The 54,177-nt window shown below is 67.6% G+C and carries 63 protein-coding genes, 1 tRNA gene and 1 pseudogene (1 of these 65 only partly in view); 60 read left to right on the forward strand and 5 right to left on the reverse strand.

From position 1 onward, the window contains the following. From RIB45_RS04785 to RIB45_RS04935, 31 genes and pseudogenes are all read left to right on the forward strand, one after another. On the forward strand, positions 1-132 hold a 132-nt coding region (locus tag RIB45_RS04785; protein ID WP_502882552.1), incomplete at its 5' end, for an EF-Tu C-terminal domain-related protein. A 114-nt stretch (positions 133-246) separates the two neighbouring features. Next, the gene (gene rpsJ, locus RIB45_RS04790) at positions 247-555 is read left to right on the forward strand and encodes a 30S ribosomal protein S10 (RefSeq protein WP_350049093.1); all 309 of its coding nucleotides are present in this window, start codon (positions 247-249) and stop codon (positions 553-555) included. Between the two features lie 13 nt (positions 556-568). Beyond that, a complete protein-coding gene (rplC, locus tag RIB45_RS04795; protein WP_350049094.1) occupies positions 569-1,342 on the forward strand; it encodes a 50S ribosomal protein L3 in 774 nt (257 codons plus the stop codon). Positions 1,343-1,370: 28 nt separating this feature from the next. Continuing rightward, positions 1,371-1,991, forward strand: coding sequence for a 50S ribosomal protein L4 (gene rplD / locus RIB45_RS04800; RefSeq protein WP_350049095.1), 621 nt, complete (start codon positions 1,371-1,373; stop codon positions 1,989-1,991). Then, positions 1,988-2,311 carry a 50S ribosomal protein L23 gene (locus RIB45_RS04805; RefSeq protein WP_350049096.1) on the forward strand — a complete coding sequence of 108 codons (324 nt, stop codon included), beginning with the start codon at positions 1,988-1,990 and terminating at the stop codon, positions 2,309-2,311. The genes rplD and RIB45_RS04805 overlap by 4 nt, the downstream gene beginning before the upstream one ends. Positions 2,312-2,346: 35 nt before the next feature. Further along, entirely contained in the window at positions 2,347-3,177 is an 831-nt protein-coding gene (rplB, locus tag RIB45_RS04810) for a 50S ribosomal protein L2 (RefSeq protein WP_350049097.1), read from the forward strand. A 12-nt stretch (positions 3,178-3,189) separates the two neighbouring features. Then, complete coding sequence (gene rpsS / locus RIB45_RS04815; protein WP_350049098.1) at positions 3,190-3,468, forward strand: 30S ribosomal protein S19; 279 nt, start codon at positions 3,190-3,192, stop codon at positions 3,466-3,468. Positions 3,469-3,471: 3 nt separating this feature from the next. Next, a complete protein-coding gene (gene rplV / locus RIB45_RS04820) occupies positions 3,472-3,852 on the forward strand; it encodes a 50S ribosomal protein L22 (protein ID WP_350049099.1) in 381 nt (126 codons plus the stop codon). Continuing rightward, complete coding sequence (gene rpsC / locus RIB45_RS04825; protein WP_350049100.1) at positions 3,852-4,565, forward strand: 30S ribosomal protein S3; 714 nt, start codon at positions 3,852-3,854, stop codon at positions 4,563-4,565. Before rplV ends, rpsC begins: the two co-directional genes overlap by 1 nt. A 100-nt stretch (positions 4,566-4,665) precedes the next feature. Beyond that, the gene (gene rplP, locus RIB45_RS04830; RefSeq protein ID WP_350049101.1) at positions 4,666-5,079 is read left to right on the forward strand and encodes a 50S ribosomal protein L16; all 414 of its coding nucleotides are present in this window, start codon (positions 4,666-4,668) and stop codon (positions 5,077-5,079) included. Positions 5,080-5,091: 12 nt separating this feature from the next. Beyond that, positions 5,092-5,292 (forward strand): 50S ribosomal protein L29, encoded by a 201-nt coding sequence (gene rpmC, locus RIB45_RS04835; RefSeq protein WP_350049102.1) that lies wholly within the window; start codon positions 5,092-5,094, stop codon positions 5,290-5,292. A gap of 27 nt (positions 5,293-5,319) precedes the next feature. Continuing rightward, on the forward strand, positions 5,320-5,580 hold the full coding sequence (gene rpsQ, locus RIB45_RS04840; RefSeq protein WP_350049103.1) for a 30S ribosomal protein S17: 261 nt from the start codon (positions 5,320-5,322) through the stop codon (positions 5,578-5,580). Positions 5,581-5,637: 57 nt separating this feature from the next. After that, a complete protein-coding gene (gene rplN, locus RIB45_RS04845) occupies positions 5,638-6,006 on the forward strand; it encodes a 50S ribosomal protein L14 (protein WP_350049104.1) in 369 nt (122 codons plus the stop codon). Then, entirely contained in the window at positions 6,003-6,326 is a 324-nt protein-coding gene (gene rplX, locus RIB45_RS04850; RefSeq protein WP_350049154.1) for a 50S ribosomal protein L24, read from the forward strand. The genes rplN and rplX overlap by 4 nt, the downstream gene beginning before the upstream one ends. A gap of 65 nt (positions 6,327-6,391) precedes the next feature. Then, positions 6,392-6,949 carry a 50S ribosomal protein L5 gene (gene rplE / locus RIB45_RS04855; RefSeq protein ID WP_350049105.1) on the forward strand — a complete coding sequence of 186 codons (558 nt, stop codon included), beginning with the start codon at positions 6,392-6,394 and terminating at the stop codon, positions 6,947-6,949. 16 nt (positions 6,950-6,965) lie between these two features. Continuing rightward, positions 6,966-7,271 carry a 30S ribosomal protein S14 gene (rpsN, locus tag RIB45_RS04860; protein WP_350049106.1) on the forward strand — a complete coding sequence of 102 codons (306 nt, stop codon included), beginning with the start codon at positions 6,966-6,968 and terminating at the stop codon, positions 7,269-7,271. Positions 7,272-7,284: 13 nt separating this feature from the next. Next, a complete protein-coding gene (gene rpsH / locus RIB45_RS04865; RefSeq protein WP_350049107.1) occupies positions 7,285-7,683 on the forward strand; it encodes a 30S ribosomal protein S8 in 399 nt (132 codons plus the stop codon). 42 nt (positions 7,684-7,725) lie between these two features. After that, positions 7,726-8,265 carry a 50S ribosomal protein L6 gene (gene rplF, locus RIB45_RS04870; protein ID WP_350049108.1) on the forward strand — a complete coding sequence of 180 codons (540 nt, stop codon included), beginning with the start codon at positions 7,726-7,728 and terminating at the stop codon, positions 8,263-8,265. Between the two features lie 12 nt (positions 8,266-8,277). Then, positions 8,278-8,640, forward strand: coding sequence for a 50S ribosomal protein L18 (gene rplR, locus RIB45_RS04875; protein WP_350049109.1), 363 nt, complete (start codon positions 8,278-8,280; stop codon positions 8,638-8,640). A 14-nt stretch (positions 8,641-8,654) separates the two neighbouring features. After that, positions 8,655-9,224 carry a 30S ribosomal protein S5 gene (gene rpsE, locus RIB45_RS04880; protein ID WP_350049110.1) on the forward strand — a complete coding sequence of 190 codons (570 nt, stop codon included), beginning with the start codon at positions 8,655-8,657 and terminating at the stop codon, positions 9,222-9,224. Beyond that, a complete protein-coding gene (gene rpmD, locus RIB45_RS04885) occupies positions 9,217-9,402 on the forward strand; it encodes a 50S ribosomal protein L30 (RefSeq protein WP_350049111.1) in 186 nt (61 codons plus the stop codon). Before rpsE ends, rpmD begins: the two co-directional genes overlap by 8 nt. Before the next feature lie 69 nt (positions 9,403-9,471). Further along, positions 9,472-10,014, forward strand: a complete 543-nt coding sequence (rplO, locus tag RIB45_RS04890; protein ID WP_350049112.1) for a 50S ribosomal protein L15 — start codon at positions 9,472-9,474, stop codon at positions 10,012-10,014. A gap of 179 nt (positions 10,015-10,193) precedes the next feature. After that, positions 10,194-11,543: a preprotein translocase subunit SecY gene (gene secY / locus RIB45_RS04895; RefSeq protein ID WP_350049113.1), complete on the forward strand. Its 1,350-nt coding sequence runs from the start codon at positions 10,194-10,196 to the stop codon at positions 11,541-11,543. Further along, positions 11,540-12,202, forward strand: a complete 663-nt coding sequence (locus RIB45_RS04900; RefSeq protein ID WP_350049114.1) for an adenylate kinase — start codon at positions 11,540-11,542, stop codon at positions 12,200-12,202. The genes secY and RIB45_RS04900 overlap by 4 nt, the downstream gene beginning before the upstream one ends. 294 nt (positions 12,203-12,496) lie before the next feature. Beyond that, positions 12,497-12,865, forward strand: a complete 369-nt coding sequence (gene rpsM, locus RIB45_RS04905) for a 30S ribosomal protein S13 (RefSeq protein WP_350049115.1) — start codon at positions 12,497-12,499, stop codon at positions 12,863-12,865. Positions 12,866-12,886: 21 nt separating this feature from the next. Further along, positions 12,887-13,276, forward strand: coding sequence for a 30S ribosomal protein S11 (gene rpsK / locus RIB45_RS04910; RefSeq protein WP_350049116.1), 390 nt, complete (start codon positions 12,887-12,889; stop codon positions 13,274-13,276). A 127-nt stretch (positions 13,277-13,403) separates the two neighbouring features. Next, entirely contained in the window at positions 13,404-14,420 is a 1,017-nt protein-coding gene (locus RIB45_RS04915; protein WP_502882553.1) for a DNA-directed RNA polymerase subunit alpha, read from the forward strand. Positions 14,421-14,527: 107 nt separating this feature from the next. Beyond that, on the forward strand, positions 14,528-14,947 hold the full coding sequence (rplQ, locus tag RIB45_RS04920; protein ID WP_350049118.1) for a 50S ribosomal protein L17: 420 nt from the start codon (positions 14,528-14,530) through the stop codon (positions 14,945-14,947). Positions 14,948-15,091: 144 nt separating this feature from the next. Then, positions 15,092-16,498 carry a Do family serine endopeptidase gene (locus RIB45_RS04925; protein ID WP_350049119.1) on the forward strand — a complete coding sequence of 469 codons (1,407 nt, stop codon included), beginning with the start codon at positions 15,092-15,094 and terminating at the stop codon, positions 16,496-16,498. A gap of 1 nt (position 16,499) precedes the next feature. Continuing rightward, positions 16,500-17,843, forward strand: a pseudogene (locus tag RIB45_RS04930) (replication-associated recombination protein A). A 4-nt stretch (positions 17,844-17,847) separates the two neighbouring features. Beyond that, on the forward strand, positions 17,848-18,531 hold the full coding sequence (locus RIB45_RS04935) for a cupin domain-containing protein (RefSeq protein ID WP_350049120.1): 684 nt from the start codon (positions 17,848-17,850) through the stop codon (positions 18,529-18,531). Here RIB45_RS04935 and RIB45_RS04940 read toward each other — a convergent pair. After that, positions 18,528-20,048 (reverse strand): sensor histidine kinase, encoded by a 1,521-nt coding sequence (locus tag RIB45_RS04940; RefSeq protein WP_350049121.1) that lies wholly within the window; start codon positions 20,046-20,048, stop codon positions 18,528-18,530. The two genes, RIB45_RS04935 and RIB45_RS04940, sit on opposite strands and share 4 nt — an antisense overlap. Positions 20,049-20,149: 101 nt before the next feature. On the opposite strand from RIB45_RS04940, the gene crcB reads away from it, so the two are divergent. Genes crcB through RIB45_RS04960 form a run of 4 tightly spaced genes read left to right on the forward strand, consistent with a single transcriptional unit; the run spans position 20,150 to position 25,337 of the window. Beyond that, positions 20,150-20,542, forward strand: coding sequence for a fluoride efflux transporter CrcB (crcB, locus tag RIB45_RS04945; protein WP_350049122.1), 393 nt, complete (start codon positions 20,150-20,152; stop codon positions 20,540-20,542). Next, complete coding sequence (locus RIB45_RS04950) at positions 20,539-21,564, forward strand: RluA family pseudouridine synthase (RefSeq protein WP_350049123.1); 1,026 nt, start codon at positions 20,539-20,541, stop codon at positions 21,562-21,564. The genes crcB and RIB45_RS04950 overlap by 4 nt, the downstream gene beginning before the upstream one ends. Beyond that, positions 21,561-22,244: an HAD-IA family hydrolase gene (locus RIB45_RS04955; RefSeq protein WP_350049124.1), complete on the forward strand. Its 684-nt coding sequence runs from the start codon at positions 21,561-21,563 to the stop codon at positions 22,242-22,244. Before RIB45_RS04950 ends, RIB45_RS04955 begins: the two co-directional genes overlap by 4 nt. Positions 22,245-22,292: 48 nt before the next feature. Next, positions 22,293-25,337, forward strand: a complete 3,045-nt coding sequence (locus tag RIB45_RS04960; RefSeq protein ID WP_350049125.1) for an AsmA family protein — start codon at positions 22,293-22,295, stop codon at positions 25,335-25,337. Between the two features lie 62 nt (positions 25,338-25,399). Here the strand turns inward: RIB45_RS04960 and RIB45_RS04965 are convergent, their stop codons facing one another. Then, on the reverse strand, positions 25,400-26,929 hold the full coding sequence (locus RIB45_RS04965) for a sensor domain-containing diguanylate cyclase (protein ID WP_350049126.1): 1,530 nt from the start codon (positions 26,927-26,929) through the stop codon (positions 25,400-25,402). A 198-nt stretch (positions 26,930-27,127) separates the two neighbouring features. Here RIB45_RS04965 and RIB45_RS04970 point away from each other — a divergent pair, with 198 nt between their 5' ends. From RIB45_RS04970 to RIB45_RS04995, 6 genes are all read left to right on the forward strand, one after another. After that, a complete protein-coding gene (locus RIB45_RS04970) occupies positions 27,128-27,862 on the forward strand; it encodes an ATP12 family chaperone protein (RefSeq protein ID WP_350049127.1) in 735 nt (244 codons plus the stop codon). Between the two features lie 95 nt (positions 27,863-27,957). Then, positions 27,958-29,490, forward strand: a complete 1,533-nt coding sequence (locus RIB45_RS04975) for an acyl-CoA carboxylase subunit beta (RefSeq protein ID WP_350049128.1) — start codon at positions 27,958-27,960, stop codon at positions 29,488-29,490. 25 nt (positions 29,491-29,515) lie between these two features. Next, complete coding sequence (locus RIB45_RS04980) at positions 29,516-31,525, forward strand: acetyl-CoA carboxylase biotin carboxylase subunit (protein WP_350049129.1); 2,010 nt, start codon at positions 29,516-29,518, stop codon at positions 31,523-31,525. Between the two features lie 73 nt (positions 31,526-31,598). Then, positions 31,599-31,862, forward strand: a complete 264-nt coding sequence (locus RIB45_RS04985; protein WP_350049155.1) for a GNAT family N-acetyltransferase — start codon at positions 31,599-31,601, stop codon at positions 31,860-31,862. 69 nt (positions 31,863-31,931) lie between these two features. Continuing rightward, the gene (locus tag RIB45_RS04990) at positions 31,932-32,219 is read left to right on the forward strand and encodes an acylphosphatase (protein WP_350049130.1); all 288 of its coding nucleotides are present in this window, start codon (positions 31,932-31,934) and stop codon (positions 32,217-32,219) included. A gap of 697 nt (positions 32,220-32,916) precedes the next feature. After that, on the forward strand, positions 32,917-33,381 hold the full coding sequence (locus RIB45_RS04995) for a DUF4399 domain-containing protein (protein WP_350049131.1): 465 nt from the start codon (positions 32,917-32,919) through the stop codon (positions 33,379-33,381). A 275-nt stretch (positions 33,382-33,656) separates the two neighbouring features. Here RIB45_RS04995 and RIB45_RS05000 read toward each other — a convergent pair whose 3' ends face one another. Both RIB45_RS05000 and lipB read right to left on the reverse strand, forming a co-directional pair. Further along, positions 33,657-33,785: a hypothetical protein gene (locus RIB45_RS05000; RefSeq protein WP_350049132.1), complete on the reverse strand. Its 129-nt coding sequence runs from the start codon at positions 33,783-33,785 to the stop codon at positions 33,657-33,659. Beyond that, positions 33,782-34,456: a lipoyl(octanoyl) transferase LipB gene (lipB, locus tag RIB45_RS05005; RefSeq protein ID WP_350049156.1), complete on the reverse strand. Its 675-nt coding sequence runs from the start codon at positions 34,454-34,456 to the stop codon at positions 33,782-33,784. Before lipB ends, RIB45_RS05000 begins: the two co-directional genes overlap by 4 nt. Before the next feature lie 190 nt (positions 34,457-34,646). On the opposite strand from lipB, the gene RIB45_RS05010 reads away from it, so the two are divergent. The 3 genes from RIB45_RS05010 to mgtE all read left to right on the forward strand — a co-directional run bounded on the left by RIB45_RS05010 (position 34,647) and on the right by mgtE (position 38,793). Continuing rightward, positions 34,647-34,733, forward strand: a tRNA-Leu gene (locus RIB45_RS05010). Positions 34,734-35,056: 323 nt separating this feature from the next. Beyond that, positions 35,057-37,339, forward strand: coding sequence for an NADP-dependent malic enzyme (locus tag RIB45_RS05015; RefSeq protein ID WP_350049133.1), 2,283 nt, complete (start codon positions 35,057-35,059; stop codon positions 37,337-37,339). Between the two features lie 32 nt (positions 37,340-37,371). Next, positions 37,372-38,793: a magnesium transporter gene (gene mgtE, locus RIB45_RS05020; RefSeq protein WP_350049134.1), complete on the forward strand. Its 1,422-nt coding sequence runs from the start codon at positions 37,372-37,374 to the stop codon at positions 38,791-38,793. Positions 38,794-38,802: 9 nt separating this feature from the next. Here mgtE and RIB45_RS05025 read toward each other — a convergent pair whose 3' ends face one another. Further along, positions 38,803-39,153, reverse strand: a complete 351-nt coding sequence (locus RIB45_RS05025; RefSeq protein WP_350049135.1) for a DUF6614 family protein — start codon at positions 39,151-39,153, stop codon at positions 38,803-38,805. A 120-nt stretch (positions 39,154-39,273) separates the two neighbouring features. Here RIB45_RS05025 and RIB45_RS05030 point away from each other — a divergent pair, with 120 nt between their 5' ends. The 16 genes from RIB45_RS05030 to RIB45_RS05105 all read left to right on the forward strand — a co-directional run. Next, positions 39,274-40,098: a hypothetical protein gene (locus RIB45_RS05030; protein WP_350049136.1), complete on the forward strand. Its 825-nt coding sequence runs from the start codon at positions 39,274-39,276 to the stop codon at positions 40,096-40,098. Positions 40,099-40,290: 192 nt separating this feature from the next. Further along, entirely contained in the window at positions 40,291-40,716 is a 426-nt protein-coding gene (locus tag RIB45_RS05035; protein ID WP_350049137.1) for a MerR family transcriptional regulator, read from the forward strand. Continuing rightward, the gene (locus RIB45_RS05040) at positions 40,713-41,192 is read left to right on the forward strand and encodes a PaaI family thioesterase (protein ID WP_350049138.1); all 480 of its coding nucleotides are present in this window, start codon (positions 40,713-40,715) and stop codon (positions 41,190-41,192) included. The genes RIB45_RS05035 and RIB45_RS05040 overlap by 4 nt, the downstream gene beginning before the upstream one ends. A 54-nt stretch (positions 41,193-41,246) precedes the next feature. Continuing rightward, positions 41,247-42,422, forward strand: coding sequence for an isovaleryl-CoA dehydrogenase (locus RIB45_RS05045; RefSeq protein WP_350049139.1), 1,176 nt, complete (start codon positions 41,247-41,249; stop codon positions 42,420-42,422). 29 nt (positions 42,423-42,451) lie between these two features. Continuing rightward, positions 42,452-43,675: an acetyl-CoA C-acyltransferase gene (locus RIB45_RS05050; RefSeq protein ID WP_350049140.1), complete on the forward strand. Its 1,224-nt coding sequence runs from the start codon at positions 42,452-42,454 to the stop codon at positions 43,673-43,675. Positions 43,676-43,691: 16 nt separating this feature from the next. Then, positions 43,692-44,357 (forward strand): SDR family oxidoreductase, encoded by a 666-nt coding sequence (locus RIB45_RS05055; protein ID WP_350049141.1) that lies wholly within the window; start codon positions 43,692-43,694, stop codon positions 44,355-44,357. Positions 44,358-44,382: 25 nt separating this feature from the next. After that, positions 44,383-45,519, forward strand: coding sequence for an acyl-CoA dehydrogenase family protein (locus RIB45_RS05060; RefSeq protein ID WP_350049142.1), 1,137 nt, complete (start codon positions 44,383-44,385; stop codon positions 45,517-45,519). Between the two features lie 65 nt (positions 45,520-45,584). Beyond that, positions 45,585-46,319 carry an SDR family oxidoreductase gene (locus RIB45_RS05065; protein ID WP_350049157.1) on the forward strand — a complete coding sequence of 245 codons (735 nt, stop codon included), beginning with the start codon at positions 45,585-45,587 and terminating at the stop codon, positions 46,317-46,319. Then, positions 46,316-46,912 carry a 2-hydroxychromene-2-carboxylate isomerase gene (locus tag RIB45_RS05070; RefSeq protein WP_350049143.1) on the forward strand — a complete coding sequence of 199 codons (597 nt, stop codon included), beginning with the start codon at positions 46,316-46,318 and terminating at the stop codon, positions 46,910-46,912. Before RIB45_RS05065 ends, RIB45_RS05070 begins: the two co-directional genes overlap by 4 nt. Then, on the forward strand, positions 46,906-47,877 hold the full coding sequence (locus RIB45_RS05075) for a glycosyltransferase family 2 protein (RefSeq protein ID WP_350049144.1): 972 nt from the start codon (positions 46,906-46,908) through the stop codon (positions 47,875-47,877). The genes RIB45_RS05070 and RIB45_RS05075 overlap by 7 nt, the downstream gene beginning before the upstream one ends. Next, the gene (locus RIB45_RS05080; RefSeq protein WP_350049145.1) at positions 47,874-48,647 is read left to right on the forward strand and encodes a methyltransferase domain-containing protein; all 774 of its coding nucleotides are present in this window, start codon (positions 47,874-47,876) and stop codon (positions 48,645-48,647) included. Before RIB45_RS05075 ends, RIB45_RS05080 begins: the two co-directional genes overlap by 4 nt. Before the next feature lie 11 nt (positions 48,648-48,658). Then, on the forward strand, positions 48,659-50,566 hold the full coding sequence (asnB, locus tag RIB45_RS05085) for an asparagine synthase (glutamine-hydrolyzing) (RefSeq protein WP_350049146.1): 1,908 nt from the start codon (positions 48,659-48,661) through the stop codon (positions 50,564-50,566). A 43-nt stretch (positions 50,567-50,609) separates the two neighbouring features. Beyond that, a complete protein-coding gene (locus RIB45_RS05090) occupies positions 50,610-52,217 on the forward strand; it encodes a carboxyl transferase domain-containing protein (RefSeq protein ID WP_350049147.1) in 1,608 nt (535 codons plus the stop codon). Between the two features lie 16 nt (positions 52,218-52,233). Continuing rightward, a complete protein-coding gene (locus RIB45_RS05095) occupies positions 52,234-53,025 on the forward strand; it encodes an enoyl-CoA hydratase/isomerase family protein (RefSeq protein ID WP_350049148.1) in 792 nt (263 codons plus the stop codon). Beyond that, a complete protein-coding gene (locus RIB45_RS05100; RefSeq protein WP_350049149.1) occupies positions 53,013-53,633 on the forward strand; it encodes a gamma-glutamylcyclotransferase family protein in 621 nt (206 codons plus the stop codon). Before RIB45_RS05095 ends, RIB45_RS05100 begins: the two co-directional genes overlap by 13 nt. After that, positions 53,623-54,177 carry the 5' portion of an acetyl/propionyl/methylcrotonyl-CoA carboxylase subunit alpha gene (locus RIB45_RS05105; protein WP_350049150.1) on the forward strand. Its footprint extends 1,479 nt past the window's final position, so only the first 555 of its 2,034 coding nucleotides appear in the window; its start codon is at positions 53,623-53,625; the stop codon falls past the right edge of the window. The genes RIB45_RS05100 and RIB45_RS05105 overlap by 11 nt, the downstream gene beginning before the upstream one ends.

The following is a 54,177-nucleotide window of genomic DNA, read 5'->3' on the forward strand; positions in this document are numbered from 1 at the left end:
ATGCCGGGCGACAACGTGACGATGGACGTGACGCTGATCGCGCCGATCGCCATGGACGAGGGGCTGCGCTTCGCCATCCGCGAGGGCGGCCGCACCGTCGGCGCCGGCGTCGTCGCCTCGATCACGAAGTAAGGTCGCAAGGCCGAGGTTAAGCTTGCGGCGTCCGCCGCGGGGCCCGTTCGGGGCCGCCAGGGACGGACGCCGCTTTCCTCCCCGCTGACGGGGAAGGTTCGAAGGGTGGTTGGCATGGATAGCCAGAACATTCGCATCCGCCTCAAGGCGTTCGATCATCGGATCTTGGACCAGTCCACGAAAGAAATCGTGAGTACGGCCAAGCGCACCGGCGCCGCCGTTCGCGGCCCGATTCCGTTGCCGACGCGCATTGAGCGGTTCACGACGCTGCGCGGCCCGCACATCGACAAGAAGAGCCGTGAACAGTTCGAGATCCGCACCCACAAGCGTGTGCTGGACATCGTCGATCCTACGCCGCAGACGGTCGATGCGCTCATGAAGCTCGACCTCGCCGCCGGCGTGGACGTCGAGATCAAGCTCTAAGGAGGCGGGTCCGATGCGAAGCGGCGTTATTGCGAAGAAGCTGGGCATGACCCGGGTCTGGACCGACGACGGGGCGATGGCTCCGGTGACGGTTCTTCAGATGGACGGGGTTCAGGTCACGGCGGTGCGCACCGCGGAGCGTGACGGCTACACGGCCGTCCAGCTCGGCGCGGGCAAGCGCAAGGTCAAACACACGACGAAGCCGATGCGCGGGCATTTCGCCAAGGCGCGCGTCGAGCCGAAGCGCAAGCTGGCGGAGTTCCGGGTCTCGGACGATTGTCTGTTGAACCCGGGCGACGAGATCACGGCCGAGCATTACCTGCCCGGCCAGCGGATCGACGTCACCGGCACGTCCATCGGTAAGGGCTTCCAGGGCGCGATGAAGCGTCACAACTTCGGCGGCCTGCGGGCGAGCCACGGCGTGTCGATCTCGCATCGCGCGCACGGCTCCACCGGGCAGTGCCAGGATCCCGGCAAGGTCTTCAAGGGTAAGAAGATGGCCGGGCACATGGGCGCCGAGCGGGTGACGGTCTTGAACCTGGAAGTGGTGCGCACCGATCCGGAGCGCGGCCTGCTGCTGGTTCGCGGCGCGGTGCCTGGGTCGAAGAACGGCTGGGTTCTGGTGCGCGACGCCGTCAAGCAACCGGCGCCCGAGGGGCTTCCGACCCCGGCGGCGATCAAGGCGGCGGCGGGAGAGCCGGCGGTCGAGGAGACCTCCGCCGAGGAAGCGCCCGAAGCGCAGGTTTCGGCCGACGCGCCGGCCGGCGACGATCAGTCCGACGCGTGATAGGGCGTCCGAGTAGAGGATTGGAACGATGAAGACCAAGGTCTTGACGCTCGACAACAAGGCCGCCGGCGATATCGAACTCGCCGACGAGATCTTCGGGCTCGAGCCGCGCAAGGACATCCTGGCGCGCATGGTCAATTACCAGCTCGCCAAGCGGCGCGCCGGCACGCACCATGCGCAGACCCGTAACGAAGTCGCGGGCTCGAGCCAGAAGATGTACCGCCAGAAGGGCACCGGCCGCGCGCGCCAGGGCAACGGCAAGGCGCCCCAGTTCCGCGGCGGCGGCAAGGCGTTCGGGCCGGTGGTGCGCGATCACGCCCACAGCCTGAACAAGAAGGTCCGCCGGCTGGCGATGCGCCACGCGCTGTCGGCCAAGCAGGCCGAGGGCTCGCTGATCATCCTCGACGATGCGGTCGCCGCTTCGCCGAAGACGAAGGATCTGAAGGCGAAGCTGCAGGCGATGGGCCTCGAGAACGCGCTGATCGTCGGCGGGGCCGAGGTGGATCGCAATCTGAGCTTGGCGGCGCGCAACATCCCGGCGATCGACGTGCTGCCGACGCAGGGCGCGAACGTCTACGACATTCTGCGCCGCCACAAGCTGGTGCTGACCAAGGCGGCGGTCGAAGCTTTGGAGGCCCGGTTGAAATGAGCTGGAAATTCTACAAGAAGCCGCAGCTGTCGACCGAGCGCATGTACGAGGTCATCGTGGCGCCGGTCATCACCGAGAAGGCGACGCTTGCGGGCGAGCACAATCAGGTGGTCTTCAAGGTCGCGCGCGACGCGACCAAGCCGGAGATCAAGGCCGCGGTCGAAAAGCTGTTCGACGTGTCGGTCACCGGCGTGAACACGCTGACCGTCAAGGGCAAGACCAAGCGCTTCCGCGGCCGGATCGGGCGGCGCAGCGATTGGAAGAAGGCCGTGGTGAGCCTGGCGGAGGGTTCCTCCATCGACGTCGCGACGGGCGTCTGAGGCTGCGGTGCGGCCGAGGGATAAGGATTTGAGAGATGGCGCTTAAGAGCTACAAGCCGACCACGCCCGGTCAACGCGGCCTGGTTCTGGTCAACCGCTCCGAGCTGTACAAGGGCGCGCCGGTCAAGAAGCTGACCGAGGGCCTGACGAAGTCGGGCGGCCGCAACAACGCCGGCCGGATCACGTCGCGGCGGCGCGGCGGCGGGCACAAGCGCAAGTATCGCGTGATCGACTTCAAGCGCACGAAGTGGGACGTGCCCGCGACCGTGCAGCGGCTCGAGTACGACCCGAACCGCACGGCGTTCATCGCCTTGATCGAGTACGCCGACGGCGAGCAGGCCTACATCCTGGCCCCGCAGCGCTTGAAGGCGGGCGATACGGTGATCGCCGGCGCGCGCCCCGACATCAAGCCGGGCAACGCCATGCCGTTGGCGCGGATGCCGATCGGCACGATCGTGCACAACGTCGAGCTGAAGCCGGGCAAGGGCGGCCAGATGGCGCGCTCCGCCGGGGCCTATTGCCAGCTGGTCGGTCGCGATCAGGGCTACGCCCAGTTGAAACTGACGTCGGGCGAGCTGCGCGTCGTTCGCGCCGAGTGCATGGCGACCGTGGGCGCCGTCTCGAACCCCGATCAGCAGAACATCAACCTGGGCAAGGCGGGTCGCAACCGTTGGCTCGGCAAGCGCCCGTCGGTTCGCGGCGTCGTGATGAACCCGGTCGACCACCCGCACGGCGGCGGCGAGGGCCGCACCTCGGGCGGCCGTCATCCGGTGACCCCGTGGGGCAAGCCGACCAAGGGCAAGCGGACGCGGTCCAACAAGTCGACGGACAAGTACATCATCCGTCGTCGCCGCACCAAGAAGTAAGGAATAGGCGCAATGGCTCGTTCAGTTTGGAAAGGTCCGTTCGTCGACGGCTATCTGCTGACCAAGGCGGAGAAGGCGCGTGAGTCCGGCCGCAAAGAGGTCATTCGGACCTGGTCGCGCCGGTCGACGATCCTGCCGCAGTTCGTCGGCCTGACGTTCGGCGTGCACAACGGGCGCAAGCATGTGCCGGTGCTGGTGACGGAGCAGATGATCGGTCACAAGTTCGGCGAGTTCGCGCCGTCCCGGACCTATTACGGCCACGCGGCCGACAAGAAGGCGAAGAGGAAGTAAGTCATGGGCAAGCAGGCGCGCGAACGCACGCTCGACGACGTCGAGGCCCGGGCGATCTCCCGCACGATGCGGATCAGCCCTCAGAAGCTGAACCTCGTCGCAGCGACTATCCGGGGCAAGTCGGTCCAGTCGGCTCTGGCCGACCTGACCTTCGAGCGCCGCCGGATCGCCGGCGACGTCAAGAAGGTGCTCGAGTCGGCGGTGGCCAATGCGGAGAACAATCACCAGCTCGACGTCGACCGTCTGTTCGTCAAGGAAGCCTATGTCGGCAAGAGCTTCGTGATGAAGCGCTTTCGCCCTCGGGCGCGCGGCCGGGTCGGCAAGATCCAGAAGCCGTTTTCGAACCTGACGATCGTGGTCCGCGAGCGCGAGGAGGCCGAGTAATGGGTCAGAAAATCAATCCGATCGGGCTGCGCGTCGGCATCAACCGCACCTGGGACAGCCGCTGGTTCTCTAATCGCAACTACGCGAAGCTGCTCCATCAGGACATCGAGCTGCGCGAGTATCTCGAGGATCGCCTTAAGCAGGCGGGCGTCAGCCGCATCATCATCGAGCGGCCGGCGGGGCGCGCCCGGGTTACGATCCACACCGCCCGTCCGGGCGTGGTGATCGGCAAGAAGGGCGCCGACATCGAGAAGCTGCGCCAGGAGCTGGCGAAGCGCACCGGCGGCGACGTTGCGCTCAACATCGTCGAGATCCGCAAGCCGGAGCTGGACGCCAAGCTTGTGGCGGACAACATCGCCCAGCAGCTTGAGCGCCGGGTCGCGTTCCGTCGGGCCATGAAGCGGGCCGTGCAGAATGCGATGCGGATGGGCGCTCAGGGCATTCGGATCAATTGCGCCGGCCGACTGGGCGGCGCGGAGATCGCGCGGACCGAATGGTATCGCGAGGGCCGGGTTCCGCTTCACACGCTTCGTGCGGACATCGACTTCGGCGTCTCCGAGGCGCACACCACCTACGGCGTGTGCGGCGTGAAGGTTTGGATCTTCAAGGGCGAGGTGATGGCCCACGATCCGATGGCGCTGGACAAGCGCCTCGCCGACGCCCAGGGCGGCGGCGGCGACCGCGGCGATCATCGCGGCGGCCGCAAGAGCTGAGAACATCCGCGTCGCTTAGGCGACGCGAGCAGGAGCAACGGACGCGCGACGTCCCGACGGTCGGGACCGCTCCGCGGCGAAAGAGACGGGTTGGTTAGAGATGCTGAGTCCGAAGCGAACCAAATTCCGCAAGGCGCACAAGGGCCGCATTCACGGCATGGCGAAGGGCGGAACCGCGCTCAACTTCGGCAGCCACGGCCTGAAGGCGGTGGAGCCGGGCCGCGTGTCCGCGCGTCAGATCGAGGCGGCGCGCCGCGCGATCGTTCGCCGCATCCGCCGTCAGGGAAAGGTGTGGATCCGCATCTTCCCGGACGTGCCGGTCTCGAAGAAGCCGGCCGAAGTGCGCATGGGTAAGGGCAAGGGCTCGCCCGAGTTGTGGGTCTGCCGGGTGAAGCCGGGCCGCGTCATGTTCGAAATGGACGGCGTGCCGGGCGACATCGCCAAGGAGGCCTTCGAACTCGCCGCGGCCAAGATGCCGATCAAATGCAAGGTCGTCAGCCGCATCGGCGCGTAAGGGGTGAAGGGTATGAAGATCGAGGATCTGCGTCACAAGACGGACGACGAGCTGAAAGATCAGCTCGCCGCCCTGAACAAGGAAGCCTTCAACCTGCGCTTCCAGGGTGCGAGCGGCCAGCTCGAGAACACGGCGCGCGTGCGCCAGGTGCGCCGCGACATCGCGCGCATCAAGACCATCGTCGCACAGCGCAAGCGCGACAAGGCCGCCTGAACAGCGGGCCGACAGGAGTAACGAGCGATGCCGAAACGCATTCTTCAGGGTCGAGTGGTCTCCGATAAGACCGACAAGACCATCGTCGTCGAGGTCGAGCGTCGGGTGAGCCACCCGGTGTTCAAGAAGTTCGTCAAGAAGTCGAAGCGCTTCATGGCGCACGACGCGGAAAACGCCGCCAAGGTCGGCGATCTGGTGCGCATTCAGGAGTGCCGCCCCATGTCCAAGCGCAAGCGCTGGGAGTTGGTGTCGGACGGCGCGGATGCGGCCCAGGCGGCCGAAGGTTGAGCTGATTTTGAGCAATTCGACCGGCCGGACGCCGGTCGGGATCGGGAGTAGATCGCCATGATCCAGATGCAGAGCAACCTCGACGTCGCCGACAACAGCGGCGCCCGTCGGGTCCAGTGCATCAAGGTGTTGGGCGGCTCGAAGCGGCGCTTCGCTTCGGTCGGCGACATCATCGTCGTCTCCGTGAAGGAGGCCATTCCGCGCGGCCGCGTGAAGAAGGGCGCGGTCCATCGCGCTGTGATCGTGCGCACCGCGAAGGAGATTCGACGCCCGGACGGCTCGACCATCAAGTTCGACGCCAACGCGGCCGTGATCATCAACAAGGCGGGCGACCCGATCGGCACCCGCATCTTCGGGCCGGTGGTGCGCGAGCTGCGCGCCAAGCGGTTCATGAAGATCATCTCTCTGGCCCCGGAGGTCATCTGATGGCGGCGAAGATCAAAAAGGGCGACAAGGTCGTGGTCCTGACCGGCCGCGACAAAGGCAAGGAAGGCGAAGTCGTCTCCGTGCGCCCGAAAGAGCGCAAGGTGGTGGTTCAGGGCGTCGCCCTGGCCAAGCGCCACACCCGCCCGAGCCAGACGAGCCAGGGCGGGATCGTCGAGCAGGAAATGGCGATCGACGTGTCGAACGTCGCGCTGCTCGACCCGAAGGACGGCAAGCCGACCCGCGTCGGCTTCAAGGTCCTGAATGACGGCCGGAAAGTGCGCGTCTCCAAGCGCTCCGGCGAAGAGATCGTAGACGCCTGACGACGCGTCCGGCGCATGCGGCGCTCGGATACGGTCCTCGGGTAAGGTTGAAGGAAACTGGTGCGATGGCGGAAGAACGCTACGTCCCGCGGCTGAAGCAGCTCTACGACGACAAATTGAAGTCGGAGATGCAGAGCGAGTTCGGCTACAAGAATGCGATGCAGGTGCCGCGCCTCGACAAGATTGTCGTGAACATGGGCGTGGGCGAGGCGGTCAACGACCGCAAGAAGCTGCAGAACGCGATGGAGGAGTTGGCCCTGATCACCGGCCAGCGTCCGATCGCGACCAAAGCGCGCAAGTCGGTTGCGAGCTTCAAGATCCGCGACGGCATGGCGATCGGTTGCAAGGTCACGCTGCGCCGCGAGCGGATGTGGGACTTTCTCGATCGGCTGATCACCGTGGCGCTTCCGCGCGTGCGCGACTTCCGCGGCGTGAAGGCCAACAGCTTCGACGGCCAGGGCAACTACGCCATGGGCCTGCGTGAGCAGATCGTGTTCCCGGAGATCGAGTACGACAAGGTCGACGACACCCGGGGCATGGACATCGTCATCTGCACGACGGCGAAGTCGAACGAGGAGGCGAAAGCTTTGCTCTCCAAGTTCAACATGCCGTTCCAGAGCTAAGACGGGAGACGCCGACATGGCTAAGAAAAGCGCCGTCGAACAGAACAATCGCCGGATCAAGCTCTCGAAGCGCTACGCCGCCAAGCGCGCGGCGCTCAAGGCGGTCGTCCACGACAAGGACATCGCGCCGGAGGAGCGCTTCCAGGCGCAGATGAAGCTCAATCAGCTTCCGCGCAACGCCTCGCCGGTGCGCGTGCGCAACCGGTGCGAGATTTCGGGACGTCCCCGGGCGTTCTACCGCAAGTTCCGCATTTCGCGCATCGCGCTGCGTGATCTGGCCTCGATCGGTCAGATCCCGGGCGTGGTGAAGTCGAGCTGGTAAGGAGGATCGGACGATGGCGATGAGCGATCCGCTCGGCGATATGCTCGCCCGCATCCGCAACGGCCAGATGGCCCGCAAGGACACGATCCCCGTGCCGGCGTCGAAGTTGCGGACCAACGTGCTCGACGTGCTTCAGCGCGAGGGTTTCATCCGCGGCTATTCGCAGGCCGAGTTGCGACCGGGCGTTGGTGAAATCACGATCGAGCTGAAGTACCAGGACGGCGAGCCGGCGATCCACGAGATCAGCCGCATCTCGAAGCCCGGCCGTCGGGTCTACTCGAAGATCAAGGACCTGTCGCTGCACTACAACGGTCTCGGCATCTCGATCCTGTCCACGCCGCGCGGCGTGATGTCGGATCAGGAGGCCCGCGAGGCGAATGTCGGCGGCGAGATCCTGTGTCGGGTCTTCTAAACCCGGCGCTGGTGGATACGGTCTGAAAAGGATACACGAGCCATGTCGCGTGTAGGCATCAATCCGGTCAGAATTCCGAGCGGCGTCGAGATCTCTCTCGCCGACGGCGTTTTGACCGCGAAAGGCAAGAACGGCGAACAGCACGTCCGTCTGCTCGACAACGTCGAGATCGACATTGCGGACGACAAGGTCACCGTGAAGCCGCTGAATATGACGAAGAAGGCCCGGCAGGCCTGGGGCACCACGCGCGCGTTGATCGACAACGCGGTGCACGGCGCGTCCGAAGGCTTCACCCGCCGCCTTGAGGTCAACGGCGTCGGCTACCGCGCGCTGATTCAGGGCTCGACCCTGAAACTGTCGCTCGGCCTCAGCCACGACGTGAACTTCCCGATCCCGGAAGACGTGAAGATCGCGATCGAAGGCGATCGCGGCAACGTCATCGCGGTCTCGGGCGCTTCGAAGCAGCGCGTCGGTCAGGTCGCCAGCGAAATCCGCAGCTTCCGCCCGCCGGAGCCTTACAAGGGCAAGGGCGTGAAGTACGCCGAGGAGACCATCCTGCGCAAGGAAGGCAAGAAGAAGTAAAGGACGACGGTCATGCTTACCGCCAAGCAACTGCAAGAGCGCCGCAAGGCGCGCAGCCGCTACCGCATCGCCCTTCACGCGAAGGGCAAGCCGCGTCTGTCTGTCTTCCGCTCGCAGAAGCAGATCTACGCGCAGATCATCGACGACCGTCAGGGCCGCACCCTGGCCGCCGCCTCCAGTCTCGACAAGGAGCTCAAGGGCAAGCTGTCGAACGGGGCGGACGTGGACGCGGCCGTGGCCGTCGGCAAGCTCATCGCGGAGCGCGCGAAGGAAGTCGGCGTCGGTGACGTGGTCTTCGATCGCGGCGCCTACCGCTACCATGGCCGCGTGAAGGCGTTGGCCGACGCCGCGCGCGAAGCCGGTATGACGTTCTAACGGGAGCCTGAGTGATGGCGAGAGGACCTAAAGACGACCGTCGTGACGGGCAGGACCCCGATCTGGTCGAAAAGCTGGTCGCGATCAACCGCGTGGCCAAGGTGGTGAAAGGCGGCCGTCGCTTCGGGTTCGCGGCGCTGGTCGTCGTGGGCGACGGGCGCGGGCGCGTCGGCTTCGGCTCGGGCAAGGCCCGCGAGGTTCCGGAGGCGATCCGCAAGGGCACCGAAGCGGCCCGCAAGACGATGATTCGCGTGCCGCTGCGCGAAGGCCGGACCCTGCATCACGACATCTTCGGCCATTTCGGCGCCGGGAAGATGGAGTTGCGCGCCGCGCCTCCCGGCACGGGCATCATCGCGGGCGGTCCGACCCGTGCGGTGTTCGAGGCGTTGGGCGTTCAGGACGTGGTCGTGAAGTCGGTCGGCACCTCCAACCCCTACAACATGATCAAGGCGGTTTTCGCCGGCCTCAAGCGCAGCCAGTCTCCGCGCATGGTCGCCGCGCGCCGCGGCAAGAAGGTCAGCGACTTGGTGGGTCGCCGCGACGACGGCGTCGATCAGGGCGCCAAGGAGGCGGTCAATGGCTGACAAGAAGACCATTCGGATCCGGCAGACGCGCTCCGCCGCCGGCCGGCCGAAGGATCAGCACGACACCCTGCGCGGCTTGGGGCTGCGTCGGGTCCGCCATGAGGTCGAGCGTGAGGACACGCCCGCGGTGCGCGGCATGGTCAACAAGATCCCCCATCTGGTGGAGATCGTCGAGTAAGTCGACGCTCCGCCGAGCGGGCGGGTCCGCAATTTTCGTCGGACCCGAGCGATTCGAGGATAGCAGGTCATGAAACTGAACCAACTCGCCGACAACGAAGGCGCCCGCAAGGGGCGCATGCGCGTCGGTCGCGGCATCGGCTCCGGCAAGGGCAAGACCGGCGGTCGCGGCGTGAAGGGCCAGAAGTCGCGCACCGGCGTGGCGATCAAGGGCTTCGAGGGCGGCCAGATGCCGCTTTATCGGCGTCTGCCGAAGCGCGGCTTCAACAACGCGCTGCGCCCGGACTTCGTCGAGGTCAACATCGGCCGCCTGCAGCAGGCGGTGGACGCGAAGAAGCTGGACGCCGCCAAGCCGGTCGACGGTGAGGCGCTGGTCGCGGCCGGCGTGATTCGCCGGGTGCGCGACGGTGTGCGGTTGCTGGGCAAGGGCGAGTTGAGCGCGAAGCTCGACCTGCACGTCGCCGGCGCGACCAAGGGCGCGATCGCTGCGGTCGAGAAGGCCGGCGGCACGGTCACCACGCCGGAGCCCGAGGTGCGCAAGGAAGGCAAACGCGCGGCGCGCAAGAAGGCGGCCGCCGAGAAGCGCGCCGCCGGCGCCGCGGCGCAGGACTAAGGGTCGAGCGATCGGCTCTCTACGCTGACGGGGCCCCGGGGTCGGGGCCGGTCGGCGACGAGGATCGGAATGAGGGCACGGGGCGGCGCCGGGTATGGCGTCGACCCCGGTTTCCGTTTCGGGGCTTCTCCAATGGGGGCGGCTTTGACCGGGTTCCAGTAGACGAGGTGTGACAGAGCATGGCCTCACCCGCCGAGCAGCTTGCGAGCAACTTCAACTTCGGCGCCATTTCCAAGGCGACCGAGCTGAAGAAGCGGATCTGGTTCACCCTGGGCGCGCTGGTGATTTACCGGCTCGGCACCTACATTCCGCTGCCTGGCATCGACCCGGGCGTCATGCAGGACGTGTTCGATCAGCAGCGCGGCGGCGTGCTCGACATGTTCGACACCTTCGCCGGCGGGGCGCTGTCGCGCATGACCATCTTCGCCCTCAACATCATGCCGTACATCTCCGCCGCCATCATCATGCAGTTGATGACGGCGGTCGTCCCCTCGCTCGAGCAGATGAAGAAAGAGGGCGAGGCGGGCCGCAAGAAGATCAACCAGTATACGCGCTACGGCACGGTCTTTCTGGCGGCGATCCAGGGTTACGGCATCGCGGTCGGCCTCGAAGGCATGCAAGCCTCGGGCGGCGCGACGGCCGTCCTCGACCCGGGCCTGTTTTTCCGGGCGACGACCGTCATAACGTTGGTCGGCGGCACAATCTTCCTGATGTGGCTCGGCGAGCAGATCACGCAGCGCGGCGTCGGCAACGGCATTTCGCTGATCATTTTCGCCGGCATCGTGGCCGAACTGCCGACCGCGCTCGCCAGCACGCTCGAACTCGGCCGTCAGGGCCGGCTGTCGACCGCCTTGATCTTGTTCCTGCTGGTGATGGCCGTGGCGGTGATCGCGTTCATCGTCTTCATGGAGCGCGCCCAGCGCCGTATTCTGGTGCAGTACCCGAAGCGGCAGGTCGGCAACAAAATGTTCGGCGGCGAAAGCTCGCACCTGCCGTTGAAGTTGAATACGGCCGGCGTCATCCCGCCGATTTTCGCCAGCTCGATCCTGCTGATGCCGCTCACGGTGGCGAACTTTTCGGGCGCCGGGGGGCCGGATTGGCTGACCGCGGTGTCGGCTTGGCTCGGTCGGGGACAGCCGCTCTATCTTCTGCTGTACATCTCGGGCATCGTGTTCTTCGCCTTCTTCTATACGGCCGTCGTCTTCAACCCGCAGGACACCGCCGACAATCTGAAGCGCTACGGCGGCTTCATTCCGGGCATTCGGCCGGGCAAGAACACGGCCGACTACCTGGACCATGTGCTGACCCGGTTGACCTGCGTCGGCGCCGCCTACCTGGCGCTCGTCTGTCTGCTGCCGGAGTTGCTGATATCGCGATACTCGGTGCCGTTCTATTTCGGCGGCACGAGCCTGCTGATCGTGGTGACGGTGACCATGGACACGGTCACCCAGATCCAAAGCCATCTGCTGGCGCACCAGTATGAGGGACTCATCAAGAAGTCCAAATTGCGGGGGAAACAGAGGCGATGAACATCATATTGCTGGGGCCGCCGGGCGCTGGGAAGGGGACCCAGGCCAAGCGGCTTGAAGACAAGCACGGGCTGGTGCAGCTCTCCACCGGCGACATGCTGCGGGCCGAGGTGAAGAGCGAAAGCGAGCTGGGGCGGCGCGCCAAGGCCATCATGGAGGCCGGCGAGCTGGTTCCGGACGATCTGGTGATCGGCATCATTTCCGGCCGAATCGAGGAGCCTGATTGCACCAACGGCTTCATCCTCGACGGCTTCCCGCGCACCGTCGCCCAGGCGGAGGCGCTCGACGAGATGCTGGAGGCCAAGAACATGGGCCTCGACGCCGTGATTGAGATGAAGGTCGACGATCAGGCGCTGACCGAGCGCATTGTCGGTCGCTACACCTGCGCCGAGTGCGGCGAAGGCTACCACGAGAGCTTCAAGCGTCCGGCGAAAGAGGGCGTTTGCGACAAATGCGGGTCGACGGAGTTCACCCGCCGCAAGGACGACAACGCCGACACGGTGAAGAGCCGGCTTAAGGCGTATCACGAGCAGACCGCGCCGATCCTGCCCTACTACGATGATCGGGGCATGTTGAAGCAGGTCGACGGCATGGCCGACATCGACGAGGTCACCCGCCAGATCGAGGCGGTGCTGGCCGAGGCGAAGTCGACCGGTTGAGGAAAACGGGTCCGGTTCGGCCAGGGCCGCGGAAAAAGCGGGGAACGCGCGTTGACATGAACGCGCTTTTCCCTATAATCCGCGCGCTTTGCCGGAGAGGGCCTTGAAATCGTTGGGTTTCGGTCGGCCGCCGGCGGGCTCATCGCCCGAAGTTGGTGACAGTGCGCGGGCGCAGGAGGATCGGAGGACGATCCGGGGCTTGCGGAAGCGCACGGGACAGTCGACCGGCCCGAAGCGGACGGGAACCCGGGCCGCCATTTGTGCGGCCCGTTAACGGTTTGAAGGAGAAGCGTTGTGGCGCGTATCGCTGGCGTGAACATCCCGACCAATAAGCGGGTCGTGGTGGCGCTCACCTACATCACCGGCATCGGGCATACGAGCTCCAAGAAGATCTTGGATATGTGCGGCGTGCCTGAGAGCACCCGGGTCAACGAGCTGAGCGAAGACGAGCTGTCGCGCATCCGCGAGGCCATCGATCAGAACTTCCTGGTCGAAGGCGATCTGCGGCGCGAGACGGCGATGAACATCAAGCGCCTGATGGACCTTGGCTGCTATCGCGGCCTGCGCCATCGCAAGGGGCTTCCGGTGCGCGGTCAGCGCACCCACACGAACGCGCGCACGCGCAAGGGCCCGGCTAAGGCCATCGCGGGCAAGAAGAAGTAAGGTCGGAAGGACGATTGAATCATGGCTAAGGCTCCGACTCGCGTAAAGCGCAAAGAGCGGAAGAACATCACCTCCGGCATCGCGCATGTGAACGCGTCGTTCAACAACACGATGATCACCATCACCGACGTGCAGGGGAACGCGATTTCCTGGGCGTCGGCCGGGGCGCAAGGGTTCAAGGGCAGCCGCAAGTCGACTCCCTTCGCCGCGCAGATGGCGGCGGAGACGGCCGGCAAGAAGGCTCAGGATCACGGCATGAAGACCCTCGAGGTCTGCGTGAAGGGGCCCGGCTCGGGCCGCGAGTCGGCGCTGCGCGCGCTGCAGTCGGTCGGCTTCCAGATCACGGCGATCCGGGACGTGACCCCGATCCCGCACAACGGATGCCGGCCGCGCAAGCGCCGTCGGGTCTGAGGACCCGCCGACGGCGCGCACGCCGCGCCGCCATATCGACGATTTTTCGGGGGCCTGGCGGTCGCATCGATCGCCGGCTCCCCGTTTTAAGAGAAAGAGGCCGAATTCCATGAGCGAACCTTCAGCGATCGTGCAGCGGAACTGGCAGGCTCTCATCAAGCCGAAGCAGCTCAACATCGCCTCCGGCGCCGACAAGGGCCGCGTCGCGACCGTCACGGCCGAGCCGCTGGAGCGCGGCTTCGGCATGACCTTGGGCAACGCGCTTCGGCGCGTGCTGTTGAGCTCGCTTCAGGGCGCCGCCGTCACCTCCATCCAGATCGACGGCGTGCTGCACGAATTCTCGTCGATCAACGGCGTGCGCGAAGACGTCACCGACATCGTCCTCAATGTGAAGGCGATGGCGCTGCGCCTCCACGGCGAGGGGCCGAAGCGCATGCGCCTGTCGGCCGAGGGGCCGTGCGAGGCGACCGCCGGCATGATCGAGGCCGGCCACGACATTGAGATCATGAACCCGGACCATGTGATCTGCACGCTCGACAAGGGCGCCAAGGTTAACATCGAGTTTACGGTCAACAACGGCAAAGGCTACGTGCCCGCCACCCAGAACCGTCCGGAAGACGCGCCGATCGGCCTGATCCCGGTCGATTCGGTGTTCAGCCCGGTGCGCAAGGTCGCCTATAAGGTCGAGAACACCCGCGTCGGCCAAACCACCGACTATGACAAACTCTCGATGCAGGTCGAGACGAACGGCGCGGTCACGCCGGACGACGCCGTCGCGCTCGCGGCGCGCATCCTGCAGGACCAGCTTCAGGTCTTCATCAATTTCGAGGAGCCGGACCAGCGCACGGAAGAGGACCAGCCCTCGGAGCTGCCCTTCAACAAGAATCTGCTGCGCAAGGTCGACGAGCTGGAGCTGTCGGTCCGCTCGGCCAACTGCCTGAAGAACGACAACATCGTCTATATCGGCGATCTGGTGCAGAAGAGCGAAGGCGAGATGCTCCGCACGCCGAATTTCGGCCGAAAGTCTCTCAACGAGATCAAGGAGGTCCTCTCCCAGATGGGCCTTTCGCTCGGCATGGAGATTCCGAACTGGCCGCCCGACAACATCGAAGAGCTGGCCAAGAAGCTCGAGGAGCCGTTCTGACTGACGGCCTTCGGGCCGCAGGACGAGAAAGCCTGATCATCCACCGTCGGCAGTAGCCTTGAGCGACCGGCGGCAGGCGAAAACGCAAGAAGAGAAGGATCGAGATCATGCGTCACGGAAACCAGGGCCGTCGGCTCAACCGCACCACCTCGCACCGCAAGGCGATGTTCTCCAACATGGCGGCGTCGTTGATCAAGCACGAGCAGATCGTCACCACCCTGCCCAAGGCGAAGGAGCTGAAGCCCGTCGCCGACAAGCTGGTGACCCTCGGCAAGAAGGGCGGCCTGCATCGCCGCCGTCAGGCCTTCGCGCAGCTGCGCGACGACGCCGCGGTCGCCAAGCTGTTCGACACGCTGGCCGAGCGCTACAAGGAGCGTCCGGGCGGTTACGTTCGCGTCCTCAAAGCCGGCTTCCGTTACGGCGACAGCGCCCCGATGGCGGTGATCGAATTCGTCGACCGCGACGAGGACGCCAAGGGCCAGGACAGCGGCCCGACCCAGGAGATGGAGATGGAGGGCGAGGAGTAAGCCTCCGCCCCCGTCGACAGGTTGAAAAAGGGCGGCCCGCGGGCCGCCCTTTTTTTGACCGCACCGCGCGTCCGAGGGCGCTTGGGGGACAGGGCGCGCCGCCGCCCCCTTTCATCGCCCCCCGCGCCCGCCTATTTTGGGGCGATGAAACAGCTCCTTGCAGCGCTTCTGATCGCGACCGCTTCGCTCGGCTCCGTCGCCGCCGCGGCCCAGACGGTTCCCGACAGCCGGGCGCAGATCGACCTCTCTTTCGCGCCGGTCGTCAAACAGGCCGCGCCCGCGGTGGTGAACATCTACGCCGAAAAGACGGTCGAGCGGCCGGGCCTCCAAAGCCCCTTATTGAACGATCCGTTGATTCAGCGCTTCTTCGGCGACGCGCTCAAGGGGCTGACGCAACCGCGCCGTCGGGTCGAGAACTCGCTCGGCTCCGGCGTGATCGTTTCCGGAGACGGCGTCGTCGTGACCAATCACCACGTCATCCAGCAAGCTGATCAAATCCAGGTGGTGCTGTCCGACCGGCGGAGCTTCGACGCCGAGATCCTGGTGTCGGACGAGCGAACGGACATCGCCGTGCTGCGGCTCAGCGACCCGGATCCGGATCTGCCCGTCGCGACGCTCGGCCAGTCGGACGCGCTCGAGGTCGGCGATCTCGTGCTGGCCATCGGCAACCCGTTCGGCGTCGGCCAGACGGTCACCAGCGGCATCGTCTCGGCCCTGGCGCGCACCTCGGTGGGGGTCACGGACATTCAGTCCTTCATTCAGACCGACGCGGCGATCAATCCCGGCAATTCGGGCGGGGCTCTGGTGGCGCTCGACGGAACCGTCGTTGGAATCAACACGGCGATTTTCTCCAAGACCGGCGCCTCCAACGGCATCGGGTTCGCCGTGCCGGTGGACATGGCCCGCACCATCGTCGCGGCCGCGGTCGAGGGGCGACCGGTTGAGCGTCCCTGGCTCGGGTTCGCCGGCCGAGACGTCGATCCCGACATGGCGGAGGCGCTGGGCATGCCCGCCCCGCGCGGCGTCATCGTCGAGGGCGTCACCGACGGCGGCCCGGCCGATCGGGCCGGGCTGGAGCCCGGCGACATCGTGGTCTCGATCGACGGCCGGGAAATCGTCGACGCTCAATCGCTGCGCTTCCGCCTGGCCACCCGCGGCGTCGGCGGGTCGGCCGAGTTGGGCTACTTGCGCGACGGGACGGCGCGGGCGGCCGACTTCGCGCTGATCGCTCCGCCGGAGGAGCCGCCGCGCGATCCGGTGACGGTGCAGGGCCGGACCCCTATGACGGGGGCCACTTTCCTCAATCTCTCCCCTGCGGTGGCGGACGAGCTCGGTCTGCCGACGGACCTGTTCGGCGTGATGGCGGTGGAGGTCCCCCGCGGCAGTGTGGCCGCACGGACCGGGTTTCGCCCGGGCGACATTCTGCGCACGGTGAACGGGCGGGCGATCGAGCGCACCGAGGATCTGCGCCGCCTGACGGCGAATCCGCCGACGGAGTGGCGCTTGGAGGTCGAGCGTGACGGCGAGCGCCTGAGCGTGGCGGTGCGCTGAGATGGTGCGCTCGAAATCCACTTCAGCGCAAGGCGGCGGCCTGTTCGAAGCGGACGCACCGCGCCCGCTGGCCGACCGGTTGCGCCCGCAGGCGCTGGAAGAGGTGGTCGGGCAGGATCATTTGGTCGGCCCGGCCGGGCAGCTTCAGAAAATGCTCGCCGCCGGCCGGCTGACCTCGCTGATCCTGTGGGGCGGGCCGGGCTGAGGCAAGACCACGATCGCCCGGCTGATCGCGGAGGAAAGCGGGCTTGCGTTCGAACCGTTGTCGGCCGTCTTCTCCGGCGTCGCAGACCTGCGCAAGGTCTTCGATCGCGCCAAGGAACGGCGCGTCGCCGGCCAGGGTACGGTGCTGTTCGTCGACGAGATCCACCGCTTCAACAAGGCGCAGCAGGACGGCTTCCTGCCGTATGTCGAGGACGGCACCGTCGTCCTGATCGGCGCGACGACTGAGAACCCCAGCTTCGAGTTGAACGCGGCCCTGCTGTCGCGGTGCCGGGTTTTCACGCTGAACCGCCTGGACGACCCGGCGCTCGAGCGCATGCTCGTCCGCGCGGAGGAAGATGAAGGCCGCCCCTTGCCGGTGACCGACGAGGCCCGGGCCGCCCTGCGCGCAATGGCCGACGGCGACGGGCGCTATCTCCTGAACATGGCGGAGGCGCTCTACGGTCTTGGAACCACGACGCCGATGGACCCGAAGGCGCTGGCCGAGGCCGTGCAGAAGCGCATGCCGGTCTACGACAAGTCGGCCGAAAGCCACTTCAACTTGATGAGCGCGCTGCACAAGAGCCTGCGCGGCTCCGACTGCGACGCGGCGCTTTATTGGATGGGGCGGATGCTCGACGGGGGTGAGGATCCGCTTTACATCGCCCGGCGGCTGGTTCGCTTCGCCTATGAGGATGTCGGCCTGGCCGATCCGGCCGCCTGCCAGCAGGCGCTCGCCGCCTGGGATGCGTACGAACGTCTGGGCTCGCCCGAGGGGGAGTTGGCGCTGGCGCAGGCGGTCATATATCTGGCGACCGCGCCGAAGTCGAACGCCAGCTACGTCGCCTTCAAGGCGAGCCTGAAGACGGCGAAGGAGGCTGGGAGCCTGACGCCGCCCAAGCACATTCTGAACGCGCCGACGAAGCTCATGAAGGAACTCGGCTACGGCAAGGGGTACGCCTACGACCATGACGCGGAGGACGGCTTCTCCGGGCAAAATTACTTCCCGGACGAGATGGCGCGGGTCGAGCTCTATCAGCCGGTCGAACGCGGCTTCGAGCGAGAGTTGAAGAAGCGCCAGACCTATTTCGCCAATCTGCGCGCCCAGCGCCGCAAGGCCGCGCGCGACGCGGGGGGCGGCTGATCCGATGGCCGCGATCAACGCCGACTTCGACGCACGCGTCCTGATTCACAGCGCCGACCTGCCCTGGGTCGCCTCGCCGATGCCCGGCGTCGAGCGCCGCATGCTGGATCGACTGGGCGATGAAGTGGCGCGCGCCACCTCCGTCGTGCGTTACGCCCCGGCCAGCGCCTTCAGCCCGCACACCCACGGCGGCGGTGAGGAGTTCCTCGTCCTGGACGGCGTTTTCCAGGACGAGCACGGCGACTATCCGACCGGAACCTACGTGCGAAACCCGCCGACGAGCCGGCACACGCCCGGCTCCGCGCCCGGCTGCACGATCCTGGTGAAGCTCTGGCAGTTCGACCCCGACGACCGCACGCCGGTTCGGGTCGAGACCGCCGGGGAGGTCGGCCGTGCGGCGGAGGACCGCCCGGGCGTCCGCCAGCTGCCGCTGTTCGAGGACGCCCGCGAATGCGTGCGAATCGAGACCTGGCGGTCCGGGTCGGTTCAGCGGCTGGCGGATCACGGCGGCTTGGAGCTCTTCATCCTCGACGGCGCGCTGAGCGAAAGCGGCGATGCGCTCAAGCCGGGCTCGTGGCTGCGCCTGCCGCCGGATCGGCCGCTTGAAGCGACCGCCGGGCCGGCCGGCGCGCGGCTGTGGGTGAAGACGGGGCACCTGGCCCGGGGCGTGTCGGCTCCGGCTGATTAAGCCCGTTTTACCAGCAGCGTGGCGGCCGCGCCGCCTGCGGCGGCGTTCACGACCGTCAGTTCGCCGCCCATCCGCAGCATCAGCGAGCGCGTGATCGCCAGCCCGAGGCCGCTGCCCGGCTGCTTGGCGTATTGCGGGTCGTCCTGGATCACGAAGGGCTCGCCCAGGCGTTCCAGGACCGTCTTCGGCAAGCCCGGGCCTTCGTCGCGTACGGTGAGCGCAAGCCGGTCCGGATCGCCGGGTGCGTCGCCCGCCGTGACCCAGACGCCGGAGCCCTCCGGCGCAAATTTCGCGGCGTTGGAAAGCAGATTTAAAAGGCACTGCTTCAAGGCGCGTCGGTCCGTCTGCACCGCGACGCCTTCCGCGATCTGCACGCTGACCGCAAGGGCGCGCGCCTCCAGCATCGGACGGACGGCGTCGAGCGCCTCCTCCACGGCCTCAATCGCGGCGGTGCGCTGCATCTCAAGCGGAAACGCCCCGCTTTCGATGCGCGAGAGATCGAGCACGTCGTTGATCAGGTCGAGCAGGTAGGAGCCGCTTCGATGGATGTCGTCGGCGTAGGCGGCGACCTTGTCCACCGGCAGCGAATCCGCCGCCTCGCGCAGCAGGTCGGAGAAGCCGAGGATGGCGTTGAGCGGCGTGCGCAGTTCATGGCTCATATGCGCCAGAAAGTCCGTCTTCGCGCGGTTGGCGGCCTCGGCCCGTTCGAGCGCGCGCTGGGTTTCCTGCTCGGCGCGCTTGGCCGCGGTGATGTCGCGGACGGTGCCCTCGAAATAAAGCGGTTCGCCCTCGTCGTCGCGCACGAGATAGGCGTTCTCGGAAATCCAGATCCGCTCGCGCGTGCCGTGGCGGTAGATCTCGCTCTCGAAGTCTTCGACGACGCCGTCACGCTCCAACAGCCGCTTGAACTCGTCCCGACGTTGGGGATCGACGTACCATTCGGTGGCGATGTCCTTGACGGCGTTGAGGTGCTCCTCCTCCGTCGCGTAGCCGTTCAGGTGGTTGAGCGCAGGATTGGACCGCAATTGCTTGCCGTCGAGGGAGGACCGGTAGATCCCTTCCGTCGCGCGCTCGAAGATGCGGCGATAGCTCGCCTCCGCTTCGGCGAGGCGCTCCTGCGTCTCGATCAGATCGCTGACGTCGGCGACGGAGCCGACATAGCCGATCACCTGGCCCGTCGCGTCGCGGATCGCCGTGGATGTCTCGCGAACCCAGAAGCGCGAGCCGTCCAGCCGTCGCGCCTTGAGGATGCGCCCGCGGACCGATCCGCCTTCGTCGATTGTCGCTCGGATGATGCGTTGATCGCTCGGATCGTCGTAGAAATCCTTGGAATTCGCGCCGGCCGCCAGCATCGCGGCCGCCGAATCGAAGCCGAGCTGAGTGGCCAGCACGTCATTCCCATAAAGGAAGCGCCCGTCCAGCGCGGTCTGGAAGATGCCGACGCCGGCGTCTTCCACCATCTGACGGGCCGTCTCCGGCGCCAGATGCGTCGTCGGGTGGTCCAGCCGCTGCGTCATCCCAGTTCCCCATGCCCTAACGGCGCAGGATATCGGATCGCGTCGCGCAGGAATAGGCCGCCCTTGCATCCGGGCGCGACCGGCCGCATAACCGCCGCATCATGACGCAGCTTCTCGCCATCGCCCTGGGCGGCGCGCTCGGCGCCCTCGGCCGCCACTATGCCGCCGGCTGGGTGACGGGCGCGCTCGGCGGCGGATTCCCGTGGGGAATCTTCGCGGTCAACGTCCTCGGCTCCTTCCTGATGGGGGGGCTGGTGGAGGGGTTCGCGCGCCTGGGCGCGCCGTTCGCTGAGGCGCGCGCCTTTCTCGCGGTCGGGGTCTTGGGGGGATTCACCACCTTCTCCACCTTCTCGCTCGACGCCGTGCTGCTGATCGAGCGGGGGCACATCGCCCAGGCGGCCGGCTATATCGTCGGCTCCGTCGTCCTGGCGATCGGCGGGCTTTACTTCGGCATGGCGGTGACGCGCTTGGCGCTCGGCGGAGGCGCGGGGTGAGCGGCGGGGTCAAGACGCTGACGGTGAAGCCGGACGAGGCCGACATGCGCCTTGATCGCTGGTTCAAGGCGCGGCTGCCCGACATGCCCTTCGCGCGGCTGCAAAAGGCGCTGCGCAAGGGCGAGATTCGGGTCGACGGGGGGCGGGTCAAGGCCTCCGACCGGGTGCAGCCGGGCCAGAAGGTCCGGGTGCCGCCCTATCAGGCCGCCGACGCCGCCGCAGCCGGCGGCGGTAAGCCCCGCGGCCCCGACGATCAGCCCGCCGATCCTAAGGACGCCGCCTTGGCGCGAAGCCTGGTGATCCACCGCAATCCGGCGATCCTGGCGCTCAACAAGCCGGCCGGCCTGGCGGTGCAGGGGGGCAGCAAGACGACCCGGCATCTCGACGGCATGCTGGGGCACCTAAAGTTCGAGGCGCCCGAGCGTCCGCGTCTCGTCCACCGCCTGGACAAGGACACCTCCGGCGTCCTGCTTTTGGCCCGCGACCGGCAGACGGCCGCCAAGCTGGGCCGATCCTTCAAGGACCGCCGGACGCGCAAGGTCTATTGGGCGATCGTCGTCGGCGTGCCGGATCCGAAGGCGGGGACGATCACGCTGCCGCTCTCCAAGGCGGGGGCCAAGGGGTCGGAGCGTGTGGAGCCCGACCCGGACGACGGCCAGCCTGCGATCACCGACTACGTCGTCCTGGAGAACGCCGGCAACAAGGCGGCCTTGGTCGCGCTGTGGCCGCGCACCGGACGCACGCACCAGCTGCGCGCGCACATGGCCGCGATCGGAACGCCGATCCTGGGCGACGGCAAGTACGGCGGCAAGGCGGCCTTCCCCGACGGTGAGCTAGACCGCGCGTCGGCCGGCCGCGCGTTGCACCTGCACGCCCGCGAGATCACCATTCCGCCGGGCCTGCCGGACGCCGGCGCGACGATCACGGCTCAGCCGCCCAAGGCCTTCCGCGAGACGCTGGACCTGTTCGAATTCGATCCCGAACTGTCGGCGGCCGAAGATCCGTTCGAGGATTTCAAATGAGCGACGCGCCGCTGCGCCTCGCCGTCTTCGATTGCGACGGGACGCTGGTCGACAGCGCAGGCGTGATCGTCGCCGCGATGAACGCCGCCTGGGCGGCCGAAGGGCTGCCGGCGCCCGAGGAGGCGCTGGTGCGCCGGCAAGTCGGGCTCCCGCTGGTGCAGGCGATCGCCAACATCGCGCACGCGCATGCGGCCGAGTTGCACCACCGCCTGGCCGATCACTACCGCGACGCCTTCCTGGGCGGGACTATGCTGGACCGGCATGAGGAGCCGCTGTTCCCCGGCTGTCGTGCGGCGTTGGAGGCGCTGGCCGGCGACGACGTGATCCTCGCCGTCGCCACCGGCAAGGGCCGGCGCGGTCTGCAACAGACATTGGAGCGCCATAATCTCTCCCCATATTTCACCGTGCTGAAGACCGCCGACGACGGCCCGGGCAAGCCGGCGCCGGATATTCTGTTGGACGCGATGGCGGAAGTCGGCGCAGAGCCCTGGAACACGGTCGTGATCGGGGATACGATTTTCGATATGGCCATGGCCGCGAACGCGCGCGCCAAGGCCGTGGGCGTCGGCTGGGGCTACCATCCGCCGCACGAATTGACCAAGGCCGGGGCCCATGCGCTCGCCGAGCGCTTCGAGCAGGTGCCGGTCCTGGCTCAGACCCTGTGGGAGGGGCCGGCTTAAGCCCGATCGCGCAAGACCGGGCGCCGGTTGACGAGGAGAGAAAGTCCGATGCGACGCGCCTGGAAGATTCTGATCGGCGTCCTTGCGGTCCTAGTGGTGATCGCGGGCGGCGGCCTCGCCTACGTCCTCAACATCGACCCCAACGCCTACAAGGCGGACATCGAGGCGGCGGTGATGGAGGAGACGGGCCGCCAGCTGACCATCAACGGTCCGATCGAACTCGACATCGGCACGGAAACCCGCGTCGCCGTCTCGGACGTCACCTTCGCCAACGCCGACTGGGGCTCCCAGCCCGCCATGGCGAGCGTGGATCAGCTTGAGGCCGTCGTGCGCCTGATCCCGACGATCTTCGGGACGCCCGACGTCGTGCGCGTGCGCTTGTCCGGCGTCGACGTGCTGGTCGAGACCAACGCGGACGGCGTCTCCAACACCGCGTTCAAGCCCGCCGGCGCGCCCGATGAGACGGGCGAGCACGCCGACGAAGGCCGCGAGATCGAGGCGCCGCGCGGCGGCCCGATCACGATTCCGATCCTGCGCGACGTGCTGATCGAAGACATCACCGCGATCGTCCGCAACGCCCAGGCGGGGACCGAAAACACGTTCCGCCTGACTCGGCTCTCGCTGCAGGGCGAGGGGGCGGAGGCGCCGCTGTCGTTGGCGCTCGACGCTGCGCTCGACGATCTGCCGATGACGATGGCGGGCACGCTCGGCTCGCCGGCTGCGATGCAGGACGCCTCGACGCCGTGGGAGGTTGATGTGACGGGCGATCTGGTCGGCGTCAAGGTCGCGCTCACCGGCGCGATCATGGAGCCGACGGCCGGGCGGGGCTTCGACCTGGCCTTCGAGGCGGCGGCCGAGGAATTGGCCGATCTGGCCGCCAAGTTCGGCGTCGACGCGCCGCAGGTCGGCGGTTTCACCGCGTCGCTGGCGTTGAAGGGGGACAGCGACGGCGACCTCGCCGCCGAGGATGTCGCGATCGACGTCGGCGGACCGGAACTCATCCGTCTGCTCGTCACCGGCGAGATCGCGTCCGCGACCAAGGTCGCCGGCCTCGACCTCGCGATCGGGGTCGAGGGGGAGGAGATCGGCAATCTCTCCGTGCTGGCCGACCGCTTTGCGGGTCATACGATCCCCGATTTGGGTCCCTTCAAGATCGACGCGCGGGTGACCGGCGGGATGGCCCGCGGGATCGCCGTTACCGGGCTCGACGCGGCGATGGGCGACGTCGGGACCATCCTGCTCGCCGCCAAGGGCGGGATTGCGGACGCCATGAACGCGGCCGGGGTGGATATCTCGATCGACGCGCGCTCCAATCAGATCGGCGCCCTCAGCGCGATCGCGGAAAGTTATACGGGCCAAGGCGTGCCCGCGTTGGGGCCGCTTGATCTGTCGGCGCGTCTGGTCGGCGATCTGCCGATGGCGGGTCGTCCGGGCAAGCTTGCGATCAACGATCTCGACTTCGGACTCGGCGCGGAGGATCTGATCCGTGTGACCGCGGCGGGCGAGGTGGCCGATCTCATGGCGCAAAGCGGCGTCGCGGTCGATCTCACGGCCAAGGCGGTGGAGGTCGGCAATCTCGACGCGCTCGCTCAGACCTATACGGGCGGGGAGGGGGTGCCGGCGCTGGGGCCGCTCGACCTGTCCATGCGCATTCAGGGCTCCAGCTCCGACGGGCTCGGCGTGCAGAACCTTGCGCTGGACTTCGGCCGGGCCGACACCGTGAAGGTGACGGCCCAAGGTTCGATCGACAACGCCCTCAAGGGCGCCGGCGCGGATTTGAGCTTCGCGGTCGTCTCGCCGGATCTCGGCGTGCTGTCCCAGGCCGTCGGCGGCGGCGTTCCCTCGATCGGCCCGGTCGACGTGACCGGCGCGATCAAGGCCGGCGCGAACGAGCCGGTGACGCTGGAGCCCTTCACGGCGAAGATCGGGGACAGCGACTTGGCCGGTTCGGTGATCGCCGATCTGACCGGGGCGGTTCCCAAGATCACGGCGAAGCTGAGTTCGCAGCGCTTCGACACCGTCGACGTGACAGGTGAGGGCGGCGGTTCCGCCCAGGGCGCCGGCGACGCGTCGGCCGGGCAGGCGTCCGGCGGCGCCGAGACCGGGGACGGTCGGGTCATCCCGGACGATCCGCTGCCGTTGGCGGCGTTGCAGTCGCTTGACGCCGACATCCGCTACAACGCCAAGCAGCTTCTGCTGCAAGGCTCGGAGTTCGACAATTTCCAATTGGCGGCGGCGCTTACGGGCGGGCGGTTCTCGATCGATACGCTGACCGCCGACGTGGGGGGCGGCAAGTTGGACGGGACGATCGTCCTCGACGGCTCGACGACGCCGGCGCCGCTCGCCATCGACCTGACGGGCGACAAACTCGATCTCGGCGCGCTCGGCGGCGCGGCGGGCTTGAAGGACAAGCTCGAGGGGCCGCTTGATCTGCGGATCGACCTGAAAGGGGCGGGCGACAGCCCCCGTCAAATCGCCGCCAGTTTGGACGGGTCCTTTTCGGCCGTCGTGGTTGACAGCCGCGTGCGCCGAAAGGCGGTCGAAGACGCGATGGGCTCGAACATGGCGCGCCTGGCCGACGTGCTGTTCGGCAATGAGGGCGAATGGGTCGTGGTCAACTGCGCCGTCGTCGACTACGGCGCGACCAGCGGATTGATGGAGGCGAAGGGCGTTTTCGTCGACACCGACGTCTCGACCGTCACTGGTGACGGCGCGATCGACCTGAACACGGAAGAGCTTGCGATGGGGATCAAGCCGCAGACCGGCGTGATCTCGATCCCGCTGCTGTTGACCGGGACGTTGGCCAGCCCGCGGGTCATCCCGGATCCCGATCCCGCCAAGGCGTTGCTGTCGGTCGGCGGCGCGCTTCTCACCGGCGGCGGATTGACGGCGGCGCTTGCGATCATGTCGGCCTCGCTGCCCGAGGACCATCCGTGCATGGCCAGCGCCGAAGCGGCCCAGCAGGAGGCGCAGTCGAGCGACAGCGAGTCGGTCCAGGACCAAATCAAGCAGGCGCCGGAGAAGGCCTTGGAAGGCGCGGGCGACGCGGTCAAAGGTGTGACCGACGGGCTGAAGAATCTGTTCGGAAACTGAAGGCGCACGGGGTCTGCACGACCGGCGAGGGCGAAACGGGCGCTCGCCTCCCTCATGGCCGGCTAAACCGCCCGGTCGGCTTTCACGCGGTTTCGCCCGGCCGCCTTCGCGTCGTAGAGCGCGCGGTCGGCGCCGCCGAGCAGGCTTTCGATAGCGGCTGCGGTGTCATGGGCCGGACGCTCGACCGCGGCGTCCTCGACGTCCGGGCGCTCCAAAGGCGCGCGCTTGGGGTCAAGCGCGGCGACGCCGAAGCTGGCGGTGACGCTCTCGGCTCCGGGGACGCCCAGGGCGGTTGAGAAATCGGCCTGGGCGATGCGCGCGCGCAAGGTCTCGGCCGCCTGTACGGCTTTCTCGCACGGGCAGTCCTCCATCAGGATCGCGAACTCCTCGCCGCCCCAGCGGCTGACGACGTCGGACCGGCGCACGCACTGGCTGGCGAGCGCCGCCACCTGCTTCAGGACCCGGTCGCCGGCCAGGTGGCCGTAGCGGTCGTTGAGCGCCTTGAAGCGGTCGAGGTCGAGCATGACGAGGCTGAGCGGCTCGCCCGATCGGCGGGCGCGCAGGATCGCGCGGTCGAGCTGCTGATCGAACAGCTGGCGGTTGGCGAGGCCCGTCAGCACGTCCGTGGTCGCCATCCGCTCGAGACGACGCTGATACCGGTTGATGGCGACCGCGACCGCCAGGATCGTCAGCACGATGGCGGTCAGGCCGATGGCGAAGTTCGACAGGAAGCCGCCCTCGAGATCGCCCAACGCTTCGGCCTCGTCCGCCTCCACCACCAGCGTCCAGTTCAGCTCCGGAATGTAGCGCGTGGTCATCAGCACAGGCCGATCGTCTCGGCTGATCTGGAAGGCACCGCGCTCGCGGTTCAGGATTTCGGCCCGCAGGCCCTTGAGCGCCTCGACCTCCGACAGGCGGCGGCTGTATGCGATCTCCGGATTTGGATGGATCGTGATCAGCCCGTCGTCATTGACGAAATAGACCGTGCGCTCGAAGACGCGGCGATACCGCTCCACCAATTCGGCGACCGCCTGCAGTTCCAGCCCGACGCCGGCGACCCCGAGAAAGCGCCCGGCGGCGTCGATCACACGGTAGTTGATGAAGATGGTGAGCGTGTTGTCCTGCGCCTGGTTGGGATCGATGTTGATCTCGTACGGGGCCTCCATGTCGCGGGCGCGGAAGTACCAGACGTCTTCCGGATCCGCCGCCGAGACGACTTGCGGCACGCCCGTGAAATGGTAGTAGTTCCGCGTCGCGTCCGAGATGAAAAAGGCGGTGAAGACGTCGTAGCGCTCTTTGATCGTCGCCAGATACCGCACGATCGGATCCGCCTCCCGCTCGCCGTCGTTCGCCCAGTCGTGCAGGAACGCGTCGTTCGCCATGAGCGAGGCGATGAAGATAGGGCGGACCAGATCTGTCTGGATTTCGGAATAGATCGTGTCCCCGGTGAGCGGCAGCTCCGTCTCCAGCACGCTTTCGCGCATGCGCTCTCGGCTGACCTGGTAGCTGACGACGTTGGTCGCCAGGAAGCCGACGACCAGCACCAGGACGACGAGCAGGATCAGGCGGGCGCGGAGGCTGAGGAAAGACATAAGCGGCGAGGCCGTAGAACTGTTGGCGGACCGTAAGCGAGAGGGCCGACAGTATAGTCGTTCACGCCGAGGACGCACGCCCTGGGTTGGAGCGGGCGGCGCGCCCCACCCCCTACCCTCCCCAATGGGGACGCTTGATCGCGCCGCGCGGCTGTGATGACTAGCGCGCGCACCAAGGAAAGCGAGGATCGCCGTCCGATGAGCCAGTTGAAGCGTTTCTACGCCCAAGCCGCCGCCGCGCCCGCGGCTGAGATCGACGCCGTCGACGGGGACGACGGCTTCGCCGTGCTGCTGGACGGAAAGCCGATCCGCACCCAGGGGCGGCGCGTCCATCTGATCGCGCCGACCCGCGCGCTGGCCGACGCCGTCGCCGCGGAATGGGCGGCGCAGGACGCGAAGATCGACCCCGCCTCCATGCCGATGATGACGCTGACGGCGACGGCGCTCGACCGCGTGGTCCCGCAGGCGCAGGCGGTGGCCGCCGACGCCGCCGCCTACGCCGGCAGCGATTTGCTGTGCTACCGCGCCGCGCCGGATGAAGCCGACGGGGTCCTGCGCCCGCGCCAGGACGCGGCCTGGCAGCCGCTCCTCGACTGGGCGGCGGAGCGCTACGGCGCGCGGCTTGTCGTGGCGGAAGGGATCATGCCGGTCGCCCAGGACAATGCAGCCTTGATGCTGTTCGGCCGGGCGCTGGGCGCGCTCGACGCGTTCCGGCTGACGGCCGTCCACGTCATGACGACGGCGACCGGCTCGCTGGTGCTCGCGCTCGCGCTGCTGGAGGGTCGGCTGAGCCCGGAAGAGGCGCACGCTCTGGCGACCCTCGACGAGACCGTCCAGGCCGAAAAATGGGGCGAGGACGAAGAGGCCGCCGCCCGGCGCGCACGGCTTCTTCAGGAGCTTGAAGAGGCGACCGCCTTCCTGAACCGCCTCTGACTCTGCGCCGCCCCTGCCGTCTGGCCAACCCCCGGGACTCGCGCTAGAACGGACGCAAGCGATAAGAAACGCGTTCATTTTCACGGGGGGGCTCCATGCAGGAGATCATCCGGCAGCTCGAAGAGAAACGGGCGGCCGCGCGCCTCGGCGGCGGCGAGAAGCGCGTCGACGCGCAGCACGCCAAGGGCAAGCTGACCGCGCGCGAGCGCATCGAGCTTTTCCTCGACGACGGCTCGTTCGAAGAATGGGACATGTTCGTCGAGCATGACTGCCACGACTTCGGCATGGCGGACCAGCGCACGCCGGGCGACGGGGTGGTGACCGGCCACGGGCTGGTCAACGGCCGGCCGGTCTTCGTCTTCAGCCAGGATTTCACGGTCTTCGGCGGCTCGCTCTCCGCCGCGCACGCGCGCAAGATCTGCAAGGTGATGGATCAGGCGATGAAGACGGGCGTGCCCGTCATCGGCCTGAACGATTCAGGCGGCGCGCGCATCCAGGAAGGCGTCGCCTCGCTCGCCGGCTACGCGGACGTGTTCCAGCGCAATGTGCTGGCCTCCGGCGTTGTGCCGCAGATCTCGCTGATCATGGGGCCGTGCGCGGGCGGCGCCGTCTATTCGCCCGCCATGACCGACTTCATCTTCATGGTGAAGGACAGCTCCTACATGTTCGTGACCGGCCCGGAGGTGGTGAAGACGGTCACCAACGAGGAGGTGACGGCCGAGGATCTGGGCGGCGCGATCACCCACACCACCAAGTCCGGCGTCGCCGACCTCGCCTTCGAGAACGACGTGGAGGCGCTCCTCCAGCTGCGCCGCTTCCTGGGCTATCTGCCGCTCAACAACCGTGAGGCGCCGCCGGTCCGCCCGACCGACGATCCGGCCGATCGGATCGACATGTCGCTGGACACCCTGATCCCGGACAATCCCAACAAGCCCTACGACATGAAGGAGCTGATCACGAAGATCGCCGACGAGGGCGAGTTCTTCGAGCTTCAGCCCGGCCACGCCGCCAACATCATCATCGGCTTCGCCCGGGTCGACGGGCATCCGGTCGGCGTCGTCGCCAACCAGCCGATGGTGCTGGCCGGGTGCCTGGATATCGACAGCTCCAAGAAGGCCGGGCGCTTCGTGCGCTTCTGCGACGCCTTCAACATCCCGATCGTCACCTTGGTCGACGTGCCCGGCTTCCTGCCCGGCACGGCGCAGGAATATAACGGCATCATCAAGCACGGCGCGAAGCTGCTTTTCGCATACGCCGAGGCGACGGTGCCGAAGGTGACCGTCATCACCCGCAAGGCCTATGGCGGCGCCTATGACGTGATGAGCTCCAAGCATCTGCGCGGCGACGTGAACTACGCCTGGCCGTCGGCCGAGATTGCGGTGATGGGCCCCAAAGGGGCGGTGGAGATCATCTTCCGCGCCGACCGCGACGACCCCGCCAAGATCGAGCAGCGCACGGAAGAATACCGGCAGAAGTTCGCCAACCCCTTCGTCGCCGGCTCGCTCGGCTTCATCGACGACGTGATCCTGCCCCACGGCACCCGCCGGCGCATCGCCAAGAGCTTGCGCCTGCTGCGCAACAAGCAGCTCGAGAACCCGTGGAAAAAGCACGACAATATTCCGCTGTGAGCCGGGCGGGGTGAGGAAAACAGCCATGTTCAAAAAAATCCTGATCGCCAATCGCGGGGAGATCGCCTGCCGGGTGATGAAGACGGCGCACGCGATGGGGATCGCGCCGGTGGCCGTCTATTCCGACGCCGACGTCGAGGCGCGCCACACGCGCATGGCGAAGGAGCTGGGCGGCGAGGCGGTGCATGTCGGCCCGCCGCCGTCGGCCGAAAGCTACCTTCAGATCGAGCGCATCGTGCAAGCGTGCAAGGACACGGGCGCGCAGGCGGTGCATCCCGGCTACGGCTTCCTCTCCGAGAACAAGGCCTTCGCCCAGGCTCTGGCCGACGCCGGGATCGCCTTCATCGGCCCGCCGGTGGGCGCCATTCAGGCGATGGGCGACAAAATCGAGTCCAAGAAGCTGGCCGAGAAGGCCGGCGTCAACACCGTGCCCGGCCATCTGGAGGCGGTGACCGACCCGGAAGAGGCGGTGCGCATCGCCAAGGAGATCGGCTATCCGGTGATGCTGAAGGCGTCCGCCGGCGGCGGCGGCAAGGGCATGCGGCTCGCCTGGAACGACGAGGAGGCGCGCGACGGTCTGGTCGGCGCGATGAACGAGGGGCGCAACAGCTTCGGCGACGACCGCGTCTTCATCGAAAAATTCGTCGAGCAGCCGCGCCACATCGAAATCCAGGTGATGGCGGATCAGCACGGGAACTGCGTCTATCTGGGCGAGCGCGAGTGCTCCATCCAGCGCCGGCACCAGAAGGTGCTGGAGGAGGCGCCGAGCCCGTTCCTGGACGAAGCCACCCGCAAGGCGATGGGCGAGCAGGCGGTGGCGCTGGCCCAGGCGGTCGATTACTGCAGCGCCGGCACGGTCGAGTTCATCGTCGACAAGGACAAGAACTTCTATTTCCTGGAGATGAACACGCGCCTCCAGGTGGAGCATCCGGTGACGGAGTTCGTCACCGGCCTCGACCTCGTGGAGTTGATGATCCGCGTTGCGGCCGGCGAAAAACTGCCGATGACCCAGGACGACGTGCAGCTCAAGGGCTGGGCGATCGAAGCGCGGCTCTACGCCGAGGATCCGGAGCGCGGCTTCCTGCCGTCCACCGGCCGTCTCTCGCGCTATATCGAGCCGGACGAGCGCGGCGGGCGCGTGCGCACCGACAGCGGCTGCTATGACGGCGCCGAGATCTCGATCTATTACGACCCGATGATCGCCAAGCTGATCGCCGGCGGGAAGAGCCGGGCCGAGGCGCTGGCGACGCTGCGTCAGGCGCTCGACGGCTATTACGTGCGCGGGCTGTCGCACAATCTCTCCTTCCTCTCGGCGGTGGCGAAGCATCCGCGCTTCGAGAGCGGCGAGATAACCACCAACTTCATCGCCGAGGAATATCCAGACGGCCTGACCGACGCCGACTTGAAGCCCGCCGACCCGGGGCTCTTCGCCGCCGTCGCCGCCGTCATCCAGGACCGGGTGGAGCGACGCGAGCGCGGCCTCTCCGGTCAGCTGGCGGGCGGAGAGCCGGAGCAGCCGAGCGACTACGCCGTCTTCCTCGGCACGGTTGAGAAAGAGGAGCATGCGGTCGCCCTGCACCGCGGGGCGGACGCCGACCGGGTGACGGTCGACGGCCGCGACCGTCACATCGCCAGCGGCTGGCGGCCCGGTCAGCCGCTGTTCCACGCGCGGATCGACGATGCGGAGACGATTTTCCAGGTCGACCGCGACGGCGCCGGTTGGGTTCTGACGCATGACGGCGGGCGGGCGCGCGCCCTGGCGGTGGAGGCGCGCCACGCGCCCTTGCAGCGGCTGATGCCCTTCAAGGAGCCGCCGGATATGTCGAAGTTCCTGCTCTCGCCGATGCCCGGGCTGCTGGTGCGGCTCAAGGCGAAGGTCGGCGATCCGGTCAAGGCCGGCGAGGAGCTGGCCGTCGTCGAGGCGATGAAGATGGAGAACGTGCTGCGCGCCGTCGCCGACGGCGTGGTGAAGGAGGTGCACGCCGAACCGGGCGCCAGCCTCGCCGTCGATCAGGCGATCCTGGAGTTCGAGTGAGACGCGGCTATGACCCGTCGGGCGTCGCCCGCCGAGGCGCCGGCGATAGAACGGCTGATCGTCCCAGTCGCTGATCGTCCCAGTCGCCTACGCGGAGCGCGACGGCGGCCATATCAGGCTGATGGTCGTCGCCGGGGACCGGCAGGGACGCGGTCTTTCGCGCCGACTGCCGGCGGGGCTTCCGGACGGCTTCGAGGGCGAGGCGGCGACCTTGAGCGCCAGCGACTTCGCGTTGCCGCGCTATCGGGCGCTAGGCTTTGTCGCGACAGGTCCGCGGACCTGCTTCAACGGCGTCGTTCATACGCCGATGCGAAAAGCGCCGCACGCCGACGACTGAGCCGGACCTGCAGGGGTTGCGCGCGCGCCGCCGTCGCCAAATATGCGAGGGCGGAGGTGAAAAAGACCGATGACAGACGACAGCAAGACCATCCACGCGATCATTTCCGGTAAGGTGCAGGGCGTGTGGTTCCGCGCCTGGACGCAGGAGACGGCGGAGGAGCTCGGCCTAGACGGCTGGGTGCGCAACCGGCGCGACGGAACGGTCGAGGCCGTCTTCTCCGGTCCGTCGACGTCCGTCGACCGGATGGTCGAACTCGCCCATGACGGGCCGAGCCACGCCCGGGTGCGTGACGTCCAGGTCTCCGACAGCGCCGAGACGCCGACGCCCGGCTTCGAGAAACGGCCTACGGTTTGAGCGGCGCCTAAATATTAGTCGGGTGGGCGCCCAAAATATCTCCACACTATTTCGGATGACGGAATAAAACGCCTGAAATGACTAAAATAGCGTCGGATATGTGATAAAAAAATGGTCCAGTCTTTGCAAAGATAACAGCGTGCATCGCCATACCCCGGCGAAATCGATCGGACGACGTCCGCGGATTTCTTCGGCGATGCGGTTGGCAAGGCGGCGCGGGGTTTGGGTCCGCGCCGGCGAATCCTGGAAGGCGACAGCTATGGGTATCAAGATCGAAGGGCGCGCTAAGGACCATCCGTTGGACGGGCCGCACCCGACCGACTGACGCGCTGTCGGCGCGCTCGGCGCGCCGTCCCCTCGCTTTGAACCGGCCGGACCTCCGAGCCGGAGTGCGGGACGCAGGCGCCCGCGGGCCGTTTCGGCCCGCATCGCTCGTTTGCCGCCGAACGCCGGCCCGGCGCGCGGCGTCGTGTGCGCTGACGGCAATGCGCCGACGGACCGCGCCCTGACGAGCCGGTGCGGCCCCTCCTTCGACAATGTCGCGTCCTCCGCCATCCACCCCGCCGCTCGTCTCCAGGATGTGATCCGGCGCGGTACTTCGTGCGTATTTCTAACGCCGTTTACGACGCGCAGGGCGCGCGCCGCCGCCCGTCGTACAGGCCCGCCTTCGGGCCGGTCCAACAGGGAGGATCACTCCATGCGCACGCTTCTCTCCGCCGCCGCGCTAGCCGCGCTCACGCTTGCCGCCGCGCCGACGGCGCTCGCTCAGGATACGCCCGCGCCGGAAGGCGCGCGGGTCGCCTTCTCCTCGCCCGCGCCGGGCTCGATCATCTACGGCTCGCAGGTGCATGTGATCATGTACGCCGAGGGCGTCGACATCGTGCCCGCCGGGACCGACGAGCCCGCCAGCGGTCACCACCACCTGCTGATCAACACAGAGTACGAGGAGATGGATCAGCCCATCCCGGCCGACGACCGGCACGTCCATTTCGGCGGCGGCCAGACTGAGATGATCATCACTTTGCCGCCGGGCGAACATCGCCTGCAACTGCTGCTCGGCGATCAGAACCACGTGCCGCACGATCCCCCGGTGATGTCCGATCCGATCTTCATCACCGTCAAGCGCGCCGCCGGCTATATGGCGAACGGCCGGATGGAGTAGGGGGCGCTTGCGCCTGCGGAACCGGCGCGGGTCGCGACGGGTCCCGCTTTCGCGCCGACGCCCCTCATCCTCTTGCCGCCCCGACTTGATTAGGTCGGGTCAATGAATCCGCGAAGACACGTCACCCCGGCCCCGTCCCGGGGGAACGGCGGCGGGCGCCGTCATCGCCCGTCGGCCCGGGACCGGTCCGGGCCGGCGAGCCATGCGGCCGGTGGTTCGGAACGTCTCCTCCCGCACCGACTGACGTGATGACGACCCCGGGCGAGGCGTCCCGCTCAGAATGTGACGCCGATATCGATCTCCGGCTCGGAGCGGGAGCCTCCTTCGCCGCGCACCTTGACGGTGTCGCAGGCGGCGAGGCTCAGCAGTAGGCAGCAGAGCAAGGCGGCCAGGCGTCGGGTCATGGCGCCGGCGCCCGGGTGAAGGGACCGAAGACCTCAGTGAACGCGCGCTCTAACGCCAGATCGGCGTCCGCCATCGTCACCGGCAGGCCGAGGTCGACCAGCGAGGTGACGCCGAGCCCTTCCTCCCCGACGCCGCAGGGCACGATGCCCTCGAAGTGGGAGAGATCCGGCTCGACGTTGAGCGCCAGGCCGTGGAAGGCGACCCAGCGGCGCACCCGCACGCCGATGGCGGCGATCTTGTCTTCCTTGACGGGCGCGCCCCCCGAGCCGCTGCGGTCGACCCAAATGCCCACGCGGCCCGCGCGCCGCTCGCCCTCTACCGCGAACTCGGCCAGCGCGCGGATCACCCACGCCTCCAGCATATGCACGTAGCAGCGCACGTCGATGTCGCGCGCCTTCAGATCAATCACCGCATAGGCCACCCGCTGACCGGGGCCGTGATAGGTGTATTGCCCGCCGCGCCCGGTCTTGAAGACGGGGAAGCGCTCGGGCGCCAGCAGATCCTCGGCCTTCGCGCTGGTCCCGGCCGTGTAGAGCGGCGGGTGCTCCAACAGCCACACCAGCTCCGGCGCGCCCTCGTCGCGCACGGCCGCCGCGCGCGCCTCCATCTCGGCCAGCGCGGCCTCGTAGGCGACCGGCGCAGAGGATATCCGCCACTCCACCGGGCGCATCGTTGCGTCCGGCTGACCGGCGGGGCAGGCGTCTTCGGCGCGCGCGCTCATCGGCGGAAATCCTCTTATCGAAAAAAGGCGGCGGGCCTACGGAAACCCGCCTTGAAAGCCCAGGGTCGATTTGCTAGATCATCGCACCGCTCGGGGGCAAGGCTTCAAACGGCCCCCCGGGCCCGTCATGAAAAGATATGCGGTCGTGGCGGAATTGGTAGACGCGCAGCGTTGAGGTCGCTGTGGGCGAGAGCCCGTGGAAGTTCGAGTCTTCTCGACCGCACCATTCTTTTTCGAGAGAGCCCGCCCTTTCGGCGGGCTTTTTCGTTTGAGGCGTCGGAATGGACGCTATGGACCAAAATATCCTCGCGAAAGCGCAGTGCTGTCCTAGAAGAATTGGGGCCTTATCGTCGGCCCGGCCTTGAGCCGGGCCAACCGGGGTTTGCGCGCCGCTCAGGCTCCGATTGTCCCGGCTCTGCGGCCGGGACGACGGGGGGTGGGGCGGTCTTTAAGCCAGCCCCCACTCCCCGCTTGAGGCGGCGGCCTCTCCCCCATAGCCTAAGCCGCGCGGCGCAGCATCATACCTGCCGGGGGGAGTGACTTTCCATCATGGCCGAGAATTTCGACGACGAGGCGCTGAACTATCACCGCATGGCGCCGCCGGGGAAGCTGTCGGTGACGGCGACCAAGCCGATGGCGAATCAGCGGGACTTGAGCCTCGCCTACTCCCCCGGGGTGGCGGCGGCCTGCCGGGCGATCGTCGACGACCCTAAAGAGGCCGCGAGCGTCACCGCGCGCGGCAATCTGGTGGCCGTGATCTCCAACGGCACGGCGGTGCTGGGGCTGGGCGCGATCGGGCCGCTCGCCTCCAAGCCGGTGATGGAGGGCAAGGCGGTCCTGTTCAAGAAGTTCGCCGGGATCGACGTCTTCGACATCGAGGTGGACGAGCGCGAGGTCGAAAAATTTTGCGACATCGTCGCCGCCCTGGAGCCGACCTTCGGCGGCGTCAATCTGGAGGACATCAAGGCGCCCGAGTGCTTCGAGATCGAGCGGCGCCTGAAGGAGCGGATGAACATCCCCGTCTTCCACGACGATCAGCACGGCACCGCCATCATCGTCTCGGCCGCCGTCTTCAACGCGTTGGAGCTGGTGGGCAAGAAATTCGAGGATGTGCGCATCGTCTGCTCCGGCGCCGGGGCGGCGGCGCTCGCCTGCCTGGACATGCTGGTCAACATGGGCGCGCGCCGAGAGAACGTCACGGTCTGCGACATCGCCGGCGTCGTCTATGACGGCCGGGTCGACGAGATGGACCCCTACAAGGCGCGCTACGCCCAGAAGACCGAATGCCGCGCGCTGTCTGAGGTGATCGAAGGCGCCGACGTCTTTCTGGGCTTGAGCGCCCCCGGCGTCCTGAAGCCGGAGATGGTCGAGAGGATGGCGCCCGATCCGCTGATCTTCGCGCTGGCCAACCCCAATCCGGAGATCTGGCCGGAGGACGCGCGGGCCGTGCGCCCCGACGCGATCCTGGCGACCGGGCGGTCGGACTATCCGAACCAGGTCAACAACGTGCTGTGCTTCCCGTTCCTGTTCCGGGGCGCGCTGGACGTGGGCGCGACTGCGATCAACGAGGAGATGAAGGTCGCCTGCGCCAAGGCGATCGCGGCCTTGGCCCGGCGCGAGGTGACCGAGGTCGTCGCCAAGGCCTATGGCGAGATCGGCGGCTTCGGCCGCGAGCATCTGATTCCCAAGCCCTTCGATCTGCGCCTGATCCTTGAGGTCGCGCCGGCGGTGGCGAAGGCCGCGATGGCGAGCGGCGTCGCCATGCGGCCGATCGAGGACTTCGAGGCCTATCGCCAGCGCCTGTCTCAGTTCGTTTACCGGTCCGGGACCGTCATGAAACCGGTTTTCGACCGCGCGATGCAGAACCCGAAGCGCGTGGTCTATGCAGAAGGCGAGGAGGCGCGCGTGCTGCGCGCGGTTCAGGTGGTGGTCGACGACGGCGTCGCCAAGCCGATCCTGATCGGACGGCGCCAGGTGGTGCAGAACCGGATCGAGCGCCTGGGCCTGCGGCTGCGCATGGACGAGGATTTCGAGCTCTGCGATCCCGAAAGCGATCCGCGCTACAAGACCTATTGGACGACCTATCAGCAACTGATGGGGCGCAAGGGCGTCTCGCCTGAATTCGCGCGCGAGGTCGTGCGCACGCGCACCACCGTGATCGGCGCGCTGATGGTCCATCTGGGCGAAGCGGACGCCCTGATCGCCGGCACGGTCGGCCAGTTCATCAAGCATCTGAAGCATGTGCGCGACATCATCGGCTGCCGGCCGGAGGCCAAGGACATGTCGACGCTGAATATGCTGATCCTGGACAAGGGCGTTTATTTCATCGCGGACACGCAAGTCTCCTACGAGCCGAGCGCGGACGAGTTGGCCGAGATGGTCGAGCTCTCGGCGGAGGAGGTGAGCCGCTTCGGCATCCAGCCGAAGATTGCGCTGCTGTCGCATTCGAACTTCGGCGTCTCGGACACGCCGTCCGCGCGGCGCATGCGCGAGGCGGTGCGCCTGCTGCAGGAGCGCCGTCCCGATCTCGAGGTCGAGGGCGAGATGCACGCCGACACCGCGCTCGATCCGGACTTGCGGGATTTCATCTTTCCCGACTCCAAGCTGCAGGGGTCGGCGAATCTCCTGATAATGCCTTCGCTGGACGCGGCGAACATCGCCTACAATACGCTCAAGGTTCTGGGCGACGGCTTGTCCGTAGGGCCGATACTGGTCGGCGCGGGGCGCCCGGCCCATGTACTGACTCCCTCGGTCACCGCGCGCGGCATCGTCAACATGACGGCGCTGGCGGTGGTCGATGCGCAGATTTATGAGGAGCGCGCGGCCGGCTGATCCCGCCCGCGTCAGCGGATAGGAGCGCCGGCATGGCGGATCTCGACGAGAAGAAGCGCTCGGACGACGCCGCCGAGGAGGCGGAGTCCCAGGACGCTTTCGACGAGCTTTACGGCCTCGACGACGAGACCGTGGAGGCCTGCGCGAGCGCCGTCGATCAGGAGCAGCCGGCCGACGCGCTGCGCGCCCTGGTCGAACCGCTGCACGCCGCCGACTTGGCCGACCTGTTGGAGCGTCTGACCCACGATCAGCGCGTCGGTCTGTTGCGCGCGCTGGGCGAGGATCTCGACTACGAGGTCTTCTCCTATCTCGACTATTCGGTGCGCGACGATCTCGTCGACGTGCTGACGGTCAAGCAGTTGGCGGCGATCGTCGCGGACCTGGAATCCGACGACGCCGTCGACCTGCTGGAAGATCTGCCGGAGGAGCGCCAGCAGGAAGTGCTGCGCGCCGTGCCGGCCGCCGAGCGCGCCTTCTACGAACGCTCGCTCAGCTATCCGGAAGAGTCCGCCGGCCGCCTGATGCGGCACGAGGTCGTGACGATCCCCAATTTCTGGACCGTCGGCCAGACCATCGACTACATGCGCGACGAGGAAATCGAGCTGCCGGACGATTTCTACAACGTCGTGGTGGTCAGCCCGGCCTATCGGCCGGTCGGGCTGCTGCAGCTCTCGAAGCTGCTGCGCTCGCGGCGCGTCGTCGCGGTCTCTGACATCATGGAGGCCGAGCCGAAGCTGGTCCCCGGCGACATGGATCAGGAGGACGTCGCCTTCATCTTCCGGCAGTACGGCCTGGTCGAGGCGCCGGTGGTGGAGGAAAGCGGCCGGCTGATCGGCGTGCTGACCTTCGACGACGTGGTCGACGTGATGGACGAGGAGCATGAGGACGACATCCTCAAGCTCGGCGGCGTATCCGAGGACGATTTCTACGCCGACATCTTCCGCACGACGCGGCTGCGCTTCTCCTGGCTGCTGGTCAATCTGGGCACGGCCATCGTCGCCTCGTTGGTGATCGCGCTGTTCGAGGACACGCTGGAGAAGGCGGTGGCGTTGGCCGTCCTGATGCCGATCGTCGCCTCCATGGGCGGCAATGCGGGCACCCAGACGCTGACGGTCGCCGTGCGCGCCCAGGCGGTCAACGAACTGACCGCCGCCAACGCCATGCGCATCATCTGGAAAGAGGTGATCGTGGGCGGCATCAATGGCTTCCTCTTCGCGATCATCATGGGGCTGGTCGCCTGGGGCTGGTTCGGCGACCCGATGCTGGGCGGCGTCATCGCCTTCGCGATGATCGCCAACCTGATCGTCGCGGGCCTCGCCGGCACGCTGATCCCGTTGGGGATCGAGAGGATCGGGCAGGACCCGGCCGTCGCCTCGACCGTCTTCCTGACGACGATCACCGACGTCGTGGGCTTCTTCGTCTTCCTCGGCCTGGCGTCCGTGGTGTTGCTTTAAGGTCGGCGCTCAGAAAAGCTCCGCGCCCCGTTCGCGATGGGGGTCCGGAAAGTCGCGGTACAGGGCGAAGAAGACCTGATCGACCCGGCTGTTGACGCAGTGGTGGAGCGGCTCCCACTCGCCCGCGCGGCTTGAGACGACGCGGAAGGCCTCGTCAAGCTGCGCCAGGCCGTCGGTCTCCACATAGAATTGGAATTCCGGCAGAAAGTCGGGGCCGAGGCCAAGCTTGCGGCGCAGCAGCCGCCATCCCGTGATCGCGCCTTCGTCCTGAAGACGGGTCATGTAGGCGGCGAAATGATCCGCGAACTCGACATCGCCCACGCCGTCCTTGAGCGTGAACCAGCCTTGATAGAGATCCATCCGGGCTCTCCTAGATCCTGTCGCGGCGCGGACGCGGCGATGATGCGGCGGCGGCGGCGCGCGCGCAAGACGGCACGGCGATTGCTTCGCCGACGGCGAACGACGACAGGAGCGCCCGCGATGAGCCGACCCGACGAGAGTCCCGCCGCCATCTTTCGCGCCGCGACGCAGGCCGTCGCGCTTCGCGAGGCGACGACGCTTCGGCCCGAGAAGGCCGACGCGGCCGCCGCGATGGGTCGCGACCGCTTTTGGGACGTCTTCGCCGGGCGCTTCGGTTTGCCGGGCGCCGCCTTCACGGAGCCGAGGGATCTGGCCGCCCAGGCGGCGCAGCGAGACGGCGCTTCGGCCGGTTCGCGCTACGATCTGACCGCCATGTCCGCCCGTCAGGTGATCGAGCTCGCCGACCGGCTGCGTGCGGACGGGGCGCTCGAGGCCGAACCGGCCGATCTGCTCGGCCTGCGCCCGCAGGCGCTGCCCTACGCCGGCGATCCGGTCTTCTCCGCCTCACCGGTCAGCCGGCTGGCGGCGGAGCTCTCCGGGGGCTTCGGCCCGCGTTTCGACGGAACCTGGAATTGGATCGCCGAACACACGGCGCAGCACCGCTACCTCGTCGAGGAGGGCGGCGACGCGCGCGCGGTGCGCGGCTCCGAACGTCTGTTGCAGCAGCTGTATCAGCTGCAGGCCGAACAAGCGCTCTACGCCGTGCAGGATCAGGCGCGCGACCGGCGCGAGGAGGGCCGCGCCGGCGCCGGCGCGGCCGTTGATCCCTTCGCCGGCCGCTTCGTCGGGCCGAGTTCGGGCGCCGGCTTCGGGGGGGACGCCCGCGGCGCGGGGCTCGAACGCGCCTTGAGCGACGGCTTCATGGCCCGCGGCCCCCACGCGGCCGCCGCGCTGCGGACGCTGACGCTCTCCGGCGATGCGTTCGCGCTGCTGGGGCAGGCGTAGGGAGCGGCCAAGCGCAGAGATGAAGCCTCAAGGGGACGCGCGCGCCCGCGCGACCGGGGGGCTCGCAGACGCCACGGGCGCCGCCGCTTTCCTCCCCCCGCCTCGGGGGCGGAAAGCCGGGCGGATGAGCGCCGCCTGCTCGCTCCGCCTTTTGCAATTGACGTTTACGTAAACGTCAAATAACGTCGCGGCATGGACGAGTTGCTGGCGCATAAGAGCTGCTGGACGATCGCCGAACTCGCGCGGGAGTTCGCGATCACCACGCGCACCATCCGCTTCTATGAGGCCGAAGGCATGATCGCGCCGGAGCGCCAGGGCGCGCAGCGCCTCTACCACCCGCGCGACCGGGTCCGGCTGAAGCTGATCCTTCGCGGCAAGCGCCTCGGCTTCACGCTGGCCGAGATCCGGGAGATCATCGACCTTTACGACCGTGAGCCGGGCGAGGCCGGCCAGCTGCAGCATTTCCTCGACAAGATCGAGGAGCGCCGCGCCGAGCTGGAGCAGAAGCGCCGGGACATCGCGCTCACCCTTTCTGAGTTGCAGGAGGTGGAGCGCAGCTGCCGGCGCCGGTTGGATGAGCTGGGCGGCGCTGCGATGCGCGAGGGCGCGGAGCGATGAGCGCGTTCGAGGCCCGCAATCCCCATTTCGAGGCCCGCGTGCGCGAGAGTTTCGCGCGCCAGACCTTCATGCGCACGCTGGGCGCCGAGCTGACGTCGGTCACGCCGGGCGAGGTCGAGATCCGGCTGCCCTACCGCGAGGATCTGTGCCAGCAGCACGGCTATTTCCACGGCGGGGTGATCGGGACGCTGGCGGACAACGCCGGCGGCTACGCCGCCTTCTCGCTGATGGCGGCCGAGGACAGCGTGCTGACGGTCGAATACAAGATGAACATCGTCGCCCCCGGCGCCGGCGCGGCGCTGGTCGCGGTCGGCGAGGTGCTGCGCCCCGGCCGATCGCTGACCGTGACGGAGGCGAAGGTTTACGCCGAGGCGGCCGACGGCGCGCGCAAGCTGTGCGCCGTCTCGCTCAATACGCTGATGACGATGGCCGGCATGGCCGATGAAAAGCAGGTGCGCGATCCCAATGTGGGATGAGGCGTAAGAGATCCGCGCGCGCAAGACGCGGGACGAAGCCGGAGGAGCCCCCAAATGCCGATTTCCAATCAATATCCGACGCTCAATTTCGACCTCGGCGAGACGGCCGACATGCTGCGCGACAGCATCCAGAGCTTCGCCGACGACGAGATCGCCCCGCGCGCGGCCGAGATCGACCGCACCGACCAGTTCCCGATGGACCTGTGGAAGAAGATGGGCGACCTCGGCCTGCTCGGCATCACGGTGGAGGAGGAGCTCGGCGGCTCGGGGCTGGGCTATCTCGAGCATATCGTGGCGATGGAGGAGATCAGCCGGGCCTCGGCCTCGGTGGGCTTGAGCTACGGCGCGCACTCCAACCTCTGCGTCAACCAGATCCGGCGCAACGGCTCGCGCGCGCAGCAGGAAAAGTACCTGCCGAAGCTGATCTCGGGCGACCATGTCGGCGCGCTCGCCATGTCCGAGCCGGGGGCCGGCTCCGACGTCGTCTCGATGAAGCTGAAGGCCGAGAAGAAGGGCGACCGCTACGTCCTGAACGGCTCCAAGATGTGGATCACCAACGGCCCGGACGCCGACGTGCTGGTGGTCTACGCCAAGACCGATCCGGAGGCCGGCCCGCGCGGCATCACCGCCTTCCTGATCGAGAAGGACATGAAAGGCTTCTCGGTCGCGCAGAAGCTCGACAAGCTCGGCATGCGCGGCAGCCACACGGGCGAACTCGTGTTCGAGGACTGCGAGGTGCCGGAGGAGAACGTCCTCGGCCAGGTGGGCAAGGGCGTCAACGTGTTGATGAGCGGCCTGGATTATGAGCGCGCGGTCCTCGCCGGCGGCCCGACGGGAATCATGCAGGCCTGCATGGACGTGGTCCTCCCCTATATCCACGAGCGCAAGCAGTTCGGCCAGCCGATCGGCGAGTTCCAGCTGATGCAGGGCAAGATCGCCGACATGTACACGATCATGAACGCGGCCAAGGCCTATGTGTACACCGTCGGCAAGTCTTGCGACCGGGGCGAGACGACCCGCAAGGACGCCGCCGGCGCGATCCTCTATTCGGCCGAGAAGGCGACCTGGATGGCGCTGGAGGCGATCCAGATCCTGGGCGGCAACGGCTATATCAACGAGTATCCGACCGGCCGCCTGCTGCGCGACGCCAAGCTCTACGAGATCGGCGCCGGCACCAGCGAAATCCGCCGCATGCTGATCGGCCGCGAGCTGTTCAAGGAAACGGCGTAAGCGACGCGCCGAGACGGGAGGACGACGAGATGAGCACCGACGTGATCGGCAGCAACAATTCGGGCGCCCAGGACGACCCCATCGTGATCGTGGGCGCGGCGCGCACCGCCATGGGCGGGCTGATGGGCGATCTGAAGGACGCCACGGCCGCCGAGCTGGGCGCGGCCGCCGTCAAGGCGGCGCTTGAGCGCGCGGGCGTCGCGCCGGAGCACGTGCAGGAAGTCATCATGGGGAACGTCCTGCCCGCGGGCCAGGGTCAGGCCCCGGCGCGCCAGGCGAGCCTGGGCGCGGGCGTGCCGCTCGACGTCGGCTGCACGACGATCAACAAGATGTGCGGCAGCGGCATGAAGGCCGCGATGCTGGCGCACGATCTGATCAAGGCCGACACCAATAAGATCATGATCGCCGGCGGCATGGAGAGCATGACCAACGCGCCCTATCTGCTGCCGAAGGCGCGGGCCGGCATGCGCCTCGGCCACGGGCAGGTGATCGACCACATGTTCCTCGACGGGCTGGAGGACGCCTACGACAAGGGCCGTCTGATGGGGACCTTCGCCGAGGACTGCGCCACCCACTATCAGTTCAGCCGCGAGGCGCAGGACGAGTACGCGATCGAATCGCTGTCTCGCGCCCGCACGGCGCAGGAAAGCGGCGCCTTCGCCGACGAGATCGCGCCGGTGCTCGTCAAGACCCGCAAGGGCGAGGTCGAGGTGGCGGAAGACGAGCAGCCGAAGAATGCGCTGCCGGAAAAGATCCCGACGCTGAAGCCCGCCTTCGCGAAGGACGGGACGGTGACGGCGGCCAATTCCAGCTCGATCTCGGACGGCGCGGCGGCGCTGGTCCTCATGCGCCTCAGCGAGGCCGAGGGCCGCGGCCTGACCCCGATCGCCGCGATCCGCGCCCACGCGACCAACGCGCAGGAACCGAAATGGTTCACCACCGCCCCCGTCGGCGCGATCGAGCGCTGCCTGGAAAAGGCCGGCTGGAAGACGACCGACGTCGACCTTTACGAGGTGAACGAGGCCTTCGCCGTCGTCGCCATGGCGGCGATGAAGGAATTGTCGCTGCCGCATGACGCGGTCAATGTGAACGGCGGCGCCTGCGCGCTTGGTCATCCGATCGGCGCGTCCGGCGCGCGCATCCTGGTGACGCTGCTGAACGCGCTGAAGCGCGCTGACGCCAAGAAGGGCGTCGCGTCCTTGTGCATCGGCGGCGGCGAAGCGACCGCGATGGCGGTCGAGATGCTGCACTAAGCGAAGGAGAGCCTCCATGCCGACCCTGCTCGTCACCGGCGCGAACCGCGGCATCGGGCGCGAGATCGTGCGCCAGTACGCCGCCGACGGCTGGCGCGTGATCGCCGCCTGCCGGGAGCCGGCCGCATCCGGCGTCGACGAGGCGGAGACGGTCGAGCTCGACGTCGCCGACGCCGAAAGCGTCGCCGTACTGGCCGAAAGCCTGGAGGGTGTGGCGATCGATCTGCTCTGGAACAACGCTGGGATCTATCCGGACAAGGGGCTGGCGCTCGACGCCCTGGATTACGAGGATTGGCTGGAGGCGATGGCCGTCAACGTCCTCGCCCCGATCCGCCTGGCGGCGGCGCTGAAGGAGAATGTGGCGGCGTCGGAGAAGAAGCTGATGGCGTTCACCAGCTCGCAGATGGGCTCGATCGCGCGGGATTCCCAAGGCGCGTATGTTTATCGCTCCTCGAAGGCGGCGCTCAATATGGCGGTCAATTGCTTGAAGCATGACGTGCGCCCGCTGGGGATCGCGACCTGCCTGCTGCATCCGGGCTGGGTGCGCACGGACATGGGCGGCGGCGCGGCCGAAATCGACGTCGATGAGAGCGTCGCCGGGATGAAACAGCTGTTGGACGGAATGACGCTGGAGACGACCGGCGCCTATGTCGATTATCGCGGCGCGCCGCTCGACTGGTGACGCCGCGCCTGGGAGGCTGAACGAGATGCTGTTGAGCGAAGAACAGACGATGATCCGCGACATGGCGCGCGACTTCGCGGCCGAGCAACTCGCGCCCAAGGCGGCCGAGTGGGATCGCGAGGCCCGCTTCCCGAAGGAGGCGATCGAAGCGATGGGTCCGCTCGGCCTGATGGGCATGCTGGTCCCGGCGGACTGGGACGGCGCCGGCGCCGACAACGTCTCGGCCGCTCTGGCGGTGGAGGAGATCGCGGCCGGCGACGGCTCGGTTTCGACCATCATGGCGGTGCACAATTCCGTCGCCTGCATGCCGATCCTGAAATTCGGGACCGCGGAGCAGAAGGAGCGCTTCCTGCGCCCGCTGGCCAAGGGTGAGATGCTGGGCTGCTTCTGTCTGACGGAGCCGCATGCGGGCTCCGACGCCTCCGCCATCCGCACCAAGGCGGTCAAGGACGGCAACAAGTGGCGGCTTTCGGGCTCGAAGCAGTTCATCACCTCGGGCGCGAATGCGGACGTCGCGATCGTCTTCGCGGTCACCGATCCGGAGGCCGGCAAGAAGGGCATCTCCGCCTTCATCGTGCCGACGGACTCGAAAGGCTACGAGGTCGCGAGCGTCGAGAAGAAGATGGGCCAGAAGGCGTCCGACACCTGCCACATCGTTTTCGACGACGTAGAGCTGACGCCCGATCTGATGCTGGGCGAGGAGGGGCAGGGCTACCGCATCGCCCTCAGCAATCTGGAGGGCGGACGCATCGGCATCGCGGCGCAGGCGATCGGCATGGCGCGGGCCGCGCTGGACGCTGCGATCGCTTACGCGAAGGAGCGCACCTCGATGGGTCGCGCCATCGCGGAGCATCAGGCGGTGGCCTTTCGATTGGCGGAGATGGCGACGAAGATCGAGGCGGCGCGGCAGATGACGTTGCACGCCGCCAGCTTGCGCGACATCGATGCGCCATGCCTGAAGGAAGCGTCGATGGCGAAGTACTACGCCTCGGAAATGGCGGAGGGCGTGGTTTCCGACGCGCTGCAGACCTTCGGCGGCTACGGCTATGTCGCCGATTACCCGGTCGAGCGGATCTATCGCGACGTCCGGGCCTGCAAGATCTACGAGGGCACCAGCGACGTCCAGAAGCTGGTCATTGCGCGCCAGCTTCTGGCGGCGTAAGCCGAAGCGGGAGGCCCGATCGAACCGGCGCCGAGCGAAGCGGGGGAAGGGAGCAGGCCGTGGCGATGCTGGCCGGCAAAAAGATTCTGGTGACCGCGGTGACGGAGTTCGTGGGCCGCCCGACGGCCGACGCGCTGGCCGCCGAGGGCGCTCAGGTCGTGGCGAGCGACCCGAGCTTCACCGACGCCGCCGCGCGCAAAGCCTTCGAGGCCGAGAACGCCGCCTTCCAGGCGGCCGAGGCGCAGGCCCCCGCGGATCTGGCGGCCGAGGCGCTGGAGCGTTTCGGCGGGCGGATCGACGTTCTGGTCAGCAACGACGGCTTTCCCGCGATCCGAAGCGCGGTCGACAAGGCCGATCCGCAGGACATGCGCGACGGCTTGGAGGCGTTGGTCACACGGCCCTTCGCGCTCGCGGGCGCGCTCGTCCCGGCGATGAAGGCGGCCGGCGGCGGCAAGCTGCTGTTCGTCACCTCCTCAGCGCCGATGGTCGGCTTGCCGAACTACAGCATGTACGCGACCGCCCGCGGCGCGCAGAACGCTATGGTCAAAAGCCTGGCGCGGGAGCTGGCGCGCGACAACATCCTGGTCAACGCGATCGCCCCCAACTTCATCGAAAGCCCGACCTATTTTCCGGAGGAGCTTCTCGCGGACGAGGCGGCGAAGGCGAAGATCCTCGCCAACATCCCGCTGAAGCGCCTCGGCAAGCCGGAGGAGGTGGCGCAACTCATCGCCTTCTTCGCCTCCGACAAATGCGGCTTCGTCACCGGCCACGCGCTGCCGATCGCCGGGGGGTGGGTATGACGGGCGGCCCCATCACCTTCTATTACGAATTCAGCAGCCCCTACGCCTACATCGCCTCCGAGCGGATCGAGGCGCTCGCCGACCGCCACGGCCGCGCGCTCGTCTGGAAGCCGTTCCTGCTGGGCGCGATCTTCAAGCACACCGGCGCCGGGCCGCTGACGGAAATTCCGCTCAAGGCCGACTACGCGGGCCGCGACATCGAACGCACCGCGCGGCTGCACGACATTCCCTATCGCTGGCCGCCGCGCTTCCCCTTTCTGTCGGTCGCCGCGGCGCGTCTCGTCTATTGGGCGGGCGAAGAGCGCGCGCCGGACCTGACGTACGCCTTTTTCCGCGCCGCCTTCGCGCGCGGGGAGGATCTGCAGCGCAGCGAGACCATGTTGGCGGTCGCGGAGGCTGCGGGCCTGGACCGCGGGGCGGCGGAGGCGGCGACCCGCGATCCGCAGATCAAGGCGCGCCTCGCCGACGAGACCGACGCGGCGATCCAGGCCGGCGTGTGCGGCGCGCCCTTCTTCCTCGTCGACGGGGAGCCGTTCTGGGGCTGCGACCGGATGGAGATGCTGGATCAATGGCTGGAGACCGGCGGATGGTAGAAAGCGCGCTCGAGGAGAAGCCGGGCGTCAGCTTCGTCGTTCCCGTCTACAACAAGGCGGCGTGGTTGGAGGACGTTCTGGGCCGGATCAAGGCGCAGCGCGGCGACTTTCCGCGGCAGTACGTCTTCGTCGACGACGGCTCCACCGACGGATCGCTTGAGATCGTGCGCCGCGTCACCGCCGATTGGGACGACGTCTTGATCTGGGAGCAGCCGAACGCGGGTTCGGCCGCCGCGACCAACCGCGGGATCGCCCTGGCGGAGCGCGAGTTCGTGAAGTTCGTCGACGCCGACGACCTGTTGCACGCCGATGCGACGCGGGTGCTGATGGAGGCCTTGCAGGACGATCGCGACGCCTGCCTCGCCTTCGGCCGGGCGGTGCGGTTCGCAGAGCGTGATGCGTTGGACCTGGATCGCGCGATCGAGAACCCGTCGGTGGAGCGGATGGACCGGCCCCTCAAACCGGCGATGGCCAACTCTCTTTTCAACCCGACGCAGTTCATGGCCCGGCGCAAGGCCCTCGTCGCGGTCGGCGGCTGCGACGAACGCATCGTGTTCAGCCAGGAATATGCGCTCACGATGCGTCTTGCACGGCGGTGGCCGTTTTTGCGGGTGAGGGCCGATATCGCCTTCCTCCCGCAGGAGGTCGCCGGGCGGCTCAGCAACAATGAAGGGCGCCAGTTGCAGCGGGTTACGCGCTCCCTCGCCTATTTTCTGCGGGACTACCCGCAGACGCCCTGGCCGCTGAAACAATGGGTGTGCAAGCGCGCAGCCTATCGCGCCTGGAAATATCTGCACCGCACGGAAAGGCCGTTCTGGCTTTTCCATCCCGCCTTCTGGCGCCAGGCGCGCTGTTGGCTGCCGATCCTGTCCGGCCACGCCGACTTCATCGAGCGCTGCGGTCAGGTCTTCGAGACGGCCGACCCGCACGTCGCCGGCCGCAGCGTGAAGGAGGCCGCGTCTTGAGCAACCGTCCCGGGCCGGACAGCGCCGGTTACGACGCCGCCTTCTACGCTGAGCTAGAGGAAACCGCGCTGCCCTCGGCGCGGGTGATCGTCCCGATGCTGATGAAGTGGATGGCGATCGACAGCGTCGTCGACGTCGGTTGCGGCGACGGGTCTTGGTTGTCGATCTTCCGCGAGAACGGGGTCTCGGAAGTGCTGGGTCTCGACGGACCCTGGGTGCGGGGGGACCAGTTGAAGATCCCGGGCGATTGTTTCGCCCGGCGCGCGCTGGACCAAAGCCTCGAGCTTGGCGCGCGGCGCTTCGATCTCGCCATGACCTTGGAGGTCGCGGAACATCTGCCGCCGGCGCGCGCGGCCGGGCTGGTGGCGGAGCTGACGGACGCTGCGCCGGTCGTCTTCTTCTCCGCCGCGCCGCCGGATCAAGGCGGAGCCAATCATGTGAACGAGCAATGGCCGGCCTATTGGGCCGAGCTGTTCGCCGCGCGCGGCTATCGCGCGATCGACGCGGTCCGCCCCGCGGTCTGGACCGACGATCGGGTGTGCTGGTGGTACAAGCAGAACTGCCTGCTGTTCGCGAGCGCGGCCGCGATCGCTGAGAACCCCGCGTTGAAGGCGCTGGTCGAGACCTCGCCGGAAAGCCCGCACGCGCTGATCCACCCTGAGCTGTTCCGCCAGAAGGTGAAATTGGCCGAGCCGTCCTTCGGGCGTTGGATGAAGCAAGGCGGGCGGGCGCTGGCCCGCTCGTTCGCCAAGCGCCGGGCGCGGGGCTGAAGGGGCGGGGCATGTGCGGGATCGCGGGCTTTCTGGACGTCGCGAAAAGCAGACCGAGCGAGCGTCTGGCGGCGGAGGCGCGCGCGATGGCGGAACGTCTGACCCACCGCGGTCCCGACGACGAGGGCGTTTGGACGCAGCCTGACGCCGGCCTCGCCCTGGGGTTTCGACGGCTGGCCATCCAGGATCTCAGCGCCGACGGCGCTCAGCCGATGACTGATCCCAGCGGTCGCTACACGATCGTCTTCAACGGCGAGATCTATAATTTCCAGGATCTTCGCCGACGGTTGGAAAGCGAGGGGGCCGGCCTTTGGCGCGGGCGCTCGGATACGGAAGTGCTGCTGGCGGCTGTGCGCGTCTGGGGGATGGCGAAGGCGCTCGACGCCTTCGACGGCATGTTCGCTTTCGCCTTGTGGGACGCCGAGACGCGCCGCCTCACGCTGGCGCGCGACCGGATGGGGGAGAAGCCGCTCTATTGCGGTTGGCGCGGGCAGGTCTTCCTGTTCGCCAGCGAGTTGAAAGCGCTTCATGCGCATCCCGACTTCACGGCCGAGATCGACCGCGAGGCCGTCGCCGGTTTCATGCGATACGGATACGTTCCGGCCCCGCGTTCGATCTTCGCCGGCATCGAGAAGCTGCCGCCGGGGGCGGTCTTGACGCTTTCGGCCGACGCTCCGGCCGGGGAGGCGGAGCGCGGCGCCTTCTGGGATCCGATCGCCGAGGCGGAGGGGGCGGCCCCGTTCGAGGGCGGTCCTGAGGCGGCGGTCGATCGGCTGGAGCAGCTGCTGAAGCGAGCCGTTGGCCGACGGATGGTGGCGGACGTGCCGCTGGGCGCGTTCCTGTCCGGCGGGATCGACAGCTCGTGCGTGACCGCGTTGATGCAGGAGGTGGCGGATCGGCCGGTAAAGACCTTCTCGATCGGCTTCACCGATCCGCGGTTCGACGAGGCGCCGCACGCCAAGGCGGTCGCGCGTCACTTGAAGACCGACCATACGGAGCATTACGTCGACCCGAACGCTGCGTTGAAACTCGTCCCCAAACTGCCGGAGGTCTACGACGAGCCGTTTGCGGACGCGAGCGCGTTGCCCACCATGATGCTGTGCGCGCTGACGCGCCGCGACGTGACCACCGCGCTCAGCGGCGACGGCGGGGACGAGCTGTTCTGCGGCTATCCGCGCTACCGCGCCGCGGTCGACAAGTTTCGCGGCGATGCGCCGATGAGCCCTAGCATGATGAAGGTGACGCCCTTCGGGCCGCTCAATCTGCTGTCGTCGGGCTTGGGCAAGCCGGGGCGGTTCGGGGACAAGCTGTGGCGCAAGATGTCCGATCGGTCTGCGCCTTCGCTGGAATCGCTCTACGAGGGCTATATGAGCCGCTGGCGCATCTGGGACCGTCCGGCCGCCGAGCCTGCCGAGGGGTATTTCCGGCGCGGCGCGCGCCGTCCTCGGCTGGAGGACGATCTGCAGCGCCTGATGGTCGCCGACGCGCTCACCTATCTGCCCGACGATCTTTTGGTTAAGATCGACCGGGCCAGCATGGCCGCCTCGCTCGAGGCGCGCGCGCCGCTGCTGTCGGCGGACGTCGTTCGCTTCGCCTGGGGGCTGCCGAGCGCGCTGAAGCTGCGCGAGCGCACGACGAAATGGGTCTTGCGCGAAGTGCTCTACCGCCGCGTGCCCAAGCCCCTGATCGAACGGCCCAAAGCCGGGTTCGAACCGCCGCTGGCCGATTGGCTGCGCGGCCCGTTGCGCGACTGGGCGCAAAGCCTGATCGCAAGCGACAAACTGGCCGCAGACGGCCTGATCGATCCGGAGCCGGTGCGCGCCGTGTGGGAGGAACATCTGAAAGGTCAGCGCAACTGGCATTTCGAATTGTGGACCGTGCTGATGCTGCAAAGCTGGCGCGAGACCTGGTCGGTCTGACGTGCGCGCCTTGCGCGCGCAGGCGGCTGGAAAGCGAGGAAGGATGAGCGTGTTCAAGAGCCAATATGATCCGCGCGGCGCCGAAGCGGCCGAGAACCGTGCGGCGATGGAGGCGCTGGTCGCCGATCTGGGGGAGAAAGTCCGCCAAGTGAAGCGGGGCGGGGGAGAGCGCGCGCGCAAGAAGCATCTCGATCGCGGCAAGCTGTTGCCGCGCGATCGGGTGCGCACGTTGCTCGATCCCGGTTCGCCCTTCCTGGAGCTGAACCAACTCGCCGCGTACGACGTCTATGAGGGCGAGGTGCCTGCGGCCGGCGTCATCACCGGCGTCGGGCGCGTCAGCGGCGTCGAGTGCGTCGTCGTCGCGAACGACGCGACGGTGAAAGGCGGGACGTACTATCCGCTGACGGTCAAAAAGCATCTGCGCGCCCAGGAGGTGGCCGAGCAGAACAACCTGCCCTGCCTCTACCTCGTCGACAGCGGCGGCGCGAACCTGCCCAATCAGGACGAGGTCTTCCCTGACCGCGATCACTTCGGCCGCATCTTCTTCAATCAGGCCAACATGTCGGCCAAGGGGATTCCGCAAATCGCCGTGGTGATGGGGTCCTGCACGGCGGGCGGCGCCTATGTCCCCGCGATGTCGGACGAGAGCGTGATCGTGCGCAAACAGGGCACCATCTTTCTCGGCGGTCCGCCCTTGGTGAAGGCGGCGACGGGCGAGGAGGTCTCGGCCGAGGATCTCGGCGGGGCCGACGTCCACAGCCGGACCTCCGGCGTCACCGACCATTACGCGATGGACGACCATCATGCGCTCGCCATCGCGCGGCGCATCGTAGGCAACCTGAACCGGCGCAAGCAGCCGAGCGTGGAGCTGCGCGAACCGCGCGAGCCTGCCTACGACCCGGAAGAGCTGCTGGGCGTCGTGCCGGCGGACCTGAAAAAGCCCTACGACGTGCGCGAGGTGATCGCGCGTCTCGTAGACGGCTCCGAGTTCGACGAGTTCAAACAGCTCTACGGCCAGACGCTGGTGTGCGGCTTCGCGCGGCTGTGGGGCTATCCGGTCGGGATCGTCGCAAACAACGGCATTCTGTTTTCGGAATCCGCGCTCAAGGGCGCGCATTTTGTGGAACTCTGCTCCCAGCGCGGAATCCCGCTGATTTTCCTGCAGAACATCACGGGCTTCATGGTGGGGTCGAAATACGAATCCGGCGGCATCGCCAAAGACGGCGCGAAGCTGGTCACCGCCGTCGCCACCACCTCCGTGCCTAAATTCACGGTCATCCTGGGCGGCAGCTTCGGGGCCGGGAACTACGGCATGTGCGGGCGGGGCTATTCGCCTCGGTTCTTGTGGATGTGGCCGAACGCTCGGATCTCCGTGATGGGCGGCGAACAGGCCGCCAACGTTCTGGCGACCGTGCGCGAGGACGGCATGGCCGCGAAAGGCGAAAGCTGGACCTCCGATGAGAAGGCCGCCTTCATGGACCCGATCCGTCGACAATACGAGGAGCAGGGGCATCCCTACTACGCCACCGCGCGCCTGTGGGACGACGGCGTTATCGACCCGCGAGACACCCGCATGGTGCTGGGGCTCGGCCTTTCCGCCGCTTTGAACAAGCCGATCGAGCCGACGCGGTTCGGCCTCTTCCGGATGTGAGGAAGGGAGGCTCCCGATGACCGACGAGACCCGTAAATATCGCGTGATTCACGACGGACCGGTCGCCCGCGTGCGCTTGACCAACCCGGACAAGCACAACGCCTTTGACGATGAGCTGATCCGCGGTCTGACCGGCGCCTTCCTGCTCTTGGGCGGGTCGCCCGAGGTGCGCGCCGTGATCTTGGAGGCCGAGGGGAAAAGCTTCTCCGCCGGCGCCGACCTCAACTGGATGAAGCGCATGGCGGGCTACGATTTCGCCGAGAACAAGGCGGACGCGATGGCGCTGGCGAAGCTCCTCAACATCATCAATTATTTGCCGAAGCCGACGATCGCCCTGGTGCAGGGCGCGGCCTTCGGCGGCGGGGTCGGGCTGGTTTCCTGCTGCGACGTCGCGGTCGCGACCCAGCGCGCCAGTTTTTCCCTCTCCGAAGTGAAGCTCGGGCTCATTCCGGGCGTCATCAGCCCCTATGTCGTGGACGCGATCGGCCAGCGCGCGGCGCGACGCTATTTCCAAACGGCCGAGAGGTTCTCGGCCGACGAGGCGCACCGCCTCGGCCTCGTGCATGAGGTTGTCGCTGACGAGGAGGCCTTGGCCGAGGCCGGCGCCCGCATCGCGGGCGAGGTGTTAACGGTCGGCCCCAAGGCGGCGGCCGAGGCGAAAGATCTGGTGTTCGCCGTCGATCGGCCGCTGAGCGAAGCCGTGATCGAGGACACGGCCGAGCGCATCGCGCGCGTGCGCGCCTCGGACGAAGGCAAGGAGGGCGTCGGCGCCTTCCTGGACAAAAGGAAGCCCGCATGGCTGAGCTGAGCTGGGAGACGATTCGGGAGTACTACCCGCGCGGCGCCGAGGGGACGGACGAGACCTTTCTCGAGCGGGCCGTGTTCACCCACGGCCTGCCGAAGCTGTTCTACGGCAGCCTTCGGGACGAACGGGTGTTCGAGCTGGTGACGGGAACGCCCTTGGAGGCGCATTCGAGCGAACGCGTCTTCGTGCCCGATCACAAGCTTGGGCGGATCATGACGGCGGCCGGCTATCCCGGCATCTTTCCGGAGCCGGGCGGTGAGGTGACGGCCCTCCTGGTCCACGACCTGGACCGCCGCCAGCACGCTTGCATCGCCTGGTACGAATGGGACGAGTACCGGTTGGAGCATTTTCCGCTGGCCGACGGTCGCACGGCGGAGGCTTTCGTCCCGGACGTGGACCGCATCCGCCAGACTTTCGGCATGGTCGATTTCGAGCCCTGGTCGTTCGAGAATTGGCGCGCCGTGCATTTCGAGCACGCGCTGACCGACCTGAAGGCCTGGATGGCGCTGATGCCGGATCTCGCGCCGGACGACCCGCGGCTGACGGGCGACAGCGCGCTCGAACGCGAAGACGCCGAACAGGCGCAGGAGACCCTCAACGATGTTCGCTAAGATTCTGATCGCCAACCGCGGCGAGATCGCCTGCCGCGTGATCCGCACCGCCCGCCGTATGGGCGTCGCCGCGGTCGCGGTCTATTCCGACGCCGACGCCGAGGCGCAGCATGTCAAGCTGGCGGACGAGGCGATCCATATCGGCGCCGCGCCTGCGCGCGAGAGCTACCTGTTGGCCGAGCGCATCGTCGAGGCCTGCAAGCGAACCGGTGCGGAAGCGGTCCATCCCGGCTACGGCTTCCTGTCCGAGAACGCCGGCTTCGCCGACGCGCTCGAGGCGGCGGGAATCGCCTTCATCGGGCCTCCCGCCGACGCCATCCGCGCCATGGGCTCCAAATCCGAAGCGAAGGCGCTGATGGACCGGGCCGGCGTGCCGCTTGTCCCAGGCTATCACGGCGCGGAGCAGGACGCCGACTTCCTGCAGGGGGAGGCCGAACGCATCGGCTACCCGCTTCTCATCAAGGCGTCCGCCGGCGGCGGCGGGAAGGGCATGCGGCTGGTCGAGCGCTCGGCCGACTTCGCCGACGCGCTCGCCTCGTGCAAG

The sequence above is a fragment of the Marivibrio sp. genome, assembly GCF_040218065.1.
Taxonomy (GTDB): domain Bacteria; phylum Pseudomonadota; class Alphaproteobacteria; order UBA8366; family Aestuariispiraceae; genus Marivibrio.

Excerpts from the sequence above, each read along its gene's own strand:
- rpsJ (WP_350049093.1), top strand. The coding sequence starts at position 247 with ATGGATAGCCAGAACATTCGCATCCGCCTCAAGGCGTTCGATCATCGG.
- rplC (WP_350049094.1), top strand. The coding sequence starts at position 569 with ATGCGAAGCGGCGTTATTGCGAAGAAGCTGGGCATGACCCGGGTCTGG.
- rplD (WP_350049095.1), top strand. The coding sequence starts at position 1,371 with ATGAAGACCAAGGTCTTGACGCTCGACAACAAGGCCGCCGGCGATATC.
- RIB45_RS04805 (WP_350049096.1), top strand. The coding sequence starts at position 1,988 with ATGAGCTGGAAATTCTACAAGAAGCCGCAGCTGTCGACCGAGCGCATG.
- rplB (WP_350049097.1), top strand. The coding sequence starts at position 2,347 with ATGGCGCTTAAGAGCTACAAGCCGACCACGCCCGGTCAACGCGGCCTG.
- rpsS (WP_350049098.1), top strand. The coding sequence starts at position 3,190 with ATGGCTCGTTCAGTTTGGAAAGGTCCGTTCGTCGACGGCTATCTGCTG.
- rplV (WP_350049099.1), top strand. The coding sequence starts at position 3,472 with ATGGGCAAGCAGGCGCGCGAACGCACGCTCGACGACGTCGAGGCCCGG.
- rpsC (WP_350049100.1), top strand. The coding sequence starts at position 3,852 with ATGGGTCAGAAAATCAATCCGATCGGGCTGCGCGTCGGCATCAACCGC.
- rplP (WP_350049101.1), top strand. The coding sequence starts at position 4,666 with ATGCTGAGTCCGAAGCGAACCAAATTCCGCAAGGCGCACAAGGGCCGC.
- rpmC (WP_350049102.1), top strand. The coding sequence starts at position 5,092 with ATGAAGATCGAGGATCTGCGTCACAAGACGGACGACGAGCTGAAAGAT.
- rpsQ (WP_350049103.1), top strand. The coding sequence starts at position 5,320 with ATGCCGAAACGCATTCTTCAGGGTCGAGTGGTCTCCGATAAGACCGAC.
- rplN (WP_350049104.1), top strand. The coding sequence starts at position 5,638 with ATGATCCAGATGCAGAGCAACCTCGACGTCGCCGACAACAGCGGCGCC.
- rplE (WP_350049105.1), top strand. The coding sequence starts at position 6,392 with ATGGCGGAAGAACGCTACGTCCCGCGGCTGAAGCAGCTCTACGACGAC.
- rpsN (WP_350049106.1), top strand. The coding sequence starts at position 6,966 with ATGGCTAAGAAAAGCGCCGTCGAACAGAACAATCGCCGGATCAAGCTC.
- rpsH (WP_350049107.1), top strand. The coding sequence starts at position 7,285 with ATGGCGATGAGCGATCCGCTCGGCGATATGCTCGCCCGCATCCGCAAC.
- rplF (WP_350049108.1), top strand. The coding sequence starts at position 7,726 with ATGTCGCGTGTAGGCATCAATCCGGTCAGAATTCCGAGCGGCGTCGAG.
- rplR (WP_350049109.1), top strand. The coding sequence starts at position 8,278 with ATGCTTACCGCCAAGCAACTGCAAGAGCGCCGCAAGGCGCGCAGCCGC.
- rpsE (WP_350049110.1), top strand. The coding sequence starts at position 8,655 with ATGGCGAGAGGACCTAAAGACGACCGTCGTGACGGGCAGGACCCCGAT.
- rpmD (WP_350049111.1), top strand. The coding sequence starts at position 9,217 with ATGGCTGACAAGAAGACCATTCGGATCCGGCAGACGCGCTCCGCCGCC.
- rplO (WP_350049112.1), top strand. The coding sequence starts at position 9,472 with ATGAAACTGAACCAACTCGCCGACAACGAAGGCGCCCGCAAGGGGCGC.
- secY (WP_350049113.1), top strand. The coding sequence starts at position 10,194 with ATGGCCTCACCCGCCGAGCAGCTTGCGAGCAACTTCAACTTCGGCGCC.
- RIB45_RS04900 (WP_350049114.1), top strand. The coding sequence starts at position 11,540 with ATGAACATCATATTGCTGGGGCCGCCGGGCGCTGGGAAGGGGACCCAG.
- rpsK (WP_350049116.1), top strand. The coding sequence starts at position 12,887 with ATGGCTAAGGCTCCGACTCGCGTAAAGCGCAAAGAGCGGAAGAACATC.
- rplQ (WP_350049118.1), top strand. The coding sequence starts at position 14,528 with ATGCGTCACGGAAACCAGGGCCGTCGGCTCAACCGCACCACCTCGCAC.
- RIB45_RS04925 (WP_350049119.1), top strand. The coding sequence starts at position 15,092 with ATGAAACAGCTCCTTGCAGCGCTTCTGATCGCGACCGCTTCGCTCGGC.
- RIB45_RS04935 (WP_350049120.1), top strand. The coding sequence starts at position 17,848 with ATGGCCGCGATCAACGCCGACTTCGACGCACGCGTCCTGATTCACAGC.
- RIB45_RS04940 (WP_350049121.1), bottom strand. The coding sequence starts at position 20,048 with ATGACGCAGCGGCTGGACCACCCGACGACGCATCTGGCGCCGGAGACG.
- crcB (WP_350049122.1), top strand. The coding sequence starts at position 20,150 with ATGACGCAGCTTCTCGCCATCGCCCTGGGCGGCGCGCTCGGCGCCCTC.
- RIB45_RS04955 (WP_350049124.1), top strand. The coding sequence starts at position 21,561 with ATGAGCGACGCGCCGCTGCGCCTCGCCGTCTTCGATTGCGACGGGACG.
- RIB45_RS04960 (WP_350049125.1), top strand. The coding sequence starts at position 22,293 with ATGCGACGCGCCTGGAAGATTCTGATCGGCGTCCTTGCGGTCCTAGTG.
- RIB45_RS04965 (WP_350049126.1), bottom strand. The coding sequence starts at position 26,929 with ATGTCTTTCCTCAGCCTCCGCGCCCGCCTGATCCTGCTCGTCGTCCTG.
- RIB45_RS04970 (WP_350049127.1), top strand. The coding sequence starts at position 27,128 with ATGAGCCAGTTGAAGCGTTTCTACGCCCAAGCCGCCGCCGCGCCCGCG.
- RIB45_RS04975 (WP_350049128.1), top strand. The coding sequence starts at position 27,958 with ATGCAGGAGATCATCCGGCAGCTCGAAGAGAAACGGGCGGCCGCGCGC.
- RIB45_RS04980 (WP_350049129.1), top strand. The coding sequence starts at position 29,516 with ATGTTCAAAAAAATCCTGATCGCCAATCGCGGGGAGATCGCCTGCCGG.
- RIB45_RS04990 (WP_350049130.1), top strand. The coding sequence starts at position 31,932 with ATGACAGACGACAGCAAGACCATCCACGCGATCATTTCCGGTAAGGTG.
- RIB45_RS04995 (WP_350049131.1), top strand. The coding sequence starts at position 32,917 with ATGCGCACGCTTCTCTCCGCCGCCGCGCTAGCCGCGCTCACGCTTGCC.
- RIB45_RS05000 (WP_350049132.1), bottom strand. The coding sequence starts at position 33,785 with ATGACCCGACGCCTGGCCGCCTTGCTCTGCTGCCTACTGCTGAGCCTC.
- lipB (WP_350049156.1), bottom strand. The coding sequence starts at position 34,456 with ATGCGCCCGGTGGAGTGGCGGATATCCTCTGCGCCGGTCGCCTACGAG.
- RIB45_RS05015 (WP_350049133.1), top strand. The coding sequence starts at position 35,057 with ATGGCCGAGAATTTCGACGACGAGGCGCTGAACTATCACCGCATGGCG.
- mgtE (WP_350049134.1), top strand. The coding sequence starts at position 37,372 with ATGGCGGATCTCGACGAGAAGAAGCGCTCGGACGACGCCGCCGAGGAG.
- RIB45_RS05025 (WP_350049135.1), bottom strand. The coding sequence starts at position 39,153 with ATGGATCTCTATCAAGGCTGGTTCACGCTCAAGGACGGCGTGGGCGAT.
- RIB45_RS05030 (WP_350049136.1), top strand. The coding sequence starts at position 39,274 with ATGAGCCGACCCGACGAGAGTCCCGCCGCCATCTTTCGCGCCGCGACG.
- RIB45_RS05035 (WP_350049137.1), top strand. The coding sequence starts at position 40,291 with ATGGACGAGTTGCTGGCGCATAAGAGCTGCTGGACGATCGCCGAACTC.
- RIB45_RS05040 (WP_350049138.1), top strand. The coding sequence starts at position 40,713 with ATGAGCGCGTTCGAGGCCCGCAATCCCCATTTCGAGGCCCGCGTGCGC.
- RIB45_RS05045 (WP_350049139.1), top strand. The coding sequence starts at position 41,247 with ATGCCGATTTCCAATCAATATCCGACGCTCAATTTCGACCTCGGCGAG.
- RIB45_RS05050 (WP_350049140.1), top strand. The coding sequence starts at position 42,452 with ATGAGCACCGACGTGATCGGCAGCAACAATTCGGGCGCCCAGGACGAC.
- RIB45_RS05055 (WP_350049141.1), top strand. The coding sequence starts at position 43,692 with ATGCCGACCCTGCTCGTCACCGGCGCGAACCGCGGCATCGGGCGCGAG.
- RIB45_RS05060 (WP_350049142.1), top strand. The coding sequence starts at position 44,383 with ATGCTGTTGAGCGAAGAACAGACGATGATCCGCGACATGGCGCGCGAC.
- RIB45_RS05065 (WP_350049157.1), top strand. The coding sequence starts at position 45,585 with ATGCTGGCCGGCAAAAAGATTCTGGTGACCGCGGTGACGGAGTTCGTG.
- RIB45_RS05070 (WP_350049143.1), top strand. The coding sequence starts at position 46,316 with ATGACGGGCGGCCCCATCACCTTCTATTACGAATTCAGCAGCCCCTAC.
- RIB45_RS05075 (WP_350049144.1), top strand. The coding sequence starts at position 46,906 with ATGGTAGAAAGCGCGCTCGAGGAGAAGCCGGGCGTCAGCTTCGTCGTT.
- asnB (WP_350049146.1), top strand. The coding sequence starts at position 48,659 with ATGTGCGGGATCGCGGGCTTTCTGGACGTCGCGAAAAGCAGACCGAGC.
- RIB45_RS05090 (WP_350049147.1), top strand. The coding sequence starts at position 50,610 with ATGAGCGTGTTCAAGAGCCAATATGATCCGCGCGGCGCCGAAGCGGCC.
- RIB45_RS05095 (WP_350049148.1), top strand. The coding sequence starts at position 52,234 with ATGACCGACGAGACCCGTAAATATCGCGTGATTCACGACGGACCGGTC.
- RIB45_RS05100 (WP_350049149.1), top strand. The coding sequence starts at position 53,013 with ATGGCTGAGCTGAGCTGGGAGACGATTCGGGAGTACTACCCGCGCGGC.